At 71.8% G+C, this 55,281-nt stretch carries 54 protein-coding genes, 1 tRNA gene, 1 pseudogene and 1 riboswitch (1 of these 57 only partly in view); of the genes and pseudogenes, 30 read left to right on the top strand and 26 right to left on the bottom strand.

What is annotated here, in order from left to right; all coding sequences use genetic code 11:
* Positions 1 to 378, bottom strand: partial view of a GNAT family N-acetyltransferase gene (locus ACWD3D_RS02155; RefSeq protein WP_451458998.1) — the 5' portion only. Its footprint begins 306 nt before the window's first position; the window shows 378 of its 684 coding nt (coding positions 1-378); the start codon lies at positions 376 to 378; its stop codon lies off the left edge, out of view.
* Between the two features lie 644 nt (positions 379 to 1,022).
* Here ACWD3D_RS02155 and ACWD3D_RS02150 point away from each other — a divergent pair.
* Positions 1,023 to 1,913: a hypothetical protein gene (locus ACWD3D_RS02150; RefSeq protein ID WP_451458997.1), complete on the top strand. Its 891-nt coding sequence runs from the start codon at positions 1,023 to 1,025 to the stop codon at positions 1,911 to 1,913.
* 106 nt (positions 1,914 to 2,019) lie between these two features.
* A complete protein-coding gene (locus tag ACWD3D_RS02145; RefSeq protein ID WP_451458996.1) occupies positions 2,020 to 2,412 on the top strand; it encodes a hypothetical protein in 393 nt (130 codons plus the stop codon).
* A 73-nt stretch (positions 2,413 to 2,485) separates the two neighbouring features.
* On the opposite strand, the gene ACWD3D_RS02140 is transcribed toward ACWD3D_RS02145, so the two are convergent.
* The 3 genes from ACWD3D_RS02140 to ACWD3D_RS02130 all read right to left on the bottom strand — a co-directional run bounded on the left by ACWD3D_RS02140 (position 2,486) and on the right by ACWD3D_RS02130 (position 5,771).
* Complete coding sequence (locus ACWD3D_RS02140) at positions 2,486 to 3,631, bottom strand: RNA polymerase sigma factor (RefSeq protein ID WP_451459006.1); 1,146 nt, start codon at positions 3,629 to 3,631, stop codon at positions 2,486 to 2,488.
* Between the two features lie 8 nt (positions 3,632 to 3,639).
* Positions 3,640 to 4,050 carry a YciI family protein gene (locus ACWD3D_RS02135; protein ID WP_328721021.1) on the bottom strand — a complete coding sequence of 137 codons (411 nt, stop codon included), beginning with the start codon at positions 4,048 to 4,050 and terminating at the stop codon, positions 3,640 to 3,642.
* Positions 4,051 to 4,433: 383 nt separating this feature from the next.
* Positions 4,434 to 5,771: an FAD-dependent oxidoreductase gene (locus tag ACWD3D_RS02130; protein ID WP_451458995.1), complete on the bottom strand. Its 1,338-nt coding sequence runs from the start codon at positions 5,769 to 5,771 to the stop codon at positions 4,434 to 4,436.
* 140 nt (positions 5,772 to 5,911) lie between these two features.
* On the opposite strand from ACWD3D_RS02130, the gene ACWD3D_RS02125 reads away from it, so the two are divergent.
* Both ACWD3D_RS02125 and ACWD3D_RS02120 read left to right on the top strand, forming a co-directional pair.
* A complete protein-coding gene (locus tag ACWD3D_RS02125) occupies positions 5,912 to 6,445 on the top strand; it encodes a MarR family winged helix-turn-helix transcriptional regulator (protein ID WP_451458994.1) in 534 nt (177 codons plus the stop codon).
* 189 nt (positions 6,446 to 6,634) lie between these two features.
* Complete coding sequence (locus ACWD3D_RS02120; RefSeq protein ID WP_451458993.1) at positions 6,635 to 7,393, top strand: MerR family transcriptional regulator; 759 nt, start codon at positions 6,635 to 6,637, stop codon at positions 7,391 to 7,393.
* Positions 7,394 to 7,550: 157 nt separating this feature from the next.
* On the opposite strand, the gene groL is transcribed toward ACWD3D_RS02120, so the two are convergent.
* From groL to thrC, 4 genes are all read right to left on the bottom strand, one after another.
* Entirely contained in the window at positions 7,551 to 9,173 is a 1,623-nt protein-coding gene (gene groL / locus ACWD3D_RS02115; RefSeq protein WP_328721018.1) for a chaperonin GroEL, read from the bottom strand.
* A gap of 351 nt (positions 9,174 to 9,524) precedes the next feature.
* A complete protein-coding gene (locus ACWD3D_RS02110) occupies positions 9,525 to 9,731 on the bottom strand; it encodes a cold-shock protein (protein ID WP_003967346.1) in 207 nt (68 codons plus the stop codon).
* Between the two features lie 428 nt (positions 9,732 to 10,159).
* Entirely contained in the window at positions 10,160 to 10,438 is a 279-nt protein-coding gene (locus ACWD3D_RS02105; RefSeq protein ID WP_266705881.1) for a MoaD/ThiS family protein, read from the bottom strand.
* Positions 10,439 to 10,467: 29 nt separating this feature from the next.
* Entirely contained in the window at positions 10,468 to 11,757 is a 1,290-nt protein-coding gene (thrC, locus tag ACWD3D_RS02100) for a threonine synthase (protein ID WP_451458992.1), read from the bottom strand.
* Between the two features lie 18 nt (positions 11,758 to 11,775).
* Positions 11,776 to 11,903: riboswitch (SAM riboswitch) on the bottom strand.
* A 154-nt stretch (positions 11,904 to 12,057) separates the two neighbouring features.
* Here thrC and ACWD3D_RS02095 point away from each other — a divergent pair.
* Together ACWD3D_RS02095 and ACWD3D_RS02090 are read left to right on the top strand one after the other, a co-directional pair.
* Positions 12,058 to 13,026, top strand: coding sequence for a glucosyl-3-phosphoglycerate synthase (locus tag ACWD3D_RS02095; RefSeq protein WP_451458991.1), 969 nt, complete (start codon positions 12,058 to 12,060; stop codon positions 13,024 to 13,026).
* 48 nt (positions 13,027 to 13,074) lie between these two features.
* Positions 13,075 to 14,460 (top strand): alpha,alpha-trehalose-phosphate synthase (UDP-forming), encoded by a 1,386-nt coding sequence (locus ACWD3D_RS02090; RefSeq protein ID WP_451458990.1) that lies wholly within the window; start codon positions 13,075 to 13,077, stop codon positions 14,458 to 14,460.
* Positions 14,461 to 14,476: 16 nt separating this feature from the next.
* On the opposite strand, the gene otsB is transcribed toward ACWD3D_RS02090, so the two are convergent.
* Positions 14,477 to 15,328 carry a trehalose-phosphatase gene (gene otsB / locus ACWD3D_RS02085; RefSeq protein WP_451458989.1) on the bottom strand — a complete coding sequence of 284 codons (852 nt, stop codon included), beginning with the start codon at positions 15,326 to 15,328 and terminating at the stop codon, positions 14,477 to 14,479.
* Between the two features lie 131 nt (positions 15,329 to 15,459).
* Between otsB and ACWD3D_RS02080 the strand changes: the two genes are divergently transcribed.
* Positions 15,460 to 15,915, top strand: coding sequence for a MarR family winged helix-turn-helix transcriptional regulator (locus ACWD3D_RS02080; RefSeq protein ID WP_451458988.1), 456 nt, complete (start codon positions 15,460 to 15,462; stop codon positions 15,913 to 15,915).
* A gap of 78 nt (positions 15,916 to 15,993) precedes the next feature.
* On the opposite strand, the gene ACWD3D_RS02075 is transcribed toward ACWD3D_RS02080, so the two are convergent.
* Positions 15,994 to 16,335: a DUF3263 domain-containing protein gene (locus tag ACWD3D_RS02075; protein ID WP_451458987.1), complete on the bottom strand. Its 342-nt coding sequence runs from the start codon at positions 16,333 to 16,335 to the stop codon at positions 15,994 to 15,996.
* Between the two features lie 132 nt (positions 16,336 to 16,467).
* On the opposite strand from ACWD3D_RS02075, the gene ACWD3D_RS02070 reads away from it, so the two are divergent.
* The 4 genes from ACWD3D_RS02070 (at position 16,468) to ACWD3D_RS02055 (ending at position 20,415) form a co-directional block, all read left to right on the top strand.
* Positions 16,468 to 17,400, top strand: coding sequence for an ROK family protein (locus ACWD3D_RS02070; protein ID WP_451458986.1), 933 nt, complete (start codon positions 16,468 to 16,470; stop codon positions 17,398 to 17,400).
* Positions 17,400 to 18,554 (top strand): N-acetylglucosamine-6-phosphate deacetylase, encoded by a 1,155-nt coding sequence (gene nagA / locus ACWD3D_RS02065; protein WP_451458985.1) that lies wholly within the window; start codon positions 17,400 to 17,402, stop codon positions 18,552 to 18,554. The genes ACWD3D_RS02070 and nagA overlap by 1 nt, the downstream gene beginning before the upstream one ends.
* 119 nt (positions 18,555 to 18,673) lie before the next feature.
* A complete protein-coding gene (locus ACWD3D_RS02060; protein ID WP_451458984.1) occupies positions 18,674 to 19,162 on the top strand; it encodes an N-acetyltransferase family protein in 489 nt (162 codons plus the stop codon).
* A 326-nt stretch (positions 19,163 to 19,488) separates the two neighbouring features.
* Entirely contained in the window at positions 19,489 to 20,415 is a 927-nt protein-coding gene (locus tag ACWD3D_RS02055) for a 1-phosphofructokinase family hexose kinase (protein ID WP_451458983.1), read from the top strand.
* A 46-nt stretch (positions 20,416 to 20,461) separates the two neighbouring features.
* On the opposite strand, the gene ACWD3D_RS02050 is transcribed toward ACWD3D_RS02055, so the two are convergent.
* Together ACWD3D_RS02050 and cdgB are read right to left on the bottom strand one after the other, a co-directional pair.
* On the bottom strand, positions 20,462 to 21,496 hold the full coding sequence (locus ACWD3D_RS02050) for a carbohydrate-binding protein (protein ID WP_451458982.1): 1,035 nt from the start codon (positions 21,494 to 21,496) through the stop codon (positions 20,462 to 20,464).
* A gap of 142 nt (positions 21,497 to 21,638) precedes the next feature.
* Positions 21,639 to 23,294, bottom strand: coding sequence for a diguanylate cyclase CdgB (cdgB, locus tag ACWD3D_RS02045; protein WP_451458981.1), 1,656 nt, complete (start codon positions 23,292 to 23,294; stop codon positions 21,639 to 21,641).
* A gap of 477 nt (positions 23,295 to 23,771) precedes the next feature.
* Here cdgB and ACWD3D_RS02040 point away from each other — a divergent pair, with 477 nt between their 5' ends.
* The gene (locus ACWD3D_RS02040) at positions 23,772 to 24,281 is read left to right on the top strand and encodes a flavin reductase family protein (RefSeq protein WP_451458980.1); all 510 of its coding nucleotides are present in this window, start codon (positions 23,772 to 23,774) and stop codon (positions 24,279 to 24,281) included.
* Between the two features lie 90 nt (positions 24,282 to 24,371).
* Here the strand turns inward: ACWD3D_RS02040 and arfB are convergent, their stop codons facing one another.
* Positions 24,372 to 24,797, bottom strand: a complete 426-nt coding sequence (arfB, locus tag ACWD3D_RS02035; RefSeq protein ID WP_451458979.1) for an alternative ribosome rescue aminoacyl-tRNA hydrolase ArfB — start codon at positions 24,795 to 24,797, stop codon at positions 24,372 to 24,374.
* 242 nt (positions 24,798 to 25,039) lie between these two features.
* Between arfB and ACWD3D_RS02030 the strand changes: the two genes are divergently transcribed.
* Positions 25,040 to 25,615, top strand: a complete 576-nt coding sequence (locus tag ACWD3D_RS02030) for a TerD family protein (RefSeq protein WP_328720996.1) — start codon at positions 25,040 to 25,042, stop codon at positions 25,613 to 25,615.
* A gap of 104 nt (positions 25,616 to 25,719) precedes the next feature.
* Here ACWD3D_RS02030 and ACWD3D_RS02025 read toward each other — a convergent pair whose 3' ends face one another.
* Both ACWD3D_RS02025 and ACWD3D_RS02020 read right to left on the bottom strand, forming a co-directional pair.
* Positions 25,720 to 27,120 carry a M1 family metallopeptidase gene (locus tag ACWD3D_RS02025; RefSeq protein ID WP_451459005.1) on the bottom strand — a complete coding sequence of 467 codons (1,401 nt, stop codon included), beginning with the start codon at positions 27,118 to 27,120 and terminating at the stop codon, positions 25,720 to 25,722.
* Positions 27,121 to 27,270: 150 nt separating this feature from the next.
* Positions 27,271 to 27,870, bottom strand: coding sequence for a GlcG/HbpS family heme-binding protein (locus tag ACWD3D_RS02020; RefSeq protein ID WP_451458978.1), 600 nt, complete (start codon positions 27,868 to 27,870; stop codon positions 27,271 to 27,273).
* A 423-nt stretch (positions 27,871 to 28,293) separates the two neighbouring features.
* Here ACWD3D_RS02020 and ACWD3D_RS02015 point away from each other — a divergent pair, with 423 nt between their 5' ends.
* From ACWD3D_RS02015 to ACWD3D_RS02005, 3 genes are all read left to right on the top strand, one after another.
* A complete protein-coding gene (locus tag ACWD3D_RS02015; protein ID WP_451458977.1) occupies positions 28,294 to 29,568 on the top strand; it encodes a sensor histidine kinase in 1,275 nt (424 codons plus the stop codon).
* Positions 29,565 to 30,212 (top strand): response regulator, encoded by a 648-nt coding sequence (locus ACWD3D_RS02010; protein WP_451458976.1) that lies wholly within the window; start codon positions 29,565 to 29,567, stop codon positions 30,210 to 30,212. The genes ACWD3D_RS02015 and ACWD3D_RS02010 overlap by 4 nt, the downstream gene beginning before the upstream one ends.
* A gap of 125 nt (positions 30,213 to 30,337) precedes the next feature.
* Positions 30,338 to 30,835 (top strand): hypothetical protein, encoded by a 498-nt coding sequence (locus ACWD3D_RS02005; protein WP_451458975.1) that lies wholly within the window; start codon positions 30,338 to 30,340, stop codon positions 30,833 to 30,835.
* A 37-nt stretch (positions 30,836 to 30,872) separates the two neighbouring features.
* On the opposite strand, the gene ACWD3D_RS02000 is transcribed toward ACWD3D_RS02005, so the two are convergent.
* Both ACWD3D_RS02000 and ACWD3D_RS01995 read right to left on the bottom strand, forming a co-directional pair.
* Complete coding sequence (locus ACWD3D_RS02000; RefSeq protein WP_451459004.1) at positions 30,873 to 31,520, bottom strand: pentapeptide repeat-containing protein; 648 nt, start codon at positions 31,518 to 31,520, stop codon at positions 30,873 to 30,875.
* Between the two features lie 140 nt (positions 31,521 to 31,660).
* Positions 31,661 to 32,278 carry a class I SAM-dependent methyltransferase gene (locus ACWD3D_RS01995; RefSeq protein WP_451458974.1) on the bottom strand — a complete coding sequence of 206 codons (618 nt, stop codon included), beginning with the start codon at positions 32,276 to 32,278 and terminating at the stop codon, positions 31,661 to 31,663.
* Positions 32,279 to 32,312: 34 nt separating this feature from the next.
* Here ACWD3D_RS01995 and ACWD3D_RS01990 point away from each other — a divergent pair.
* A pseudogene (locus tag ACWD3D_RS01990) lies at positions 32,313 to 32,390 on the top strand (dihydrofolate reductase family protein); the annotation flags it as partial.
* Positions 32,391 to 32,428: 38 nt separating this feature from the next.
* Here the strand turns inward: ACWD3D_RS01990 and ACWD3D_RS01985 are convergent.
* The 3 genes from ACWD3D_RS01985 to ACWD3D_RS01975 all read right to left on the bottom strand — a co-directional run bounded on the left by ACWD3D_RS01985 (position 32,429) and on the right by ACWD3D_RS01975 (position 37,934).
* The gene (locus ACWD3D_RS01985; RefSeq protein WP_451458973.1) at positions 32,429 to 32,908 is read right to left on the bottom strand and encodes an N-acetyltransferase family protein; all 480 of its coding nucleotides are present in this window, start codon (positions 32,906 to 32,908) and stop codon (positions 32,429 to 32,431) included.
* A 552-nt stretch (positions 32,909 to 33,460) separates the two neighbouring features.
* Positions 33,461 to 36,673 carry a TIM-barrel domain-containing protein gene (locus tag ACWD3D_RS01980; RefSeq protein WP_451458972.1) on the bottom strand — a complete coding sequence of 1,071 codons (3,213 nt, stop codon included), beginning with the start codon at positions 36,671 to 36,673 and terminating at the stop codon, positions 33,461 to 33,463.
* 292 nt (positions 36,674 to 36,965) lie between these two features.
* The gene (locus ACWD3D_RS01975) at positions 36,966 to 37,934 is read right to left on the bottom strand and encodes an aminoglycoside phosphotransferase family protein (protein ID WP_451459003.1); all 969 of its coding nucleotides are present in this window, start codon (positions 37,932 to 37,934) and stop codon (positions 36,966 to 36,968) included.
* A 74-nt stretch (positions 37,935 to 38,008) separates the two neighbouring features.
* Between ACWD3D_RS01975 and ACWD3D_RS01970 the strand changes: the two genes are divergently transcribed.
* From ACWD3D_RS01970 to ACWD3D_RS01955, 4 genes are all read left to right on the top strand, one after another.
* Positions 38,009 to 38,704 (top strand): rhomboid-like protein, encoded by a 696-nt coding sequence (locus tag ACWD3D_RS01970; RefSeq protein WP_451458971.1) that lies wholly within the window; start codon positions 38,009 to 38,011, stop codon positions 38,702 to 38,704.
* Positions 38,705 to 38,810: 106 nt separating this feature from the next.
* On the top strand, positions 38,811 to 40,232 hold the full coding sequence (locus ACWD3D_RS01965) for an NAD(P)/FAD-dependent oxidoreductase (protein ID WP_451458970.1): 1,422 nt from the start codon (positions 38,811 to 38,813) through the stop codon (positions 40,230 to 40,232).
* 66 nt (positions 40,233 to 40,298) lie between these two features.
* Entirely contained in the window at positions 40,299 to 40,967 is a 669-nt protein-coding gene (locus tag ACWD3D_RS01960; protein WP_451458969.1) for an HAD-IA family hydrolase, read from the top strand.
* Between the two features lie 165 nt (positions 40,968 to 41,132).
* On the top strand, positions 41,133 to 42,359 hold the full coding sequence (locus tag ACWD3D_RS01955) for a cysteine desulfurase-like protein (RefSeq protein WP_451458968.1): 1,227 nt from the start codon (positions 41,133 to 41,135) through the stop codon (positions 42,357 to 42,359).
* A 154-nt stretch (positions 42,360 to 42,513) separates the two neighbouring features.
* Here the strand turns inward: ACWD3D_RS01955 and ACWD3D_RS01950 are convergent, their stop codons facing one another.
* Entirely contained in the window at positions 42,514 to 42,969 is a 456-nt protein-coding gene (locus ACWD3D_RS01950; RefSeq protein WP_451458967.1) for a RidA family protein, read from the bottom strand.
* 106 nt (positions 42,970 to 43,075) lie between these two features.
* On the opposite strand from ACWD3D_RS01950, the gene ACWD3D_RS01945 reads away from it, so the two are divergent.
* A complete protein-coding gene (locus ACWD3D_RS01945) occupies positions 43,076 to 44,197 on the top strand; it encodes a hypothetical protein (protein ID WP_451458966.1) in 1,122 nt (373 codons plus the stop codon).
* Between the two features lie 84 nt (positions 44,198 to 44,281).
* On the opposite strand, the gene ACWD3D_RS01940 is transcribed toward ACWD3D_RS01945, so the two are convergent.
* Both ACWD3D_RS01940 and ACWD3D_RS01935 read right to left on the bottom strand, forming a co-directional pair.
* Positions 44,282 to 44,716 carry a hypothetical protein gene (locus ACWD3D_RS01940; RefSeq protein ID WP_451458965.1) on the bottom strand — a complete coding sequence of 145 codons (435 nt, stop codon included), beginning with the start codon at positions 44,714 to 44,716 and terminating at the stop codon, positions 44,282 to 44,284.
* 128 nt (positions 44,717 to 44,844) lie between these two features.
* Positions 44,845 to 45,291 (bottom strand): hypothetical protein, encoded by a 447-nt coding sequence (locus tag ACWD3D_RS01935; protein WP_451458964.1) that lies wholly within the window; start codon positions 45,289 to 45,291, stop codon positions 44,845 to 44,847.
* A 479-nt stretch (positions 45,292 to 45,770) separates the two neighbouring features.
* Here ACWD3D_RS01935 and ACWD3D_RS01930 point away from each other — a divergent pair, with 479 nt between their 5' ends.
* Both ACWD3D_RS01930 and ACWD3D_RS01925 read left to right on the top strand, forming a co-directional pair.
* Positions 45,771 to 46,184 (top strand): NUDIX hydrolase, encoded by a 414-nt coding sequence (locus ACWD3D_RS01930; protein ID WP_451458963.1) that lies wholly within the window; start codon positions 45,771 to 45,773, stop codon positions 46,182 to 46,184.
* Between the two features lie 116 nt (positions 46,185 to 46,300).
* Positions 46,301 to 46,828 (top strand): hypothetical protein, encoded by a 528-nt coding sequence (locus ACWD3D_RS01925; RefSeq protein WP_451458962.1) that lies wholly within the window; start codon positions 46,301 to 46,303, stop codon positions 46,826 to 46,828.
* Between the two features lie 118 nt (positions 46,829 to 46,946).
* Here ACWD3D_RS01925 and ACWD3D_RS01920 read toward each other — a convergent pair.
* Positions 46,947 to 47,021 (bottom strand) — tRNA-Thr (locus tag ACWD3D_RS01920).
* A 212-nt stretch (positions 47,022 to 47,233) separates the two neighbouring features.
* Between ACWD3D_RS01920 and ACWD3D_RS01915 the strand changes: the two genes are divergently transcribed.
* From ACWD3D_RS01915 to ACWD3D_RS01905, 3 genes are all read left to right on the top strand, one after another.
* Complete coding sequence (locus ACWD3D_RS01915) at positions 47,234 to 48,370, top strand: ABC transporter ATP-binding protein (RefSeq protein ID WP_387370032.1); 1,137 nt, start codon at positions 47,234 to 47,236, stop codon at positions 48,368 to 48,370.
* Between the two features lie 457 nt (positions 48,371 to 48,827).
* Positions 48,828 to 49,241 (top strand): hypothetical protein, encoded by a 414-nt coding sequence (locus ACWD3D_RS01910; protein WP_451458961.1) that lies wholly within the window; start codon positions 48,828 to 48,830, stop codon positions 49,239 to 49,241.
* A 50-nt stretch (positions 49,242 to 49,291) separates the two neighbouring features.
* Positions 49,292 to 50,008: a nucleotidyltransferase family protein gene (locus tag ACWD3D_RS01905; protein WP_451459002.1), complete on the top strand. Its 717-nt coding sequence runs from the start codon at positions 49,292 to 49,294 to the stop codon at positions 50,006 to 50,008.
* Positions 50,009 to 50,287: 279 nt separating this feature from the next.
* On the opposite strand, the gene ACWD3D_RS01900 is transcribed toward ACWD3D_RS01905, so the two are convergent.
* Positions 50,288 to 51,943, bottom strand: a complete 1,656-nt coding sequence (locus ACWD3D_RS01900) for a DoxX family membrane protein (protein WP_451458960.1) — start codon at positions 51,941 to 51,943, stop codon at positions 50,288 to 50,290.
* Between the two features lie 189 nt (positions 51,944 to 52,132).
* Positions 52,133 to 53,191, bottom strand: coding sequence for a dTDP-glucose 4,6-dehydratase (locus ACWD3D_RS01895; protein WP_451458959.1), 1,059 nt, complete (start codon positions 53,189 to 53,191; stop codon positions 52,133 to 52,135).
* A 269-nt stretch (positions 53,192 to 53,460) separates the two neighbouring features.
* Between ACWD3D_RS01895 and ACWD3D_RS01890 the strand changes: the two genes are divergently transcribed.
* The 3 genes from ACWD3D_RS01890 to ACWD3D_RS01880 form a co-directional block, all read left to right on the top strand.
* A complete protein-coding gene (locus ACWD3D_RS01890) occupies positions 53,461 to 54,237 on the top strand; it encodes a sulfotransferase family protein (protein WP_451458958.1) in 777 nt (258 codons plus the stop codon).
* Positions 54,231 to 54,824, top strand: a complete 594-nt coding sequence (cysC, locus tag ACWD3D_RS01885; protein WP_451458957.1) for an adenylyl-sulfate kinase — start codon at positions 54,231 to 54,233, stop codon at positions 54,822 to 54,824. Before ACWD3D_RS01890 ends, cysC begins: the two co-directional genes overlap by 7 nt.
* Positions 54,821 to 55,281: phosphoadenosine phosphosulfate reductase domain-containing protein (locus ACWD3D_RS01880; RefSeq protein ID WP_451458956.1), on the top strand; the 461-nt coding region annotated here is incomplete at its 3' end. The genes cysC and ACWD3D_RS01880, both read left to right, overlap by 4 nt.

Below are 55,281 nucleotides of genomic sequence, written 5' to 3'. Positions count from 1 at the left end.
GCGTACCTCGCACCGGTACGGATCGGCAACCGCGTGCTGCGGGTGTGCGGTCAGATCGGTCGTCATGAGCCACTCGGACCGGTGGACCATCTCCAGCCCGGCCGCCCCGACGATGGCTTCGACCTCGGCGGTACGCAGGGTGGGCACGGTGAGCCAGGTGATCTTCCGTGCGGCGGCGACGGTCTCGGCGAGCCGTGCCACGGACTCCGGCTCGTCGTCCGCGCGCAGGGCGAACACCTCCACCTCGCGGCCGGGTTGGTCGCACTCCGACCGCAGCCCGTCCCCGGCCGGCCCGACCGGCTCGGCTTCGGGCAGACCGCGTGCGGCGGTCCAGCCGTGCAACCAGCGTCGTATCAGCCCTGATTCGATCTTCGTCATCCGGCGATTAGAGCACGCACCACCCACAAGGGGTGCGGGTGCCTGCGCCGCCCCGCGTGTGCGGGCACCGGCGGCGCGGTGGCCGACGCCCCAGGGGCGCGAACTCCACCATTGCGCGCCCCTTCTGCCCCAAGGTGATAGCCCGATCGGGGACAGCCCTCAGTCGCGCCCCCGCCCGGAGCTCAAGCGGCGAGATTCGAGCGCTCTTTCATAGGAATGGGTGGAGGGGACTGTTTTCCCACCCACCCACCCTGGCCGCGAAAAGCCGCGCACGGACGTCGCTCACGGACGTCGCTCACGGACGTCGCTTCACGGAAGCCCGTCCACGGAAGCCCGTCCACGGAAGGCGCCACCGGCGGCCGACCGGACCTGTCCGCCCACACGCTCGGGCCGCCCCTCGTCACCCTCGGGCGTTCTTTTAACTCCCCAGGGTTGACCATCCGTGACCGACTTGCCACGCAGGGTGCCGACGATCTAGCGTTCGCCTCAACTCAGACCACACATGAGTCGACCCCTGCCGGTGCAGCGAACACCGAACAGGGGCCTGACCAACAAGATCGAAACGAGCGATCCCTATGGCTGCCAGCCAGCTTAGTGCTGCCCCCTGCCCCCCGCACGGCTCCCTGCCCCGTATGCCGCATCCGATGTCCAATCCGGGGTACGGCAAGCGTTCGGCCCCGAACCAGAAGCCGTCCACCGCAAGCGATTTCGACCATCTGCCGCCGCGTGAGGCGGCCGTCGCCGCGTACATCGACCTGCTGCCGGACGGCGCGGACATCTCGGTGAAGACCCTCGCCAAGGTTCTCCCCTACGGCCAGTGCGCGATCGGCACGGTGCTCCGGAGGCTCCAGGCGGCAGGCCACCTGCACCGGGACGGCATCGTCGTCGCCAACGAGACCCAGCTGCTCTGGGTGACCCGTACGCACTTCTCCCGTACCGCCCGCGACGCCGACTGGTGGGAGGCGTTCGTACGGGGCGACGTACCGCCGGAAACCCGACGCCCTTCGCGTTCCCGGGCGTTCATCCTGCTCGCCGCGCTCGGCCGGGCCAACCCGGCGCTGTCGCTGTCGGCCGCCGACTGCGCGATGCTGGAACCGCAGGTAACCGAGTGGTTCGAACGCGGCGCCGACGAAGGCGAGTTGCTCCACGCGCTCACCTCCGGCCTGCCGACCGCCGTCCACCACGCGGCCTCCCTCGTCCGCCGCCGTCTGGCGGACAAGCTGCCCCCGGTCCGTATCGCGACCCCGCCGCCCCCGTCCGCGCCGTCCGGCCGGTACGCCGCCGAGTGCCGTGAGTGCAAGGCGCCCGGCCCCGAAGACGCCATGCCCGACGGCCTCTGCCGACCCTGCCGGGGCGAACTCGCGCCCCTCGCGGGCCCGCCCGGCACGGTCCCGCACGACGACGTGAGCAGCCGCGTGTCCCAGGTCCGCGCGAGCATGATTCCCCGCCAGGACCGCCCCCGGGGCCGGGCCGGGGTGACCGTCCGGCGACGGGGCGCCCAGAACCGTACGATCCCGCCGGGCGCGACGAGTTGAGGCACCGGCGCGGCGTCGGGGCATCGAGTCGCCCTGACAGAATCCGTCCGTGACATGCGACGTATGTGGACATGGAATGCGGCAGAGACCGGTGCACGAACCGCGCATGGCATGGGACCTGCCGGTCAAGGAGCGCTGGTTCTGCCCTTGGTGCTATGCGTGGACCGAGTTCGGACACGACCCCCGGGAAGTTTCCCGGCCTCAGTACGAGCCCGTGGACTCGCGCTGGGAGCGGGCGGAATCACCGGATCTTCCCGAGGACGTGGCCCACGCCTACGACACGGCCCATGCGTACACAGGTTCCGGCGCCACCCTGTGCGGAGTGGAGGACGAACTCCTCTCGCCTTCTCCGTACCCGTGGCGGCCGGGTCGCAGCAACGCCTGCGACGCCTGCAAGGAGACCGCGACCGTCATCGACGCCCGCTGGCCTCCGGGCATGCGGGGCGAGAAGCGTGTCAGCCCCACGCCTCCCCCAGGTTCCTCCTGGCCCCCGTTCTGAGGGATGCCCGGTCCGATGTCGGCCATTGCGCACACCGCCTCCTCGTCCCCGTGCCGCCCCGCCCTCGGCGCCCTCACCGGTCCGCGCGGGCGTTGAGGCGGGCGGCCTGGCGCGTCAGGTGGTCGCGTTCGGCGAGGTCGGTCGCCCGGTGCGCGGCCTCGGCGTACAGCCGTGCCGCCGTCACCGGGTCGCCGTCGCGCTCGTGGAGGTACGCCGCCACGGCGGTGTGCCGGGGCAGCGAGTCGTCCAGCGCCGCGAGCGCCGCCAGACCCGCGCGCGGGCCGTCCGCCTCCCCGACCGCGACCGCGCGGTTCAGCCGCACGACCGGGCTGTCGGTCAGGCGCGCCAACTCGTCGTACCACTCCACGATCTGCGGCCAGTCGGTCTCCCCGGCGGTCTGCGCGTCGGCGTGCAGCGCCGCGACGGCGGCCTGTGCCTGGTACTCGCCCAGCCGGTCGCGGGCCAGCGCCGCTGTCAGAATCCCGATGCCCTCGGCGATCGACGCGGTGTCCCACCGGCCGCGGTCCTGCTCGGCGAGCGCCACCAGGCTGCCGTCCGGCGCGGTCCTGGCCGCCCGCCGCGCGTGGTGCAGCAGCATGAGGGCGAGCAGCCCGGACACCTCGGGGTGGTCGACGCGGGCCGCGAGCTGCCGGGTGAGCCGGATGGCCTCGGCGGCGAGGTCCACATCGCCGGAGTACCCCTCGTTGAAGACCAGATAGAGGACGCGCAGCACCGTTGCGACGTCGCCGGGCCGGTCGAACCGCACCCCGGAGACGGTGCGCTTCGCCCGGCTGACGCGCTGCGCCATCGTCGCTTCCGGCACCAGGTACGCCCGGGCGATCTGGCGCGTGGTGAGCCCCCCGACCGCGCGCAGGGTCAGCGCGACCGCCGACGCCGGGGTCAGCGAGGGGTGGGCGCAGAGGAAGTAGAGCTGGAGAGTGTCGTCCGCCGCGCGGGCGGGCCCGGGGGCCGGTTCCTCGTCCACCCGGACTTCCCGGTGACGCCGGGCGCTGTCCGCCCGGGTCGCGTCGAGGAACCTGCGCCAGGCCACGGTGACCAGCCAGCCCTTCGCGTCCTCGGGAGGGTCGGCCGGCCAGACGCGTACCGCCTGGAGCAGGGCTTCCTGCACGGCGTCCTCGGCCGCCGCGAAATCGGCTCCGCGGCGGACGAGGACGGCGATGACACCCGGGGTGAGGCTCCGGATCAGGGCCTCGTCCATCGGTGAGGTCACTCCGTGACGGTGGGGTGGTGGGCGCCCAGGAACGGGCGCAGTTCCAGCCACTCGTGAATCGGTTCGCCGCCCTTTCCGGGTGCGGCCGACAGCTCCCCGGCCAGCTCCACGGCACGCTCATGGCTGTCGACGTCGATCACCATCCAGCCCGCGATCAGGTCCTTGGTCTCCGCGAACGGGCCGTCGGTGACCGGCGGACGCCCCTCCCCGTCGTACCGGACCCACTCCCCCTGCGGGGCGAGGGCCTGCCCGTCGACGAACTCCCCGGTCTTCTCCAGCCGGGCCGCGAAGTCGTTCATGTACTGGACGTGGGCCGAGATCTCCTCCGGGGTCCACTGGTCCATCGGCACGTCGTTGGCCGGAGCCGGGGCGCCCCGGTAGTGCTTGAGCATCAGGTACTTCGCCATGGCGTCTCTCCTCGCTGCGGCGACCGCGTGAGCGGTCGCGTCCGTGGTCGCTTCGTCGCGTCCGTGGTCGCGTTCGTCGCTTCCGTGTTCGTGTTCCCCGCGTCCGTGTCCGTGGGCGCGTTCACTACGGGGACGGAGCCGGTCACGGGTTCTCGACATCACCGGACATCACCGGACGAGAAATCTTTCCGGACTTCCGAGCGTGGGCCTCCTACCCGACCTCCGACCGTGCCCCGACCGGACCTCCGACCGGACCTCCGACCCGAACAGCCGGCTCGACGAACGGTCCCTGAGACCATCCCGACCGACAGGGCCGGAGGGAAGCACGACGCGCCGGTCGGTCGCCCGGCAGCCCTCTCCCGCACCACTCCGAACCGTCCCGATCAGGCCGCACCGGTCCTCACGCCCGCACCCGCCGCGTACTCACGCAGCTCCAACGCCGCGTTGATGCTCCGCCCCTCCTCGCCGGAGGCGATGGTCGGCTCGGCGAGGGCCTTGTCACGCGCCGCGAGGTCCTCCGCGGTGCGCGGCGCGAGGACGGCGAGCCCGCTGTGCGCCAGGGCCTGGTTGGCCTCCACGAACTCCCGCAGCGCGCTCTCGTACGCGGCGAACGCGGCCGTGTGGTCCGGGTGCGTGGCCAGCTCACCGGCGAGGACGTACGCCCCGATCAGCGCGATGCTCGATCCCTGCCCGGAGAAGAAGGACGGGGCGTACGCGGCGTCGCCGACCAGCGCGACCCGGCCCGTGGACCAGGACGGGAGGTGGATCTGCCCGGCCACGTCGAAGAAGAGGTCGTCCGCCGCGCGCATGGCGGCGACCATGCGCGGGACCTCCCAGCCCTCGTCGGCGAAGACGGAGGCGACGAGATCGCGCTGGGCGGCCGGATCGCGGAACGCCGTCAGCGGCACCGACGAATCCACCAGGTCCGAGGCGAACACCAGGAAGCCGTGCAGGTCCTCGGTCTCCTCCACGGCGTACAGGACCGCGCCCTTGCCCGGAGTGTTGCGGATGACGCCCTCGTGGCGGAGGCCGAAGTCGTTGGGCAGGGTGAACCCGGCGAAGCACTGGCCGAGGGAGCGGTGGAAGCGCTCCTCGGGCCCCATCACCAGCCCCCGGGTGTGCGAGTGGATGCCGTCCGCCCCCACGACCAGGTCGAACGTGCGCCGGGCTCCGCTGCGGAACACCACGTCCACGCCCCCGTCCCGGCCGTCGCCCCGGTCGTCCCGGCCGTCGTCGCCCCGGCCGTCGCCCCGGTCGTCCAGCGTGGCGATCGAGTCGCCGAACAGGAACTCGACGTCGTCGCGGACGAGGCCGTACAGGAGGTCGGCGAGGTCGCCCCGGCGCACCTCCACGTCCCGTCCCTCCACCCCGCCGGTCATGGTCTCCGGCCGGATCGCGGCCCGCACCGAACCGTCCGGCCCCAGGAACGACACCTGCCTGCTGTCCACGTGCGCTTCCCACAGCCGGGGCAGCAGCCCCATCCGCTCCACGACCTCCAGGGCGGTGCCCCGGATGTCGATGGGGTAGCCCCCGCCGCGTACCGCGTCCGCCTTCTCGACCACCGTGACCGCGAAGCCGTACCGGTGCAGCCAGTAGGCCAGCGCCGGGCCCGCGATGCTGGCGCCGGAGATCAGGACGCTGCGCGTGCGGGGCGCGGTGGCGCCCGTACCGGCCGCGCCGTCCGTTCCGCGACCGGATTCCGTACCGTAGGTGCTGGTCATGAGGTGTCCCCTCTCGACAGGCACGCAGACTCTCACCATCTACGTAACTTAGGTATCTTTTTTGCGGGCGCGAGAAGCCCGTGCGGCGTTGCCGCCGCACCCAACTGTATACCTAACTTAGCTATCTAAAAGGAGTGGGCATGGACGCCCAGGAGCCGCACGCGGCAGACCGCGAAGACGCCGCAGGCCCGGCAGCCGGCTCCGACGCGGCGTTCGATCTCGTGGCCGAGGTGCTGCCGCGCATGGCCCAGCTCAGCAACACCCTCAACAAGGGGCGCCTGACCGAACACGCCATGGAGACCGCCGGACTCGCCCTGGAGCGGCCGGCGATGTCCGTACTGATCACCCTGCACATGGCCGGAACCCCGCTGCGCATCGGCGAGATCGCGACCCGCATGCAGGTGGTCGGGCCGCACGTCACACGGCAGGTCAACGGGCTGGAGAAGCGCGGCCTGGTCCGCCGCGTCACCGACCCCGACGACCAGCGCGCCCGGCTCATCGAGCCGACCCCACAAGGCACGGCGGGCGCCGACCGCTACATGCGGACCCTGCTCGGCTGGTTCGGCGGAGCGCTGGCCGACTGGTCCGACCAGGACCGCCGGGAGCTGGGCCGGTTGCTGGGGCGGCTCGTGGACGACTTCACCCGCCATCTGTCGGCGCTGGACGCGGAGTAGGAACACCCGCCGCGAAGAGCCTTCACGGGCTTGCGGCTGCCGCTGCGGCAGCTTCTACCGTCGTTCTGGGGCCGGAAGTAACCGGGCCCGTACGGGGCGAGACCCATCGGCCCGCACCAGAAATTCGTTCCCAGCTCGGCGGCGGGTGAACGATCGGCCGTGAACAAGCGGAGCGTGAAGGAGTCGGCCATGGCCTGGCCCATCGCGGAGGTCGCCCGGATGTCCGGAGTGACCGCACGGACCCTGCGGCATTACGACGAAATCGGACTGCTGCCGCCCGCCGGCACCGGCTCGAACGGGCACCGCGTCTACGAGGAGCGCCAACTGCTGCGGCTGCAGCAGATCCTCGTGCTGCGGAGCCTCGGCGTCGGACTGCCCGAGATCGGCCGCATCCTGGCCGATCAGGTCGACGAACTGGCGGCCCTGCGCGGCCACCACCGTCGGCTGCTGGCCGAACGCGACCGCCTCGGCATCCTGGCCGCAGCCGTCTCCCGCACCATCCGTCAGCTGGAACACTCCCGAGAGGACGGCACCATGACCACCATCAACCGACCCGAGAACCTCTTCGAGGGCGTTCGCCCCGCGCAGTACGAGGAGAGCCTGCGAGACTTCCCCGCGCACGCCGAAGCGGTCGAGCGGCACACCTCCGGCCTGACCGAGGCCGAGATCACGGCCGAGCAGCGGAAGCGTACGGAGCAGATGATCCGGCTCGCCGAGTTCCTGACCTCCGGCCTGCCCGCCGACTCGGTGCAGGTGCGGGAGCACGTGGACGCGCAGTTCAGGGCGGTGAACGAGCTGCGCCCCGTCACCGCGGAGGAGCACCTGGCGATCGGGAGCTCGTGCGTGGAGAACCCGCAGTGGCGTGCGGCATACGAGGCCATCGCTCCGGGCCTCGCCGAGTACCAGCGCGACGCCATCGTGGCGTACCACTCGGTCCGCCCGGCCTGATCCCCGACCTGATCCCCTGCCCGGCCCCGGCCTGATTCGCGGCAGGATCGCGGCCTGGATCGCGACGGGAGAAACACTTCGGCCCCCAGGACGAATCCTGGGGGCCGAAGCTACAGCTGGACGCTGCGGGGGTGGAACCACCGATCCCTGAAGGGGATCAGAAGTCCATGTCACCGCCCGGCATGCCACCCGGGGCGGCCGCGCCGGCCTTCTCGGGCTTGTCGGCGATGACGGCCTCGGTGGTGAGGAACAGCGCGGCGATGGACGCGGCGTTCTGCAGAGCGGAGCGCGTGACCTTCGCCGGGTCGATGATGCCCTCGGCGATCATGTCCACGTACTCGCCGGTCGCGGCGTTGAGGCCGTGACCGATCGGCAGGTTGCGGACCTTCTCCACGACGACGCCACCCTCAAGACCACCGTTGACGGCGATCTGCTTGAGCGGGGCCTCCAGCGCGAGCTTGACGGCGTTGGCACCGGTGGCCTCGTCGCCCGTCAGGTCGAGCTTCTCGAAGACGGCGGACGCCTGGAGCAGAGCCACGCCACCACCGGCGACGATGCCCTCCTCGACGGCGGCCTTGGCGTTGCGCACCGCGTCCTCGATGCGGTGCTTGCGCTCCTTGAGCTCGACCTCGGTGGCGGCACCGGCCTTGATGACGGCCACGCCGCCGGCCAGCTTCGCCAGACGCTCCTGGAGCTTCTCGCGGTCGTAGTCCGAGTCGGAGTTCTCGATCTCGGCACGGATCTGCTTGACGCGACCCTGAACCTGCTCGCTCTCGCCGGCACCGTCGACGATCGTGGTCTCGTCCTTGGTGATGACGACCTTGCGCGCCGAGCCCAGCAGGTCGAGACCCGCGTTCTCCAGCTTGAGGCCGACCTCCTCGGAGATGACCGTGCCGCCGGTGAGGATGGCGATGTCACCGAGCATGGCCTTGCGGCGGTCGCCGAAGCCCGGAGCCTTGACGGCGACGGACTTGAAGGTGCCGCGGATCTTGTTGACGACCAGGGTCGACAGGGCCTCGCCCTCGACGTCCTCGGCGATGATCAGCAGGGGCTTGCCCGACTGCATGACCTTCTCCAGCAGCGGAAGGAGGTCCTTCACGTTGGAGATCTTCGAGTTGACGATGAGGATGTACGGGTCGTCGAAGGACGTCTCCATACGCTCCATGTCGGTCGCGAAGTACGCCGAGATGTAGCCCTTGTCGAAGCGCATACCCTCGGTGAGTTCCAGCTCCAGACCGAAGGTCTGGGACTCCTCGACGGTGATGACGCCTTCCTTGCCGACCTTGTCCATCGCCTCGGCGATCTTGGCGCCGATCTCGGTGTCGGCGGCGGAGATGGAGGCGGTCGAAGCGATCTGCTCCTTGGTCTCCACGTCCTTGGCCTGCTCCAGCAGAGCGGCGGAGACGGCCTCGACGGCCTTCTCGATGCCCCGCTTGAGGGCCATCGGGTTGGCACCGGCGGCGACGTTGCGCAGGCCCTCGCGGACGAGCGCCTGGGCGAGAACGGTGGCGGTGGTCGTACCGTCGCCGGCGACGTCGTCCGTCTTCTTGGCGACCTCCTTGACCAGCTCCGCACCGATCTTCTCGTACGGGTCCTCGAGCTCGATCTCCTTGGCGATGGAAACACCATCGTTGGTGATCGTGGGCGCGCCCCACTTCTTCTCGAGGACGACGTTACGGCCCTTGGGGCCGAGGGTGACCTTGACGGCGTCGGCGAGCTGGTTCATCCCGCGCTCGAGACCGCGCCGTGCCTCCTCGTCGAACGCGATGATCTTGGCCATGTGAAGTGGTCCTCCCGGACGGGGTGGATTGCTCCGGACCGAGTGGCGCCCGCGACGGACGGCCTGCGTGCCCGGCGGTTCCTTGCCCCGCCGCGCCTGCGGGCCTCACCGGCCCGGTCCAAGTTTCTGTCACTCTCACCTGGAGAGTGCTAACGCCAATGATTAGCACTCGACCCCTGCGAGTGCAAGCGTCCTCCTCGTCCTGGGGACAAGCTCCGAACAGCCCCCGGGCAGCCTCCGGACCCACAGAAGGCCTTCCTGGCACGGGAAACGCGAAACCACGCAGGGCCCGCCCCCTGGGGGAACGGGCCCTGCGTGGTGAAGAAAATGTCGTTGCCGACCGCGTCCAACTCAGCCCACGGCGAGCTTGACCATGTCCGCCTGCGGCCCCTTCTGGCCCTGCGAGATCTCGAATTCAACTCGCTGACCCTCTTCGAGGGTGCGGTATCCGTCCATCTGGATCGCGCTGTAGTGGACGAAAACATCCGCACCACCGTCGACCGCGATGAAGCCGTACCCCTTCTCCGCGTTGAACCACTTGACGGTGCCCTGAGCCATGCCTAACTCCCCTATTTCTGGCCCCTGCACAGGACCGCACTTCGCGGACCCGGGTCAGAACTCACCCTCCGACAGGAGAGGGTGCGTGCGCCGGAACGCCTCGACCGCGGCCGAATGTATCTGCCCAACTGCCCTCTGCAACAGGTCAATCGGACGAGAATTCTGAGCGCGCCGGAACGCCCGAACATGAAGATTTGCTGAGAATCCCGGGCAAGTCGGGCCAGACAAAGGCCACTTAAGGCACAGAGGGCGTCCGGACTTTGGCTGCTTCTTGTCGCGCCGCGGCGCGATCTCGCACATGCTCGACACGAGCGGCGGAGGGGGCTTCCCCAACTGTACCGCGCTCAACCCTACGGAATCGCCCCCTCCGCGTCGTACGCGAAGGGGGCGATTTCCTTGAAGTGGCGCGCCGTGGAACGCCTGTACGGTCAGCAGCCGCCGGCGACGGCGGGGATGATCGAGACGCCGGCGCCGTCCGGCGTGGCCGCCTGGAGGCCGCCCTCGAAGCGGACGTCGTCGTCGTTGACGTACACGTTGACGAAGCGGCGCAGCTTGCCCTGGTCGTCCAGGACGCGCGCGGCGATGCCCGGGTGGTCCTTCTCCAGGGACTCGATGACCTCGGAGAGGACGGTGCCCTCGGCCGAGACCTCGGCCTGGCCGCCGGTGTACGTGCGCAGGATGGTGGGGATGCGGACCTTGACGCTCATGGGGATTGCCTTCCTCGGTTCTGGGGTGGTCAGTGCGCCGCGAGGCCCGCGTCGCGGAACGCGTCCAGGCTCGGGCGGATGGTCGCCGTCAGACCGGTGGTCGGGGAGACCGCGTCCAGGGTCTTCAGGCCGTCGCCGGTGTTCAGGACGACGGTGGTCAGCGTCGGGTCGAGCAGACCGGCCTCGATCAGCTTCCGCGTCACGCCGACGGTCACGCCGCCCGCGGTCTCCGCGAAGATGCCCTCGGTGCGGGCGAGGAGCTTGATGGCGTCCACGACCTGCTCGTCGTCGACGTCCTCCACCGCGCCGCCGGTGCGGCGGGCGATGTCCAGGACGTACGGGCCGTCGGCCGGGTTGCCGATCGCGAGCGACTTGGCGATCGTGTTCGGCTTCTGCGGGCGGACCACGTCGTGACCGGCCTTGAAGGCGGTGGAGACCGGGGAACAGCCCTCGGCCTGGGCGCCGAAGATCTTGTACGGCTTGTCCTCGACGAGACCGAGCTTGATCAGCTCCTGGAGGCCCTTGTCGATCTTGGTGAGCTGGGAGCCGGACGCGATCGGGATGACCAGCTGGTCGGGCAGCTGCCAGCCGAGCTGCTCGCAGATCTCGTACGCGAGCGTCTTCGAGCCCTCGCCGTAGTACGGGCGGAGGTTGACGTTGACGAAGCCCCAGCCCTCACCCAGCGGGTCGCCGATCAGCTCGGAGCAGAAGCGGTTGACGTCGTCGTAGTTGCCGTCGATGCCGATCAGCTCGCCGCCGTACACGGCGGCCATGACGACCTTGCCCTCTTCCAGGTCGTGCGGGATGAACACGCAGGAGCGGAAGCCGGCCCGCGCGGCGGCGGCACCGACCGCGCCGGCGAGGTTGCCGGTGGAGGAGCAGGAGAGGGTGGTGAAGCCGAAGGCGCGGGCGGCCTCGACGGCGATGGCGACGACGCGGTCCTTGAAGGAGTGCGTCGGGTTGCCCGAGTCGTCCTTGACGTACAGGGCACCGGTGACACCCAGTTCGCGGGCGAGGTTGTCGGCCTTGACCAGCTTGGTGAAGCCGGGGTTGATGTTGGGCTTGTCGGCGACATCGGCGGGGACCGGCAGCAGCGGCGCGTAGCGCCAGATGTTGTTCGGACCGGCTTCGATGCGCTTCTTCAGCTCTTCCGGGGAGCCGCTCGGCAGGTCGTACGCCACTTCGAGCGGCCCGAAACAGGACGCGCAGGCGAAAATGGGGCCGAGGGGGAAGCGTTCGCCGCACTCGCGGCAGGAAAGCGCGGTGGCGGGACCGAGATCCACGGTTCCGGACGTCGCTTCGGCGATCTGAACAGCCATGATGGCGGAGGCCCTTTCTCCTCATCTTCCTTGCGACGCATTTCGCCGCAAGACGGAATTGGCACCTTCCCCACCGTGGCCTCGCGGCCGGCGGGAGGGTTGCCGGGACTTCAACGGGCCGTTCCCTCAGTCCCTCTGGATGAGCGCTATGGCACTGGACCGTTCGATCCAGGCGTTTGTCCGCCCTCCGACCCCGACATGCGAAGGCAGTGAGCGTTGTTCAAGACTGTAACCGAAGCACCCGAAGGTTGAGGTAGTCGTCCGAACCGCGAGATGGATCACAAACAGGGAGTAGCGCCCGTGCTGGAAGAGGTCGACAGCTGGCTGACCCACCGTTCCTGGTCAGCCTCCGACCGCCCGCTGGACCGTCTCCTGGCCGCCCGGGACCGGGACCCGCGGGGCTCCTCGGTGAGCGTCGTACTGCCCGCGCTGAACGAGGAGGCGACGGTCGGCGAGATCGTGCGCGTCATCCGCCGCGAGCTGATGGAGAAGGTCCCGCTGGTCGACGAGCTCGTGGTGATCGACTCCGGCTCCACCGACGCCACCTCCGCCGTCGCCCGCGCGGCCGGAGCCCGGGTGGTGCACCGCGACGAGATCCTCCCCCGGATACCCGCCGTGCCCGGCAAGGGCGAGGTCCTCTGGCGGTCGCTCTTCGTGACCACCGGCGAGATCGTCTGTTTCGTGGACGCCGACCTCAAGGACTTCTCCGCCGACTTCGTCTCCGGCACCATCGGCCCACTGCTCACCGACCCGGGCATCCAGTTCGTCAAGGCGATGTACGACCGGCCGCTGGAGGACGGGCACGCCCCCGCCGGCACTCCCGCACAGGGCGGCCGTGTCACTGAGCTGGTCGCACGCCCGCTGCTCAATCTGCACTGGCCGAAACTCGCGGGCTTCGTCCAGCCGCTGGGCGGCGAGTACGCGGTCCGGCGCCGGCTCCTGGAACAGCTGGCGTTCCCGGTCGGATACGGCGTGGAACTGGGACTCCTGGTGGACGCGCTGCACACGGTGGGTCTCGACGCACTGGCCCAGGTGGACGTCGGCGTCCGCCGCCACCGCCACCAGGACGGGCAGGCGCTGGGACGGATGGCCGCCGCGATCTACCGGACCGCGCAGCTCCGGCTCGCCCGGGGACATCTGGTGCGCCCGATGCTGACCCAGTTCGAACGGGACGAGGACGGGTTCCGGCCACGGACCTACGCGGTGGACACCGAGGAACGGCCGCCGGTCCGGGAGATCGCCGAGTACACGTCCCGCCGCGCCGCTTGAGAGCCCGAACACGTTTGGGGGGTTACGTATCGGGCTAGGTTCCGCTACATGGTCTCCGAGCACGCAGCCCAAGTCCTCGTCGCGTCCAACCGCGGCCCCGTGTCGTACACGCTGAACGAGGACGGTTCCCTCGACGCGCGCCGGGGCGGGGGCGGGCTCGTCTCCGGGCTGAGCGCCGTCGACGACAAGATGTGGGTCTGCGCCGCGCTCGGCGACGGCGACCGCGAGGCGGTCCGGCGCGGGGTCGGCGAAGAGGGCGTCCGGATGCTCGACATCGACGCCGGCGTGCACACCGACGCGTACAACGGCATCGCCAACTCCGTGCTCTGGTTCGTCCACCACCTGCTCTACCAGACGCCGGTGGAGCCCGTCTTCGACGACGAGTTCCGGCGCCAGTGGGCCGCGTACGAGACGTACAACCGGGCCTTCGCCGAGGCGCTGGCCGAGGAAGCGGGCGAGGGCGCCGCCGTGCTGGTGCAGGACTACCACCTCGCGCTGGTCCCCGGGATGCTCCGCGAACTCCGCGCCGACCTGCGCATCGGCCACTTCTCGCACACCCCGTGGGCGCCGGTGGACTACTTCCGGCTGCTCCCCGACGACATCGGCGAACAGCTGCTGCGCGGCATCCTCGGCGCCGACCGGGCCGCGTTCCTCACCCGCCGCTGGGCCGACGCGTTCATCGGCTGCTGCACCGAGATCCTCGGCGGCACCAGCGGGACCCGCATCGGCGTGCACGGGCTCGGCGCCGACGGCGACTTCCTGCTCGCCCGCTCGCACGAGCCGGACGTGGACGAGCGGATGGCCGCGCTGCGCGAGCAGATCGGCGGCGACGGCGACCGGAAGACGATCGTCCGGGTCGACCGGACCGAGCTGTCCAAGAACATCGTGCGCGGGCTGCACGCCTACCGCACCCTCCTCGACAACCACCCCGAGTGGCGCGAACGCGTCGTGCACGTCGCCTTCGCCTACCCCTCCCGCCAGGACCTGGCCGTCTACCGCGAGTACACGGCGTCGGTGCGCGAGCTGGCCGACGAGATCAACAAGGCGTACGGCTCCGACACCTGGACCCCGGTCGTCCTGCACGTGAAGGACGACTTCGCCCGCTCCCTCGCCGCCTACCGGCTGGCCGACGTGGCACTCGTCAACCCCATCCGGGACGGCATGAACCTGGTCGCCAAGGAGGTCCCGGTCGTCTCCGACCACGGGGTCGCCCTGGTGCTGTCCCGGGAGGCCGGCGCGTACGAGGAGCTGGGCGCCGACGCGCTGGTGGTCAACCCCTACGACGTCAGCGCGACGGCCGAGGCCCTGCACGAGGCGCTGTCCATGGACGAGCGGGAGCGCTCCGAGCGCTCGGCCCGGCTCGCGGAGGCCTCGACCGCGCTGCCCCCGCAGGAGTGGTTCCTCCAGCAGCTGGAGGCGTTGCGGGAGGGGTGAGGCCCACCGCGCGCTCTCAGATGTTTTCGGCCACGGCCGCCAGCAGCGCCGCGACGTCCGCCGGGCCCGGCACGATCAGGTCGGCCCGGTCGGCCAGCTCGGGCACCTCGGTGCCGCCGCTGCACACCAGCAGCCCCGGCACCGGGTCCGGACCGCCGGAGCGCAGCTTCTCCACCGCCGCGAAGGCCGCGACGTCACCGAGGTCGTCGCCCGCGTAGAGCACAGCCCCCGCCCCCACCTCGGCCGCGTACCCGGTGAGCGCGACGCCCTTGTCGACCCCGGGCGGGCGCAGCTCCAGGACCTGGCGGCCCGGTTCGACGATCAGCCCATGGCGCGCCGCGAGCCCGCCCAGCGGCTCCCGCAGCAGCTCGAACGCCGCCTGCGGATCGGCGGCACGGCGGGTGTGGACGGCGACGGCCTGCCCCTTCTCCTCCACCCAGGTGCCGCTCAGCACCTCGGGTCCGTCGAGCAGCGCGGGCAGCTCCGCACGGACGGCGGCGAGGCCGGGATGCGGCTGCGGCGCGGCCACCTCGCCGGAGGCGGCGTCCCAGCGCTCGGCGCCGTAATGGCCGAGAACCACCAGGTGTTCCAGGCCGGGGACCCCCGCGAACCCGCCGTGCGCGACCGCGACGGCGGCCGGGCGGCCGGTGATCACGACGACGGACGCGACCTTCGGCGCGAGCGCGGCGAGCGCGGGCAGCACGTCGGCATGGGCCCGCGCCTGCTCGGGGTCGGACACGATCTCGGCGAGGGTGCCGTCGAAGTCGAGCGCCACCACCGCCCGGTCCGGCCGGGCCAGGAGCGCGGCGAGCCCTTCGCGGCCCGCTTCGGTGGACGGAGTCGGCAGATGGTCCAGGTGGATGCCCATGCTCCGACATTAGCGAGGCAGGGGCGGCCCTGCCGAGACCGCACCCCGTGCGCCGGGGCGGTGCCCCGCGCACGCCCCGTAACCTCGGGAGGGCGGGAGCGAGCGCGGGACAGCAGCAAGGAGTAGGACGCATGGACGACCCCATCCAGCAGGTCGAGTACGAACAGATGCTGCTCAGCCGCCACATCTTCCTGCGCACCGCCAACGGGCGGCGCAAGGACGACGTGCTGGAGCGGAGCGCGTACGTCCTGCTCAGTCGCATCCGCGTGCAGGGGCCCATGTCCATCAAGGAGCTGAGCGACGCCTTCGGGCTCGACTCGTCCACCCTCAACCGGCAGACCGCCGCCGCGATGCAGGCCGGGCTGGTGGAGCGCATCCCCGACCCGTCGGGGGGCATGGCCCGCAAGTTCCGGATCACGGAAGAGGGCGCGCAGCGGCTCGACGTGGAGCGCGAGAAGAACGCGAGCGGGCTCGGGCTGGTGCTGGAGAAGTGGTCCTCGGAGGACGTGGAGACCTTCGCCGGCTACCTGAAGCGGTTCAACACCGACATCGAGCGGCTGTCGGGACGGCCTTGGCCCCGGCCGTAGCGCGCGGCCGGGGAACGCGGGCGCGGCGGTGCCGGACGCTCGCGGCGTCGGGGCCGCTCGTCCTGACGGGGTCCCTGCTCAGCGACGGCTCCGCTTGGCGTCCCGTACGCGGCGCAGGCGGTTGACCGTCACGGGGTCGGCCTCCAGGGCGCGACGGTCCTCTATCAGGGCGTTCACCAGCTGGTAGTACCGGACCGGGGAGAGGCCCAGCTCCTCGCGGATGGCGCGTTCCTTCGCGCCGGGGCTCGCCCAGGACCGCCGTTCCAGAGCGAGCAGCGCGCGGTCCCGGGTGGAGAGGCCCTCCGTGCCCGCGCTCGCGTCGGTGCCCCCGGCCGCGTCGACGGTCCCGTCGGTGCTCGGGGCCGCGTCGGCGGTCTCCTCCGTGCCTTCGGTTCCGTTTCCGTTCTCGGGGGCGGTCATGCCGACCAACGTAACGCGCCCCCCGGACAGTGCCACCCGGGCGCCCCACCGGCTGCCGATTTTTGTATGCGCACGATACAAAGCGGAATAGTGGACTAGACCTTTTGAGATCGGCGGGCGAAACTGTCCCCCGTGAGACATGTCATCGCCCTCGATGTGGGCGGCACGGGAATGAAGGCCGCGCTGGTCGGAGCCGACGGCACCCTCCTGCACGAAGAGCGACGGGCCACCGGACGGGAGCGCGGCCCCGACGCGGTGGTCGAGACCATCCTCGGGTTCGCCGCCGATCTGCGCGCGTACGGCGAGAAGCACTTCGGTGAACCCGCCGTCGCCGCCGGCGTGGCCGTACCGGGCATCATCGACGCCGAGCGGGGCATCGCGGTCTACGCCGCCAACCTCGGCTGGCGCGACCTGCCACTGCGCGACCTGCTCGCCGAGCGGCTCGGCTCCATCCCCGTCGCGCTCGGCCACGACGTCCGCACCGGAGGACTGGCCGAGGGCCGCAACGGGGCCGGACGCGGCACCGACCGCTTCCTCTTCGTCGCCCTCGGCACCGGCATCGCCGGCGCGATCGGCATCGACGGGGTCGTCGAGGCCGGGGCGCACGGCAGCGCCGGAGAGATAGGGCACGTCGTGGTCCGGCCGGACGGTCCGGACTGCGGCTGCGGACAGCGCGGCTGTCTGGAGACGCTGGCCTCCGCCGCCGCCGTCACCCGCGCCTGGGCCGACGCCTGCGGCGACCCCTCCCAGGACGCGGCGGACTGCGCGCGGGCCGTCGATGCCGGCGATCCGGCCGCCCTGCGCGTCTGGGCCGACGCCGTCGACGCGCTGGCCGCAGGTCTGGTCACCGCGATCACCCTGCTGGACCCGCGCACGCTCATCATCGGTGGCGGGCTCGCCGAGGCGGGGGAAACCTTGTTCACACCACTGCGTGCGGCCGTCGAGGAACGCATCACGTTCCAGACACTGCCCCACATCGTCCCGGCGACCCTCGGGGACACCGCCGGATGCCTGGGCGCGGGGCTGCTCGCCTGGGATCTACTCGCCACGGAGGTATCCGTCTGATGGCCGGACGCGCAGACAGCACGGTTCTCACCGGAGCCCGGGTCGTACGGCCCGGGGGAACCGAGGAGAACGGCCGGTTGGCCGTCGAGGGCACCCGGATCGCCGACGGGGCCCGCGAGGACGCCCGGACCATCGACCTGACCGGCCACTGGGTCGTCCCCGGGTTCGTGGACATGCACAACCACGGCGGCGGGGGCGCGTCCTTCACCGCGGGTTCGGTGGACCAGGTGCTGACGGGCGTACGGACGCACCGCGAGCACGGCACCACCACCGTCGTCGCCTCCACCGTCACCGACGGCCTGGACTTCCTCGGCCAGTGGGCCGGGGTCCTCTCCGAGCTGGCCGAACAGGGCGACATCGCGGGCATCCACTTCGAGGGTCCCTTCATCTCCCCCTGCCGCAAGGGCGCACACAGCGAGGCGCTGCTGCGCGACCCCGACCCGGCCACCGTCCAGGCCCTGCTGAAGGCCGCACGCGGCACCGCGAAGATGGTGACGCTCGCCACCGAACTCCCCGGCGGGCTCGACTCGGTGCGGCTCCTCGCCGAGCAGGGCGTCATCGCGGCGATCGGCCACACGGACGCCACCTACGAGCAGACCGTCGAGGCGATCGACGCGGGCGCCACCGTCGCGACCCACCTCTACAACGCGATGCCCGCCCTCGGCCACCGCACCCCCGGCCCGATCGCGGCACTGCTGGAGGACGAGCGGATCACCGTCGAGCTGATCAACGACGGTACGCATCTGCACCCGGCGGCCCTGGAGATGGCCTACCACCACGCGGGCGCCGCCCGGGTCGCGCTGATCACCGACGCCATGGACGCGGCGGGCTTCGGCGACGGCGCGTACCAGCTCGGCCCGCTCGCCGTCGAGGTCAAGGACGGGGTCGCCCGGCTGGTGGAGGGCGGCTCGATCGCCGGGTCCACCCTCACTCTGGACACCGCGTTCCGGCGGGCCGTGACGATCGACCGCATCCCGGTCGAGGACGTCGTCCGGTCCATCTCCGTCAACCCCGCCCGGCTGCTCGGCCTCTACGACCGGATCGGCTCGCTGGAGACCGGCAAGGACGCCGACCTGGTGGTACTGGACGAGGCGTTCGCCCTCAAGGGCGTCATGCGCAAGGGCGAGTGGATCGTCGAACCCAAGGGCGCCTGAGGCCCCTGGTCGACCTTGGCCGAAACCTCCGGTCGTCCTGAATCACCCTGACGGGGACGGTAAATCGCCGCCCGCGAAACGGCGTTGTCACGGCCGTCCCCGCAGGACACGCTGTTCCCATGCTGATCAGGAAAGCCACCGCGGAAGACTGGCCGGCCATCTGGCCCTTCTTCCACACGATCGTCGCCGCCGGCGAGACCTTCACCTACCCCACCGACCTCGAAGAAGAACAGGGCAGCGGCTGGTGGCTGCTGCCGCACCCGAACCGCACGGTCGTCGCCGTGGACGATGCGGGGACCGTCCTCGGCACCGCCAAGATGAACCGCAACCACCAGGGCAACGGCTCGCACGTCGCGAGCGCCAGCTACATGGTCGACCCGGCCCACTCCGGGCAGGGCGTGGGCCGGGCACTGTGCGCGTACACCGTGGACTGGGCACGCGAACAGGGTTACCGCGCCATGCAGTTCAACGCGGTGGTGGAGACGAACGTCCACGCCGTGAAGCTCTACGAATCACTCGGATTCGAGGTCATAGGCACCCTGCCCGAGGGCTTCCTGCACCCGGACCACGGGTACGTCGGGCTGCACATCATGCACCTGCGGCTGTGACCGTCTCCCGGCCGGCCGCACCGGAGAAGCGGCCAGAGCCGGGAGTGGGGAGTGGAGTTCGGCCACCCGGAACGCCCGCGGACGCCTGATGCTCGCCCTCCGGACACCCTCTGGGCCCATGGACGTCTCTTTGGCATGATCACGGGAACGGCGCTTCCCCGGCACGGCACGCCCCGCCGCCGGAACGCCGCATTCCACCGAGCGGGCCCGGCCAGGTCGTGTTCTGAAAGCAGCGTCGTCCGCCCGGAGGGCCGGACAGGCGAGACTTCCGAACCACGGCCCGGCGGCCCGGCGAACGAGCGAGAAGGAGCGGAGGGCGAGTCCAGGTGATCCTGACCGTCACGCTGAACACCGCACTCGACGTGACCTACACCGTCGCGCACCTCGCCCCGCACGGCCACCACCGGGTGAGCGAGGTCGCGGAGCGGCCCGGCGGCAAGGGCGTCAACGTCGCCCGGGTGCTCGCCGCACTCGGACACCCCACGGTCGTCACGGGGTTCGCCGGAGGCCGTACCGGCACACTGGTGCGCGAACTGCTCGCCCCGCTGGGCCCGCGCGACGCACTCATACCCGTCGCGGGCAACACCCGCCGCACCGTGACCGTCGTCGAACGCTCCACCGGCCGCATCACCCGGCTCGACGAACCCGGTCCCGAGGTCGGCCCCGACGAGTGGGCCGCCCTGCTGCACACGTACGACGAGCTCCTCGGCGAGGCGACGGCCGTGGCCCTCTGCGGCAGCCTGCCGCCGGGCATCCACGTCGGCGCCTACGCCGAACTCGTCCGCCGCGCCCGCGCCGCCGGGACACCCGTACTCCTGGACACCGGAGGGGAGCCACTGCGCCGAGGGATGGCCGCCCGCCCCGACCTCGCCAAGCCGAACGCCGACGAACTCGCCCGCCTCACCGGCTCCCGGGAGCCCCTGCGCGCCGCCCGCGACGCCCGCCGCCGCGGTGCCCGCTCGGTGGTCGCCTCGCTCGGCGCGGAGGGCCTGGTCGCCGCCACCGAGGCCGGGAACTGGCGTGCCGCACCACCGTCCGTCGTACGCGGAAACGCGACGGGCGCGGGTGACTCGGCGGTGGCCGGACTGCTGTCCGGGCTCGCGGAGGGGCTGGCCTGGCCGGACCTGCTGGCCCGCGCGGTGGCCCTGTCCGCCGCGACCGTACTGACCCCGGTGGCCGGGGAGTTCGACGCGGACGCCTACGCGGAACTGCTGCCCCGCGTCACCGTGGAACCTCTCGTGCCGGTGCTCTGAACCGTCCGGACCGGTGTGCCCCGGGAGACTCCCCCACGGCCCGGCGCTACTGCTGCTGCCCGGCCTTCAGCGAGAGCTGGTCGAGGTTGGCGTCGCACAGGTCGCCGACCTCGCAGGAGAGCTTCAGGGTGTTGGAGCCCTTGGTGAGGTTCACGAAGGCGTAGGTGTTCGTCCAGCCCTTCGCCGCGTCGCCCTCGGCCGCCTGCGCGTAGTTCTTCATGTTGATGGAGCGGGGAGCCTCGGCGTTGACCGTCAGCGTCGTCTTGGCGTCCTTGCCGGGCACGCCGTAGGTCACGTACAGGGTGTACGCCCCGGCCTCCGGCACGTTGACCGTCCAGGTGGCCGAGCGGCCGACCTCGTTGAGGCTGATGTAGCGCCCGCTGGCGCTCTTGGCACCCGGAATCGTGTTCTCCAGGGAGGCCGTACCACCGAGGCTGAGCGCCGCCGCGTCCTGCTTCGGCAGTTCGACCGGCTCCTCCGAGGCGGTCGGCTCGGGCGACTCGGACTTCTGGGTGTCGCCGCTGGGGGCCGCCGAGGCCGAGGCGTCGTTCTTCTTGTCGTTCTTGTCGCCGTCGCCCGTGGTCAGGGCTGCGGCGATGCCGATCAGCACCACCGCGACGACCGCGATGGCACCACCCAGGATGGCCTTGGTGTTGGGGCCGCCACGGCCACCGTTCCCGCCCCGCCCGGCGCCGCCGCCACCGTGCCCGACCGAACCGGACGCCGTCACGGCACCGCCGGGGTACGTCTCCGGGGCCGCGTACTGGGCAGTGGGCTGACCGTAGGGCTGCTGGCCGTACTGCTGCTGCGGCTGACCGTAGGGCTGCTGGGGCTGGCCGTACTGCTGCTGGGGCTGACCGTAGGGCTGCTGCTGCGGGACCTGCCCGTACTGACGCTCTCCGACGGCCCGCACCTGGTTGTAGGAGGTCCGGGGGACACCCGGCTGAGCGGCGGCCGGTCCGGGGTAGCCGTAGCCGCCACCGCCGGGCGGCTGGGCGCCCGCCGCCTGCCCGTCCTCGTACAGGTAGCCGAACGGGTCGTCGTCCTCGGGCTTGCTCTCGCCGTTGTTTCCGGCCGTCATCCCTGGGTCACTCCTCCACATGTCGTCAGCCGTCGCCGACCGGGCGAGCCTACCTCGTACGGAGCATCCGCCGAATGTGTCCCGGACCTGGCTTCACGCCCCGCCCCGGTGCGGGACGTGGCATCGAACCATCCAGTAAACGTCATCCGGCTCTGCGGTGAACCTTCGCCCGCGACCGCTTCTCCACGTACATCCGCTGGTCCGCCGAGGCCAGGACCTCTTCCACGCTCATCCCGCACTCGGCCCAGCCGATGCCGAAGCTCGCTCCGACCCGGACCGCCCTGCCGTCCACCCTGATGGGCGGGATGATCGCGTTCCGCAGGCGTACCGCGAGGTCGGCGGCGTCCGCCGCACCGAGCCCGTCCGCGAGCACGACGAATTCGTCACCCCCGAGCCGGGCGACGGTGTCCCCGTCCCGCACACATGTGCTGAGGCGGCGTGCCACCTCGATCAGTACCGCGTCACCCGTCGTGTGTCCGAACCGGTCGTTGATGGACTTGAAGCCGTCGAGATCGCAGAAGAGGACAGCGAGCCCCTTCGCCCCGTCGTCGCGCGCCGGGTCCGGCGCCACCGTGTGGACGTGGTGGTCGTAGGGGATGCCGCCGGGGCCCGGCTCGACGTCGTACCCGTGGCCCCGGGCCTCCACGTCCCCGTACGCCGCGTCCAGCGCCTCGATCGCGGTGGCCGCGGTCGCGTGCGGGCGCTCGCAGAGCCGTTCGCTGAGCCGGGAACGCAGCTCCGCGCTGTTGGGCAGTCCGGTGAGGGCGTCGTGCGAGGCGCGGTGCGCGAGGTTCAGCTCGTGCCGCTTCCGCTCCTCTATGTCCTCCACGTGCGTGAGGAGGAAGCGCGGCCCGTCCGTGGTGTCCGCGACCACCGAGTTGCGGAGCGAGACCCAGAGGTACGTACTGTCGCGCCGGCCGAGCCGCAGCTCGGCCCGGCCGCCCTCGGCGGACGTACGGAGCAGGGTGCCGAGGTCCTCGGGGTGGACCAGATCGGCGAAGGAGTGGCGGCGCAGCACCGAGGCCGGGCGGCCCAGCAGCCTGCAGAGGGCGTCGTTGGTACGGAGCAGCCGCCCGTGCTGTTCGCCGCCCACCTCCGCGATGGCCATGCCGCTGGGGGCGTACTCGAAGGCCTGGCGGAAGGATTCCTCGCTGGCCCGCAGCGCCTGCTGCTCGCGTTCGAGACGGACCAGCGCGCGCTGCATGTTGGCGCGGAGCCGGGCGTTGCCTATCGCTATCGCGGCCTGCGAGGCGTACATCTGGAGCGCTTCGCGGCCCCAGGCGCCGGGCCGGCGGCCGTTGCGCGGGCGGTCCACGGAGAGCACGCCGAGCAGGTCCCGGAGGTCACCGCGGTCCCTGCCGCCGGTGCTCGTGTACATCGGGGCGTAGAGGCGGTCCAGCGGGTGCCACTCGTCCTCGAAGCGGGGCTCGGGGCCCTCGGTGTGCCACTGCGGCACGTCGTCGTCGAGGAGGACCCAGCCCTCGGTGTGCGGTATGAACCGCAGGTCCTCCCACGCCTCCCCCATGTTCAGCCGGCGTTCCCAGGCGGTGCGGGAACCGGTGCGGCCGGTGATCAGCGCCTCGGCCGCGTTGTTGCCCGCGAACGCGGCCACGACGAGTTCACCGTCCGGCTGGACGAGATTGACGCAGCCCAGCTCGTAGCCGAGACCGGTGACGATTCCGTCCGCCACGGTCTGCAGCGTGTCGGCAAGGCTGCGTGCCGAATTGAGATCAGCGACGGCCTGGTGCAGCTGCCGCATGGTCGCAAGACGGACGTAGGGCTCCGACTCGGCCTCCATTGCTCGCTCTCCCCGAGACCTCGACAGCAACTCCAGATGTCATATCGACGTACTTATCGCAGTGTCCTCGCCACTGAATCACAGCGAGCTGTGCAGCCGGTACACAGGGTCAACCAAATATCGCTCTCTGTGAGCCATGTCACAACAGAACGTAAAGGCGCGTCAGCTTGTTCCCGCTGGAGCCATCCACTCCGGCGCACGCCCCGCGCATTCATACACGTCACCGGTGCGCGAGGGCTTTCCACGCTACCGGCGTGCGCCGTCCACGAGTTCATCGCCGTCCACGAGTTCACCGCCGTCCACGAGTTCACGGCCTTCCGTCGCCCTCGGGCGCCTGCCTGGTCCGGAGACCTAGGTCCTGACTGGTCCCCTGGCCCGATGCGGGCCCGTATCGGCTCCGACTAGCGTGCGAGTGTGCCGCAGACGAAGACCCTTCCCCTCCCCCCGCGCCCCGATGCCGTCCCCCATGCTGAGGGGGTGAGCAACGACGAGTTCCGGGCCGCTCTCGCGCGGCTGGCCGCAGGGGTGGTGCTGGTCACCGCCGAGGAGCCGGCCGCCGACGAGGGCGAGCGCGGCGAAGAGGCCGGGATGACCGCGACGGCGTTCCTGTCGGTCTCGCTGGACCCGCCGCTGGTCCTGGTCAGCCTGCGCAACGACTCCCGCATGGACGACCTGCTGGCCGAACAGCCGCTCTGGGCGGTATCCGTCCTGGCCGCCGGGCAGCGGCAGATCGCGTCCCGGTTCTCCATGAAGGGCCGGATCAGCGACCGGCTGCTCTTCGCGGACGTCCCGCACGTGCGCGGCGAGGTCTCCGGGGCACCGCTGGTGAGCGGGGCGCTGGCGACCCTGGAATGCCGGACCGAGGAGCGCGTCCTGGCGGGCGACCACACCCTCGTGATCGGACGGGTGCTCACGGCGACCGTGCCGGCTCCGGCGGACGGCGAACCGCTGCTGTACTTCAAGGGGAACTACCGGACGCTGGGCTGATCCCCCGGGACACCCGGGACACCCGGGACCCGGAGCCCTGTGCCCAGAGCCCTACGCCCGGAGCCCGGAGCCCGGAGCCACCGGGCCACGTCACCAGTCGCGGCCGGAGCGGCCCCGCTTGGTGTCTCCGCGCTGCTTCTTCTCCCGCAGCCGGCGCTCGTTGATCCCGCGCGGGATCTTGCGCTTCCGCCGGGGCGCCGGCGGCGGCGCCGTGGCCTCCGCCAGCAGCGCGGCGAGCCGCACGGCGGCCGTCTCGCGGTTCCGCCACTGGGAGCGGTGCTCGGAGGCGCGTACAGACACGACCCCGTCGACCAGCCGGCCGGCCAGCCGCTCCAGCGCGCGTTCCTTCCAGACCTCGGGCAGCGTCTCGGTGGCGGCCAGGTCGAAGCGCAGCTCCACCTGGGTGTCGCTGGTATTGACGTGCTGTCCCCCGGGCCCGGAGGACCGCGAGAAACGCCACATGAGCTCGGCCTCCGGCAGGGAGACCGCACCGCGGATGACATAGGGCCCGGACATGACACCCAGTGTCCCCGGCGTCCGGCCGGTCCGTCACCTTCTTTTGACGGCGTCACGGTTCTGAGGGGGCGCCACGCCCCCTCAGAACCCCCGCACGGAGCGGCGGGGACGTACCGGGACGAAAGTTCGGCAAAGAAAGTAAAGGGACCTGGAACCTCGTGGCCTCCCCTCCGCGTTATGACGGGTGACGGTAGCTTTCGTGATGGCACGAAGCCCGCACATGACGAGGAAAGGGACTTCCCATGGCAGTAAGCCTGTCCAAGGGCGGCAACGTCTCGCTCACCAAGGAGGCACCGGGCCTGACCGCCGTCACGGTCGGCCTCGGCTGGGACGTCCGCACCACCACCGGTACCGACTTCGACCTCGACGCCTCGGCGATCGCGGTGAACCCGACGGGGAAGGTCGTCTCCGACGGCCACTTCGTCTTCTTCAACAACAAGTCGACGCCGGACCAGACCATCGTCCACACCGGCGACAACGTCACGGGCCAGGGCGAGGGCGACGACGAGCAGATCAACGTCAACCTGGCGGGCCTGCCGGCCGACGTGGACAAGATCGTTTTCCCGGTCTCCATCTACGACGCCGAGAACCGCAGCCAGAACTTCGGCCAGGTGCGGAACGCCTTCATCCGCATCATCAACCAGGCCGGTGGCACCGAGATCGCCCGCTACGACCTCAGCGAGGACGCCGCCACCGAGACCGCCATGGTCTTCGGCGAGCTCTACCGCAACGGCGCCGAGTGGAAGTTCCGCGCGGTCGGCCAGGGTTACGCCTCGGGTCTGCGCGGCATCGCGCAGGACTTCGGCGTCAACCTCTGACGCGACCCGCGTCCAGGTGCGCGGCAGGCCGTGCCAAACACGGCCCGGGCGCGCCACTCTCAGGGCCTCCCCCGCGCACGCGGCGGAGGCCCTGAGCGGTTCGGTCAGCGCGCGGGCAGATCCGCGTCGGCCGGGCGCTCGTCGCCGTACAGCCAGACCGACCAGAGCCGGGACAGGTCCAGCCCCGTCGCCTTCTCCGCGTACGCCGTGAAGTCGGCCGTCGAGGCGTTGCCGTGCCGGTGGGCCCCGGTCCAGCCCTTGAGGAGCGCGAAGAACTTCTCGTCGTCGTCCACCGCGAGGCGCAGCCGGTGCACGACCATGGCGCCGCGCCCGTACACCGGTGGCTGCGAGACGTCGGCGGCGGTCGGTGGCTCGGCGGGCGGGAAGGCCCAGTTCGCGTCGTCGGCGAACGCTCCCTCGAAGCTCTCCCGTACGGGGGTGTCCTCGTGGTCCTCGCTCCAGAGCCACTCCGCGTACGTCGCGAACCCCTCGTTGAGCCACATGTCCCGCCAGGTGGCCGGGGTGACCGAGTCGCCGAACCACTGGTGCGCCAGCTCGTGGACGAGCAGGCCGGTGGTCGGCGGGCCCGGGTAGTAGGGACGGTTCTGCGTCTCCAGCGCGTACTCGGAGTCCTCGGCCCGGTCCACGATCGCCCCCGCCGAACGGAACGGGTACGGCCCGAATCTCTCGGCCTCCCACGCCAGGATCCGCGGAATCCGGGTGAGTTCCGGCTCCGCCTCCGCCGCCACTTCGGGGTCCACGGCGGTGAACACCGTGAGGCCGTCGTCGGTGCGGGTCTCCTCCGTGCGGAAACGACCGATCGCGACCGTCGCCAGGTAGCTCGCCATGGGTTCGCCGGTGCGCCAGGTGTACGTGGTCGTCCCGGCGCCACCGCTCGTACGGCGGGAGACGAGTTCGCCGTTGGAGACGACGTTGAGTCCCTCGGGGACGGTGACCGCGACGGTGTAGGTGGCCTTGTCGCTCGGGTGGTGGTTGCCGGGGAACCAGGTCGGCCCGCCCGCTGGTTCGCCGAGGGCGACGGCCCCGTCCGCCGTCCGCAGCCACCCCTCGTGGGTCCCGTCCGCGTCCGTCAGGGTGCGGGGCGTGCCGGAGTACCGCACGACCGTCTCGAAGGTGCGGCCTTTCCGCAGGCGGCCGGCCACCTCCGCGTCGGGGCGCAGGACCAGCTCGCCGCCCGCCCGGTTCACGGCGGCGGGCCGCCCTTCGACGGTCGCCCCCGTGACGTCGAGCCCGACCAGGTCGAGGTGGAAGGCGCTCAGGTCCTGGGTCGCGCGGGCGGTGATCGTCGCCGTGCCCGTCAGGTGCCCGGCCACACGGTCGACGGCGAGCCGGAGGTCGTAGTGGGTGACGTCGTAACCGCCGTTGCCGAGCTTCGGGAAGTACGGATCGCGCACCCCGGCCGCCCCCGGCGTCCCCGTCACCCCGGCCCCCGCGCCCGTACAGGCCGAGGCGATGCCGCCGAGGACGACGCAGGCGAGCAGCAGCGCACCGGCCCGGGCCGGGCGTCGGCGCGCGGGGGTACGGCGGGGAGCGGCAGGACCGCTCCGGCGTGCGGGGATGGACGGATTCACGGCGCGATCCTATGGACCGGACACACGGTGTGCCCGCACCCGCGCGGGGTGCGGGCACCTCGATCAACGGCCGAGGGCGGCGACTCCCGCGCGGGCGAACTTCTCGTCGAGGTCGCCGCTCGGGGCTCCCGCGACACCGACCGCCGCGACCGGGGCGCCCTTGACCTGGACCGGGGCACCGCCCGCGAGGAAGAGGGTGCCGGGAATGTCCTTCAGCGTGGGCGCCTGGTCCAGGCGCTTGACCAGCTCGGAGGTGGGGGCGTTCCAGGAGACCGCGGTGTACGCCTTCTTCTCGGCGGACTCGGGGGACTGCGGCCCGGCGCCGTCGCCGCGCAGGGTGACGATCGTGTTGCCGTCCCGGTCCACGACGGCGACCGAGACCCGCTGGTTCTCCTTCTGCGCGGCGTCGAGCACGGCCTGCGCGGCCTTCGTGGCGGCGGCGACGGTGAGGTGCGTCGTCTGCTGGAGGTTCCGGTTCGCGGTGTCGGCCGAGACCGCGGCGGAAGCGGACGAGGGAGCCGAGGCGCTGGCGGAGACCGCGCCGAACGTGCCGGCGCCCAGGGCGGCGACGGCCACCGCACCGGTCAGGACCCGGAACCGCAGCGGGAACCTACGGCCGGCGGGGGTGGGGGACGAGTGGGCGGCGGGGGACGTGACGTTCATGGCGGGTTCCTCCGGGTTCGGTGCGGCGCCCGGCCGGTCGGCGGTGGCGCTCCGGTATCGATGCTCCGGCCGGAACACGGCCCGTGCCGTCGTCGTACCGGCTCGGCCTCCGGTGCGGTCCGGCGGACTCTCCTGTCAACCGATCGGTTGATGCGGGGGTGGCCCCGCCGGGTCACCATGGAGGAGGCACGGGCGCGTCCGCCCAGCTCACGGTGGATACGGCGGAGCCCGCCGCACGGCCGGGAGCGCCGACGGGAACGAGCGTGAGGCGGGTACGAGGTGCGGCGGAGAACCGGTCCGGGGCGGGACGGCCCGGCGGACGGTGCTCCGGCAGGCGGCGCTCCGGCAGGCGACGCTCCGGCAAGTGGCGCTCCGGCAGGTAGTGCTCCGGCAGATGGTGCTCCGGCGGGCCCGGGGTCGTCCGTGGCGCGTACGCCCGATCCGGACGCCCGGTGGCTGGCGCTCCTGCTGCACGCCGCGTTCTTCCTGCTGCTGGGCGCCTCGCTCACCCGGTTCCTGATGCGTCACCCGGGCGAGGCCCGCACCCCGTGGGTGATCGGACTGTCCGTCACCCTCGCCGTCGTCTACGCCCTCGGCCCGGTGCTCGGCTCGCGGCCGACCCCCCGCCGGTTCGCCTGGCTCGCGGGACTCGTCGCCGTCTGGATGGTGCTGGTCGTCCTCGCGCCGAGCTTCGCGTGGTGCGCCGTACCGCTCTTCTCCACCGGGCTGCGGCTCCTCCCGCCCCGCGCCGCGCTCGTCCTGGTCACCCTGCTCACGGCGTTCGTGGTGGCCGCGCAACTGCGGCTCGCCACCGGCTTCGACCCGAACCTCGTGCTGGCGCCGCCCGCCGTCGCGGCCGTGGCGACCGCCGTCCTCGTCCACGTCCGCCGCCAGGCCGACCGCCAGCAGGAACTCGCCGCACGCCAGCGCGAACTCATCGACGACCTGGTCCGGACGCGGCGCGAACTGGCCGCGACGGAACGCCGCGAGGGCACCCTCGCCGAGCGCCAGCGGCTCTCCATGGAGATCCACGACACCCTCGCGCAGGGCCTCTCCAGCCAGCAGATGCTGCTCCAGGCCGCGATGCGCACCTGGGACGCCGAGCCGGCCACCGCCCGGGGCCACGTCCGTACCGCGGCGGGCATCGCCGCCCGGAACCTCGCCGAGGCCCGGCGCTTCGTCCACGACCTGGCCCCGGCCGACCTCGCGGACGGCGAGGGTCTGGAGGCGGCGCTGCGCGCGCTCGCCGCGCGGGCCACCGCGACGGGCGGGCCCGCCGTGCGCTGCCACGTGGAAGGCACCGCCCGGCACCCACTGCCGGACCGGGTGCAGTCGGCGCTGCTGCGGATCGCCCAGGGCGCGCTCGCCAACGTCGCCGAACACGCCCACGCGACCACCGCCGCGCTCACCCTGACCCACCTGGACGACCGGGTAGTCCTCGACATCGCGGACGACGGCCGCGGGTTCGCCACGGACGCGCCGGAAGGCGGCGGTGGACAGGGAGCCACTCCGGCCGGCCGCGGCCACGGACTGCCCGCGATCCGCGCCCGGGTACGTCAGCTCGGCGGACGGCTCACCGTCGAATCCGCCCCCGGCGAGGGCACCGTGCTCTCGGCGGAGATCCCGCTGCCGGACCCGGCGACCGCCTCCGCGCACCAGCCCGTCACCCCGGTCGCCACCCCGGAGGATCCCGTATGAACCGCCGTACCGTACGCGTCCTCGTCTGCGACGATCACGCCGTCGTCCGCGCCGGGCTGCTCGCCCTCCTCGGCAGCGAACCGGACCTCGACGTCGTGGCCGAGGCCGGCAGCGGCGAGGAGGCCGTGGTCCTCGCCGCCCGGCTCGCCCCGGACGTCGTCCTCATGGACCTCCAGCTCGGCCCCGGCATGGACGGCGTCGAGGCCACCCGCCGGATCACCGCCGCCGCCGGAGAGAGCGTCGGCACGGGCCCCCACGTGCTCGTCCTCACCACCTACGACACCGACGCCGACATCACCCGCGCGATCGGCGCGGGCGCCACCGGCTACCTGCTGAAGGCGGAGCGCCCCGAGGAACTGTTCGCCGCGATCCGGTCCGCCGCGCAGGGCCGCACCACGCTGTCGCCGCCCGTCGCGGACCGGGTGATGGCCCGGCTGCGCACCCCGCCGCCCGCGCTCACCGACCGCGAGCGGGACATCCTCGGGCAGCTCGCCCGGGGGCTCGGCAACCGGGACATCGCCCGCACGCTCTTCATCAGCGAGGCGACGGTCAAGACCCACCTGGGGCGCATCTACGACAAGCTGGGCGTCGAGACCCGCGCCGGAGCGGTCGCCAAAGCCAACGAGCAACGCCTGCTCCCCTGAGCCCGCCGACGTGAGCCGGCCGCCCCGAAGGGCTGTCGGCGGACCCGGGCGGCCGGTGCCGCAGGTCACTTCGGCCGGGCCCCCGGCCGTCCCGCCACCCGCTCCCGGCATGACACCATCGAATCGTGCTCGACATCGGCTACTCCCTCTCGCGTCGCTTCCCCGACCCCCCGCAGACCGACTACCGCCGCGCGGACGTCCACGCGCTGCGGCACGACCTGTTCTCCGGGGACGTCTACCTCGCGGACACCAAGGCGGACCGCGAAGTATCCACAGCCTGGGGATGGGTGCCGGTGCTCGACTTCGCGTGGGCGCTCTGCGACATCGTCGAGCAGATCGACAAGGACCCCCGTGGCAACCGCTCGCACCGGGAACAGTTCGCCGAGCTGGACTTCACCGAGTCCAGCGACCGCATGCTCTTCGCGCGCCGGTTCGGATGGGTGGACGTCGAGGCCGACTGGATGCACGCCGACGAGCCACCGCTCACCTTCAGCCACTCCCTGCTGCGCCGCGAGGCCCGCGACTTCCTCCAGGACCTGATCGCCGACCTCTCCGACATGCACGACGGCCTCGCCGACAACCCGGTGATCTGGGACCTCCAGGCGCGCTTCCCGCGCCTCTGAGCCGACGGGTCCCGGTGGATCCACTGGCCCGGCGTGCTCACGGCTCCACCCGGACCCCGATCTGCGCCGCGAACGCCGGGGCAAGCTCCATCAGCTGCACCGGGCTGATGACCGCGCCCGCCAGCCGTTCCACACCCCGCGCGATGTCCAGTTCGGCGGCGGGGCGCAGATCCACCGCGTCCATGGTGACGTTGCTGAAGTCGGCCCGCCGCAGCACGCAGTCGCGGAACTCCACCCGCACGAGCCGGGCGTCCGCGAAGTCCGGCTCAGAGAGCACGCACCCCTCGAAGACGACGTCGGTGAGCCTGGACCCGCGCAGGTTCAGATAGTCGATCTTCCCGCCGCGCACCAGCACGCGTTCCAGTACCGCCCCGTGCATCTGCACCCCGCCGAGACGCGCGTCCACGATCTCCACGTCGCGCAGGGACGCCTCGGCCAGCTCGGTGGCCACACCCCGTACGCCGGTCAGCACCGAGTCGAGGAACCGGGCGCGCACCAGCTCCGTACGGTCCAGGGCGCAGCCGTCCAGCGCGCAGTCCATGAACCGGGCGCCGCGCCCCGACTGGTCGGCGAGGTCCACGGAGGAGAACCGCAGCCCGTCGTAGTCGCCGTCCGCCTCCAGCTCCGCGTCCTCGTACGGGGTGAGCGGCGGCAGCCGTACCTCCGGCCGCCGCGCCGCCGCGATCTCCTTGCGCCTGCCGGTGGTGCTCTTCCCGGTGGTGCCCCTGCTGGTGTTCCTGCCCGCGCTCGCTGCCATGGACCCATCGTGGCGTACGGGTCGGACAGCCGAAGGCCCAGCCCTGCCCCTACCCCGCCCCTGCCGGGTCAGCCCGCGCGGCGCAGCGCCACGGTGGACCAGCGCACGCCGGAGCGGCCGTGCAGATCCGCGCGCCCGCTGCGGTGTACGGCGCTGAGCCCCTGACCCCGTGCGAGCTCGACGGTCTCCTCGACGGACACGTCGAACATCCGCCGTCCGGCCGGAACCGGCCCGTACCGCAGGGTCAGGACCACCAGACCGCCCGGGGCCGTCACCCGGCCCAGCGCCTCCATCCCCGCCGCCCGCTCCCCCGCGTCCAAGTGCATCCACACGGCAGTCAGCAGCACCAGGTCGAACCGCCGCCCCAGCGCACGTACCGCCCGCAGTTCCGGCAATTCGTCGTCCAGCCACTCGATGGGCCGCGCCGCATGGATCACCCGCCCCCGCTCCCGCAGTCCGGCTATCGGCTCGACCGCGACCACCGTGTGCCCGAGCGCCGACAACGCGGCGGCGTCCCGCCCGCTCCCCGCCCCGACGTCGAGCACCGTGCTGGGCCGCTCGGGATACAGCTCCACCACCTCGCGGTGCACCTCGGCGAAGGTCGTGCTCTCGTACTGCTCCACCAGCGCCTCGGCCGCCTCCGCGTACCCCGCCGTACTCACGGCACCGTCCGGACCGCCCGTCATGCCCACACTCCCTGCTCTCTTCCCCGCCCGACCCGAACTCCGCGACCGCTTCCACGTGGACGCCGTACCGAGCCCCAGCGGGGTGATCCACCACCTGTTCTGGCGGAGATGACGGGACGGCTCACGGGGGACGGCACCACGCGTACGGGCCTACTCCGCCCCGCCCAGCCGCCCCAGCGCTTCGTCCGTCAGCCGGTACACGGTCCACTCGTCCTGCGGGCGCGCGCCCAGCGACTCGTAGAAGCCGATGGACGGGGTGTTCCAGTCGAGCACCGACCACTCCAGGCGGCCGTATCCCCGGTCCACGCAGATCCGGGCGAGCTCGGTCAGCAGAGCCTTGCCGTGACCGCCGCCCCTGCGCTCGGGGCGGACATACAGGTCTTCGAGGTAGATGCCGTGAACACCGCGCCAGGTCGAGAAGTTGAGGAACCACAGCGCGAAACCGACGGTCTCGCCGTCCTCGTCGGAGACGGCGATGTGCGCGTAGGCGGCAGGCCGTTCGCCGAAGAGAGCCTCGTGCAACTGCTCCTCGGTCGCCTGCGCCTCGTCGAGCGCCTTTTCGTAATCGGCCAGTTCACGAACCATGGCGTGGATGGCGGGGACGTCTGCTGCGGTGGCGGTACGAATCATGGGGGCAGCGTAGACGCGGCGGGTGGCGGGGTGGACGTCCGGTCGAACGAGGGGTGGGGGGCATCCCCGCATGTGCGGGGAGCACCGCCCCGACGAGGTGCATGACCTCTCGGACATGGGACCATCCCCGCACGCGCGGGAGCACTGCTCTATCTGGCGCCCGGGCTGCACCGCTTCAGGACCATCCCCGCACGCGCGGGGAGCGCTCTTCCCGACCTGCGGGTTCATCGCACCGACGGACCAGAATTATCCAGCTTCGCCGACTCCGACATACCAGCCAATTCACCCACAAGTGCCCGCCCGGCCATCCGCGGGCCCCACGCAGCGCAGAGCCCAACAGCCGCTCCCAGTCTCCCCCATGGGCGCCACCCGCAGACGCCGGGCGCGGCGACCGATCCCCGGGCGCCCGAGCCCGCAGCCCCCGGACCGCGCCCACCGGGCCGCCGGCGGAACCGTCTGCGGCCCCGCCGCACCGCGGTGACGGAACGCCGAGGCGTTCGTCACCCGGTGCGCGCGGGGCCGCAGACGGTTTCGGCCACTGCGCGCCGGTAGCTACCGCACGGTCACCGTGGCCGCCGTGTGCACGGACTGGTTGGGGAGGGTGACGGTGAGGGTGCTGGTCGCGCTGTCCCAGTGGTACGCGTCGCGGGAGAGGCGCTTGCCGTGGACGGTGACCTCGGTGGGGGCGTGGGTGACACCCAGGAGGGAGAGGGTCCAACGGCGGTTCTTGACCTGACCCTCGTAGGAGCCCTTGGCCGCAGCGATGGACACGGTCCGGAGCGTGCCCTTGCCGGAACGCTTCTCCTTGTAGGAGACGGCCGTAGTGGCGTTCCGGCCCTTCTCCGTCGCCGTGGTGCCGTCGTCCTCGTACAGCTTGTACGAGCCGGAGGCGCCGGAGGCGATGGACAGGGTGACGTCGGTCAGCGGGTTGCGGTCGTTGTCGGTGACGTTCTTGGTGCGGGTGGGCATGATGCCGCCGGACTTGATGAAGACGGGCATCGTGTCGAGGGTGGTGGCCACGTCCTGCGTGGTGCCGCCCTGGTAGGTCTTGCCGGTGAACCAGTTGGTCCACTGGCTGCCCGGCGGGAACCACACCGAGGTGGTGGCGCTCTCCCCGGGGGTGGTCACCGGGGCGACCAGGACGTCGGAGCCGTAGAAGTACTCGCTGCCGGCCGCCGCGTAGGCCGTCGGCTCCTCCGGGTACTCCAGGTAGGTCGGGCGGACGATCGGTACGCCGGTGCTGTTCGCTTCCTCGGCGAGGGTGTAGGTGTAAGGCACCAGGTTCTCGCGGAGGTTGAGGAAGGCGTCGGCCGACTTGCGGGCCGCCGGGCCGTACTGCCAGGGCAGCCGGTCGCTGTGGTTGCTGTGCAGGCGGTCGACGGGCTGGAAGGTACCGAGCTGGACCCAGCGGGCGTACAGGTCGTCGGGGAGTTTATTGGTGCCCTCCGCGCCGGTCAGTCCGGTCGTGTCGACGTGGCCGCCGATGTCGTGGGTGATGGACGCCATGCCGGTCGCCGCGGACTCGCCCGGCGTGTAGCCGACCTCGAAGCGCAGCGTTCCCCAGGTGGAGAGGGTGTCACCGGTGAAGTGGAGGGTGGTGCGCTTGTCCGCCCAGGGGCCCGTCGGCAGGGCCTGCTGGCCGCTGTAGCCGCCGGCCTGGAGCGAGCCGTAGGCGCGGGACATGACGAAGCCGCGCCCGATGGCCCGGGCGGAATCGTCGGCGTACTGCTGGTTGATCCACGCGTCGGGGGTCACGCCCTGGAGCGAGGACTGCGCGGCGTCGCAGCACCAGTCCAGCCACCAGAAGTCGTTGCCCTGCTCGTCCATGGTCCGGTGCAGGTCCATGTACGCCTTGAGCTGGTCCGCGTCGCCGAAGTCGAAGACGTAGCAGTCGCTTCCGCAGGCGCCCTTGACCAGCTTGCCCTTGGCGGTGGACTGCGCCTGCGCGAACTGCGGGTCGGAGCCCTGGATGCTCGGGTGCGTGTTGAGCGTGTTGTGCAGGCCCTGGGCCTCGGACCAGTCGAAGAAGCCCTTCGGGTCGGGGAACTTCGTCTTGTCGATCTCCCAACCCCGCCAGGTGTCACCGGCCTTGAAGTCGGTGTCGGTCACCAGGACGTCCAGCGGCACACCTTCCGCGCGGAACGCGGGCAGGATCTCGTCCTGGTAGTCGGCGGCCGTCCGGTCGATGTACTCCGAGTACCAGACGCCGTACGCCCAGGTGGGCAGCAGGGCGGGCGGGCCGGTCAGGGTGGCGAGGTCCGAGAGGCCCTGCTTGTAGTCGTGGCCGTACCCGAAGACGTAACCGTCCTGGTAGGACGAGCCGCCGTGCGTGGGGCGGGGCCGGACCTTCTTCGACTTGATGTCGTACAGGGCCGACGGGGTGTCGTCGAGGAGGTACCAGCCGTCCTGGCTGAGCAGACCCGGTGTGGTCACGGGGGTCCCGTTGTCGCCGTTCACCCCGTCCAGGCCCCGGCGGTACCCGCCGAGCGCGAGGTGCGGCTGCGGTGCGGGCGCCTTCGCGGAGGCCACCGAGAGGGTGTCCGCGTTGATGTGGCAGCTGGCGCCGTCGGGGCAGCCGAGGGTGACGTCGTTGGCGCCCGCCTTGAGGGTGACGGGGACGGAGGCCGTCTGCCAGTCGTCCCAGTCCTTGGTCGCGGGCAGCTCCAGGGTCGCGGTCGACGCGGTCGATCCGGCGGACGCCCCGGTGCTCACCACGGAGGCGGTGCGCGTCTGGTGGAGGCCGTCGCCGCCCTGCCCGTTGGCGTACCGCACCCGGAGCGTGTAGACGCCGTCGGCGGGGACGCCGACCACGTGCGTGGTCAGGCTCGAACCCTGGTTGAGCTCGCCGACGAAGCCGTTGCCCGCGTACCCCTGGTGGTCCAGGGCACCGGTGGCCGTGCCGGCCAGCCGGGCGGCCTCCGCCTCACAACTGGTGTCGTAGAGACAGTCCTTGATGGCGGTGGTGGCGGCGGAGGGGTACGAGTCGTCGCCCGCCGCGAGCAGCGCGACGCTGTCGAGGTTCACCGATCCGGAGTCCGAGGCGGTCCGGGTCAGCGCCACCGTGTGCGCGCCCTTGGTGAGCTTCAGCTGCGCGGTGGCCTTGGCCCAGGTGTCCCAGTTCGCGGTGGCCGGCAGCTCCACCTTCTGCGGGGCGCCGCCGTCCACGGAGAGCGAGAGGGTACGGGTCTCCGTCTTGCCGTCGCCACCCTGGGCGTTGGCGTAACGCAGCGCGAACCGGTAGGTACCGTCAGCCGTGACATCGATGTCAGTGGAGACCGAACTGCCGGTCGCCTCGAAGCCCGCGGCGAAGGCGGCCCCGGTGTGACCGCGGTGGTCCGACGCCGTGCCGAGACCTTCGAGCCGGAGGCCCTCCGCCTCGCACAGCGCGCCGAGCTCGCAGACGAGCCGCTGCCAGGGAGCGGCGGTCACGGACTGCTTGCCCGCGTCGAGTTGGACGGAGAAGTTCTCCGCGTCGAACGCCCCGGAGCCGACCCGGTAGCGCAGGGTCATCGCGCTCGTCCGGACGGTCAGCCAGCCGTCCTTCGTCCGCGCGGTGTAGGCGGTCGGCGTGAACCCGTCCCGCCCGATCGCGTTGAACGTGGGGTCGTCGGTGAACTTGCCGTCGCCCGCGTACTCGGTGCGCACGAGGGTCGGGGAGAGGATCTCGAAACGGGCGCCCCCGGAGGTGACGGTCGGTATCCGGACGGCGTGACTCCCGCCGGCGACAGCGGTTCCCGCGCCGGTCAGGGTCGTCGAGGCAGCCACCGCCAGAGCGGCGACAGCACCCACTCTCCGGCGCACCCGTGGGCTTCTGCCACGGCTCTTCGATGCGGATTTCACGTGCGACTCCGTTCATCTGTACGCCGGTCCACGGCTCGCCCCACCGCCCCGGCCACTTTCCCACGTTGCAAATCAACCACTCGGCATGCAGGAGAACACGCGCTCTCGCACGGTGTCCATAACGGTGCGGCGTATTCCGCAAGTTGACGAGGGCGGCGGGCGCGCGTCCGACGACCTCCCCGGAAACGGGGCGAGTTGGCGATACAGTGACCCGCTGTCACCGCCCCAGCAGTCGCCGGGCGATCTCGGCGTGGTCCGGGGCGAGGGTGTGCGTGCCCGCCCTGCTGTGCCAGAGGACGTTCTGGAGGACCCGGCCCAGGGTCCAGGCGCGTGCCCGCTCCCGGTCGTAGCCGGGCCCGAGCGCCTCGCTGAGGGCGTCGAAGCGCCAGACGATCTCCTCGGGTTCGAAGCGGTTGTCGAGGGCGGGGAAGAGCTCGAACCCGGGGTCGCCCGCCAGGGGCTTCGGGTCCAGCGCGACCCACTCGTACGCGCGGTCCGTGCCGGGGCGGCCGGCCAGAACGTTGTCGTAGTGCAGGTCCCAGTGGAGCAGCCGGTCACCCGGTTCGCCGGCCACCTCGCGCAGCGCCGCCGCGCAGTCCGCGACCAGCCGCCGCTCCTCGTCGTCGGCGAGCACCGCCAGCACGCGGGGCGCCTCCGCCAGCATCCGCGCCGCCATGTCCGCGAGCGTGCGCAGCCCCTGCGGCGCGGGCACCGCCACCAGCCGGGCCAGCACCTCCCCGAGCACGCCCACCGCTTCCCGGGCGTCCGGGACCGCCGACAGGGGGCGGTTCTCGTCCAGGCGCTCCAACAGCATCGCGCCGGTCTCCGGGTCGTGGGCGAGCAGCCCGACCGCCCCGGCCCCCGCCTCGCCCCACACCCGCAGCGCGAGCGCCTCGCCCGCCGACTCCTCGTCCAGCAACTGAAGCTTCAACGCGCCCGGGAGACCGGCCGGGAGGCCGCCCGGGAGATCGGCAGGGAGGCCGCCCGGAAGATCGGCGGGGAGACATCCCGGCCCACCTCCCCCATGGCCGTCCACGCCCCCGGGGGACCGGAGGACCGGGAGGACCAGCGCGCACATCCCGTACATCGGCGGGCCGTCGACGCGCAGCCCCCACTCCCGCAGATACCGCGCGGCCAGCTCCGGCAGGGCGTCGGTGAAGGCCCGTCCGGCCGTCCCGTTGAACATGGTCTGGGTGGCGATCAGCTCTTCGGGGATGTCGATCACGTCTCCGATCGTAGGACCGTGCGTCAATCGGGTCCATGGAGCGAAACCGCCCGGCCGCAGCCGTCGCCTCCGCGATCGGCGGCTGGATGGCCCGATCCCCGGGCACGTACGTCTGGTTGACGGTCCTCCTCGTCACCACCCACCTGGTGGGTCCGCTGCTCCCCGCGGCCGAGGAGTTCGTCCGGCTGCCCGCGCCCGGCGATCCGCTCGTCCTCGGGGACCGGCCACTCCGCGTGGTCCTCGCCGGTCTGCTGTGGCTGCCGGAGGGTGGGCACTGGGCGCTCTGCGCGGTGCTCTTCACCCTCCTCCACGCACCCGCCGAACACTGGCTGGGGACGCTGCGGTGGTGCGCGGTGGTGGCAGTCGCCTACGTGCCCGCCGGGCTGCTCGCCCAGGCCGTACTGCTCTGGGCGGCACGGCACGGCCACGCACCGCTCTCCGCGGCCAACTCCCCGGTGTACGCCGCCGATCAGGGGCTGGCGGGGGTCGCGGCGGTACTCACGTACCGGCTGCCGCGCGTCTGGCGGTACGCGTACGCCTTCGCCGTCCTCGTCTTCTGCGGGGTCCCGCTCGGCGCCGTGCCCGACGTGACCGACCTCGGCCGCTTCACGGCGGCCCTCGCCGGGCTGGCCTGCTACCCGCTGACCCGGAGACCGCGTCACCCCACCCGCCTCGCGCGACCGCCCCGTGGGCATCGGCCCCGCGAGACGGGACGGGCCACGGCCCAGTAATCTCCCGCATCGAGCGGCACTTCCCGTGGGCACCGTCCCCCGACGCACCGGATCTCCCCGACAACGCACCGGAAGATCTCCCCGACGCACCGGACAGCAGAGGATCATGAGCAGCGACAGAAGCGCCGAGCCCCGCCGGGAAACCACCGACGGCGGCATATCGTTCTGGTTCGCGCAGGCGGGCATCCCCGCCCCTCGCGAGCCGCTTCCCGGCAACACCCAGGCCGACGTGTGCATCGTCGGCGGCGGTTACACCGGGCTCTGGACGGCGTACTACCTGAAGAAGGCCGTCCCCTTCCTCAACATCACCGTGCTGGAAGCCAAGTTCTGCGGTTACGGCGCCTCCGGCCGCAACGGAGGCTGGCTCTACAACGGCATCGCCGGCCGCGACCGCTACGCGAAGCTGCACGGCCACGAGGCGGCCGTACGGCTCCAACGGGCCATGAACGACACGGTCGGTGAGGTCGTCCGGGTCGCCGCCGAGGAGAAGATCGACGCCGACATCCACCGGGGCGGTGTCCTCGAAGTCGCCCGCACCCCGGCCCAGCTCGCCCGGCTCAAGGACTACCACTCCGTCGAGATCGCCTTCGGCGAGCGGGACCGGGTGCTGCGGGGAGCCCGCGAGACCGCCGAACGGATCAAGGTCAACGGCGCGGTCGGCTCCACCTGGACCCCGCACGGCGCCCGCCTCCACCCGGCGAAACTGGTCACCGGGCTCGCGGCTGCGGTCGAGGCGCTCGGCGTCACGATCCACGAGTCGACCCCGGTCACCGAGATCCGGCCCAAGCACGCCGTCACCCCGTACGGCACGGTCCGCGCCCCGTACGTCCTGCGCTGCACCGAGGGGTTCACCGCGAGCGTCAAGGGCCACCGGCGCACCTGGCTCCCCATGAACTCCTCGATGATCATCACCGAACCCCTGCCGGCCGCCCTCTGGGACGCCCTCGGCTGGGCGGGGCGCGAGACCCTCGGCGACATGGCGCACGCCTACATGTACGCCCAGCGCACCGCCGACGACCGGATCGCGCTCGGCGGTCGCGGCGTCCCGTACCGCTTCGGCTCGAAGACCGACGACGACGGGCGTACCGCCCCCGCCACCGTCGAGGCACTGCGCCGGCTCCTCGTCCGCTTCTTCCCCGCCGCCGCGGGAGTCGCCGTCGACCACGCCTGGTCGGGAGTGCTCGGCGTCCCGCGCGACTGGTGCGCGACGGTCACCCTGGACCGCTCCACCGGCCTCGGCTGGGCGGGCGGGTACGTCGGCTCGGGCGTCGCCACCGCCAACCTCGCCGCCCGCACCCTGCGCGATCTGATCCAGCAGGACTCCGGGCAGGCGGGCCCGACCGAGCTGACCGCGCTGCCGTGGGTCAACCACCGGGTGCGCCGCTGGGAACCCGAACCGCTGCGCTGGCTCGGCGTCCACGGCGCGTACGCCGCCTACCGGGCCGCCGACCGCCGGGAGGCCACGTCCTCGCGCGCGGACACCGACCCACTGGCCCGGACGGCGGACCGGATCGCGGGGCGTCGCTGAGGGACGGCGCTGCTGTGGCGGGTTTCCCGGCTACCGCCCGGCCCACCCCGGCCCTACGCTGCCGCCATGACAGCGAACCCCGCCGACGCCTTCGACCTGGTGATCTTCGACTGCGACGGCGTCCTGGTCGACAGCGAGCGCATCTACGTCACGGTGGACGCGTTCGTCATGGCTGACCTGGGCGCGCCGTTCACCGAGGCCGAGATCATCGAACGGTTCGTGGGCTCCTCCGTGGAGGTGCTGCGGGCGGCGATCGAGGAGAAGCTCGGCAGGCCGGTGGCCGACGACTGGGACGCGCCGTACACCCATCTGTACCGCGCCGCGCTCGCCGACCTGACCCCCGTGGACGGCATCCCCGAGGTGCTGGCCGCGCTCACCACCCCGTACTGCCTCGCCTCCAACGGCTCCCACCGCTCCATCCACCGGAGCCTGACCACGACCGCCCTCGGCCACCACTTCGAGGGCCGCGTCTTCAGCGCCTCCGACGTCGCCCGGGGCAAACCCGCCCCTGACCTCTTCCTGCACGCGGCTCGGACCCTGGGCGCGGACCCGGCTCGGTGCGCGGTGATCGAGGACAGCGCGTACGGAGTCGCCGCCGCCCGCGCCGCCGGCATGCGGGCCTTCGGCTACAGCGGCGGCCTCACCCCGGCGGCCCGTCTCGAAGGCCCCGGCACGGTCGTCTTCGACGACATGCGCGCCCTGCCGGGGCTGCTGGCCGCCGCCGCGACCGGCTGACGCGCGGGGTGCGTCAGCGGGCGGGACATGCCGCGCCCGTGGGCGCCACGCACCGCCCCGGCCTCGCGGTCACCGCCTCCCACCAGGCACTATCGGTGTCCGGGGCAGCATCCGTACGCCGCCTCCGGGCCCTGCGGGCCCGCCGCCCACCTCTCCGGAGCACGCATGTCCTACGACGTCCACGCGGTCCGCGCGCAGATCCCCGCCCTGAAGTCCGGCTCGGCGCGCTTCGACGCCCCCGGCGGCACCCAGACCCCGCAGCCGGTGATCGACGCCATCGTCGACGCGCTGGCCCACCCCCTCGCCGTACGGGGCGTCCAGAACGAGGGCGAGCGCAACGCCGAGACCATCGTCACCGGCGCCCGCTCCGCGCTCGCGGACCTGCTGGGGGCGGACCCGCGCGGCATCGTCTTCGGCCGGAGCTCCACCCAGCTCACCTACGATCTCGCGCGGACCCTCGCCAAGAACTGGGGCCCGGGCGACGAGGTGGTGGTCAGCCGACTCGACCACGACTCCAACATCCGCCCGTGGATCCAGGCCGCCGAGACGGCCAGCGCGACGGTCCGGTGGATCGAATTCGACCCGTCCACAGCGGATCTGACACTTCATCACGTCGCAGACTCGCTCAGCGACCGGACCCGGCTGGTCGCCGTCACCGGCGCGTCCAACCTCGTCGGCACCCGCCCCGACCTGCCCGCGATCGCCGGCCTCGTGCACCGCGCCGGCGCCCTGCTGCACGTGGACGCCGTGCACCTCGCGGCGCACGCCCCGGTCGACCTCACCACCCTCGGCGCGGACTTCCTGGTCTGCTCGCCGTACAAGTTCCTCGGCCCGCACCTCGGCGTACTCGCGAGCCGCCCCGAACTGCTGGAAACCCTGCACCCCGACAAGCTGCTCCCGTCGACCGACGCCGTCCCGGAGCGCTTCGAACTCGGCACCCTGCCCTACGAGTTGCTGACTGCCGCTCGCGCCGCCGTGGACTTCCTCGCCACCCTCGCGCCCGGCACCGCCGCCGGCACCGACCGGCGCGGCCGGCTGGCCGCCGCCTTCGAGGCGGTCGAGGCCCACGAGGACACCCTGCGCGTACGCATCGAGACCGGGCTCGCGAAGCTCGACGGCATCACCGTGCACTCCCGCGCCGCTCTGCGCACTCCGACGCTGCTGCTCACCTTCCCGGGCCGCTCGGCCGCCGACGCCTCGCGCCACCTGGCCGCACGCGGCGTCGACGCCCCCGCGGGCTCGTTCTACGCCCTGGAGGCCTCCCGCCACCTCGGCCTCGGCGACGGGGGCGGCCTGCGCGTCGGCCTGGCGCCGTACAGCAGCGAGGAGGACGTCGACCTGCTGCTCGCGGCCCTGGCCGACTACCTCACCACCACACCCGCCCGCGCCTGAGCGACAGGGCGCGTGACGGCACCAGCCTCTGCGGCTACGGCTACGGCTGCGGCCACGGCTACGGCTACGGCTACGGCTACGGCTACGGCTACGGCTACGGCTACGGCTACGGCTGCGGCTACGGCTACGGCTACGGCTGCGGCCACGGCTACGGCTACGGCTGCGGCTGCGGCCACGGCTGCTGCTGCGGCTGCGGCTGCGGCTGCGGCTTGACCACCGCGAACGCCTCGACCTCCATGACCAGTTCGGGCCGGTACAGGGCGACCACCTGTACCGCCGAGCTGGCGGGCCGACGCTCCACGTCCACGTACAGGTCACGCACCGCGCGCACCGCCGGCAGGTACGCCACGTCGGTGACGAAGTAGGTCAGCTTCACCACGTCCGCGAACGTCGCCCCGGCCGCCGCGAGGCACCGGTTCAGGTTCTCGAAGACCTGCCGGGCCTGCGCCTCGGGATCGCCGGGTCCGACGACCTCGCCGTTCTCGTCCAGCGAGACCTGCCCGGAGATGGCGACCCACTGCCCGGGACCGGTGACGACGTGCGTGTATCCGGTGGCGGGGGCGACTCCTTCGGGGGCGGCGATGTGCGTGAGGTGCGTGTTCGTGTTCATACCGGCATCCTCCCCCGGGCCGGGACGCCTTGTGTCACTGCCCCGTGTGATGATCGGGCATCGGAGCGGCTCCGGGGGGACCGGCCGCGCGGAGGGGGAGAACGGCGTGAGCGAGGACGGGGCGTCCATACCGGACGAGGAGTGGGAGCGCTTCCTGCGGGATTCCGAGGCCGGAGTGCGCGATGCCCCCAAGGAGCCGTCCGCGAGGGCACGGATGGTCACCCGGCGGCTGGCCGAGGCACCCGAACCACCGGCCGCCTGGCGTTCGTTCCAGCCGGCCCCGAAGCGCCGTCGCACGGGCTGGTACGTGGTCGGAACCCTGCTGGTCGTGGCCCTGTTGGTCGTGGCGGTCGCCCCGAACCGGGTGGCCGGCTGGCTCTCGGGGGACTTCTCCGGCCCGGGCGGCGAGGAGGTCGCCACCGCCCCGCTCGCCGACGAGACCGCACGGCCGACCGCGCCTCCCGCGGCCGACGGGGTCGGCGAACTCCCCACGCTCGACGAACCGTTCCGGGGCTCGCCCGCCGCCACGTGGAAGGACGGGGCCGCAGGAATCCACCTGCCCGACGCGAAGGCGACCGGCTGGATGACCAAGGCCCAGGTCGCCGACGCGCTGGCCCGGACACGGGACTTCCTCGTCGCCACCAGCCTCGACCCGGCGACCCTGCGCGGCGAGCGGCCGGAAGCGGCGATCGCCCAGATCAACCCTCAACAGACCGACATGCGGGACTACTTGGCGAACGCGTTCCGGACGCCCGACAAGGACCACGACCCGCTGATGCTGTTCAGCCGCTTCCGGCCCTCGCAGGTGCGCCTCGTCGGCGACGTGGTGAAGACCCGCGGGCGGGTCACCTTCGCGGAGGGCAAGCGCGGCGCCCTCGAAGTGACCGCCGACATCAGCTACGTCTACCCGCTGGTACGCGCCGCCGCCGGAAGCGACGAGGTCGCCCGTACGATCGTCCGCCGCGAGACCGTCGTGAGCTGGTCCGACCCGGCGAAGGTACGGATCGACCCGGGAACCTTCTCCCTCGTCTCGTACACCGCGCACACCGCCAACGGCGGCTGCGACCCCCGACGCGGATATCTCCTCCCCGAGTTCGCCGACGACCGCGCCACCACGGACGACGCCTCCGGCCCGGCGGTCGACCCGTACGACCGGAGCACGGCCATGGACGACCTCCTCCCCGAGCAGGGCGAGTCCGCGACGTGCGGACGGGCCACGCGTACGTGACCGGGAGGGGAGGCGTCCGGGCGGAACTCCCCCGGTCCCGGTCGAACCCCGCTCCGGCACGGGCGGACCGTCGCCCCCCTCGGTTCAGCGCACGTCGAAGTCCGGGTCCCGAAGGTCGATGACGACGGAGTTGTCCAGGTTGTTGAAGAACCGCGCCGTCCAACCCTGGACCTCCACCCGCTCGAACGGGTTCGCGTTCTCCATGGACGCCACCCACACCAGGTTCCTGTCGCCATCCAGCCGGGCGAAAAACCCGTCCGCCCCGAGCGACCCCTCTCCACCGCAGATGAATCCGGACCGGTCGGGCAGCTCGAAGGAACACCCCCTGTGGAAGAAGAGGTTCGTGGTCTCTCTCCCCGCCGTCACTGCCGAGAGATCAAGGTCCAACGACGGTCCGACACGGAACTCCGAAAGGCAGGGCCCGTCGATCTCGATGGCTCGGACCGAATCGTCCGCCCTGTACAACCCATTCCGATACGGCGCTCTGTACGTCTCCCAGAGATCAGTGATGTGCCCCATTCACCTGCACCCGACCTTTCTGCACCCGACGTCTCTGTCATCCGACACGCGACCTCTCGCCGAGACCCGCGCCACACCAACCGATGCCTGCTGCCGGCAGGGAGATCACCGTCCCCCACCGGCCGGATTCAGCCGAAGGCGGGATCGTCGAGCTCCAGGGTGAGCAGGTTGCGCCAGTCGTTGGTGACGATCGCCCTGCGGCCCTCGTAACGCACCCTGATGAACGGGTTGGACACCATGGAGCGGACGACCCACCTCAAGGTGCGGTCGGGATTAAGACAGCCGATGAAGGCGGTGTGGCCCAGCCCCAGGTCCCCGACGGCCAGCCACCCCGACCCGTCCGGCAGAGGGCTCTCGTCGTTGACCTCCATCTCAGCGGTGCCGTGCTCCGCCAGGACGCGGGCCACGTCGAGCCGCCCTTCGACACGCCACCGGATCGGCTGCCCCGCGGCCGGGTGGTACGCCCCCGGTCCGTCGAACAGCAGCTCCACGCCGGTGTCGTCCGGCCGGTACAACCCGTCGCGGTACGGAACCTCCCCGGCCTTCCACGCCTCCTCGACCTGCCCCAACGTCATCCCGCCGTCCGTAGTGCGCAGCCTGTCTATCGCGTTCCCCGGCTCACGAAGCCCCGCCGCGGCTCCCCTTCGCAGCCCGCCCCGCGGTCCACGGCCCCGCCCCGCAGGGCGCTCTCCGCGACATCGGCCTGCGGGGCGCCCGTTGGGCACCTGCTTGGCCCGTTGGGCACCTGAGTGGCCCATGGGGCATGGGGCGCTCAAGTCCGTCGAAGACCAGAAGCGCACCCGATCTCAGCCTCAACCCGCGTGCGCCGACCCCCACTCGCCGCAGCGCATGACCGCACCACCAACTGATCCCAGATATACGGGACCGAGGCAGTCATGGGCCAGGGCGGAAGGACGCGCGCTACGGGAATTCTCCCCTCGTTCAACGGAAGGTGAAATTCCATTGGCCGATTCTCCGCCGTTGCCTGCCGAGACGAGCCGGAGAGTTGCCACTCTTTCCTGTGCGAATACCCGGCCGTCCTGGAGGAACAGACGTGGCACAGCAGAACACGGACGACCGTCCAGCCATCGCCGCAGCGATCGTGGTGCACGAGGGGCGCGTACTCATGGTGCGGCGCCGGATCAGCGAAGGGCGGCTCTCCTGGCAATTCCCCGCGGGCGAGGTCGAATCGGGTGAGGCGCGCGAGGATGCCGCCGTACGCGAGACGAAGGAGGAGACCGGCCTGGACGTGACCGCGCTCAAGGTCCTCGGCGAGCGCGTCCACCCCACAACCGGCCGGCTGATGTCCTACACGGTCTGTGAGGTCGTGGACGGCACCGCCTACGTCGCGGACGGCGACGAACTCGACCAGCTCGCCTGGGTGACCCTCGCCGAGATCCCGAAGTACGTGCCGTACGGACTCTTCGAGCCGGTGCGGGAACACCTCGACACCACCCTGTCCGCCTGAACAGCTCCTGGCCGACAAATCCGCCACCGACACGGGGGCCTGCCACCGAGAGGCCCCGTGAGCGGGTCGCGAGGCACCCTCGACAGTGCGCCCGTACCTCACCGAGACTGATCGCCATGGGGGACAGCGCGATGTGGGTCGCAGCCTTCACCGGCGGTACTGCCGTCCTGGCGAGCTGGGTGACCAACCTGGGGAACGTACGGGCCGCCCGGGCCCAGGCCGAGGCGTCGATACAGGCTCAGCATCGAGGACGAGTCCGGGAACTACGCCGCTCGGCCTACCTCGACCTGATGCAACGCTCCCACGAGACCGCGGAGTTGTACCGGAACGTCGCGGACACCTTCCACGAGACACCCGACCCCCAGCAGCAGTCGGCGCGCCTGGGGGAGCTGCGCCTCGAACTGCGCGGCGCCTACGCACAACTCATGCAGAGCGTCCGAGTCGTCGTCCTGGAGGGTCCGGACACGACCGCCGAGGCGGCTCAGACCGTTCAAGACGCCGCGCTGCGAGCCAACCAGTGCCTCTGGCACATCACCCGTGGGGACACCGACGCGCGTGCTCACTTCGACACCGCACGGACCGCCTACCGGCAGTGCCAGGCGCGATTCGTCGAGCGGGCGCGCGCGGCGACCGAGGCCTCCTGACAGCCCGGGTCCGCCCCGCTCGGGGACGACAGGCTTCACGGAGGGCCACGCCTGGCCCCTCCGCGGCGACCGAACAGAAAACCCCCGGCCAGACACCGTCTGACCTGGGGTTTCGTTGAGCCCCCTGTCGGATTCGAACCGACGACCTACGCATTACAAGTGCGTTGCTCTGGCCGGACTGAGCTAAGGAGGCGCGTCACGGCGCGGGTCCTGCGCGGGCCCGTCGCGTGCCCGTGCAGTGTAACCAATGCGGCGTGTGTCCAGGACGTGAAATTCACGTGGCCTGGACTACAGACAGATCGGAAAACGCCAGGTAGCGTCGCATCGGGTTCACCCGAGTGGACCACATCACTCCGTTACTCGGATCGTCCGGCACGTTCCTGCCGGTGAAGGAGAAGCATCCGCATGGCCAGTGTCACGTTCGACAAGGCGTCCCGTATCTACCCCGGCTCCACGAAGCCCGCGGTGGACCAGCTCGAGATCGACATCGCGGACGGCGAGTTCCTCGTCCTCGTCGGTCCCTCCGGTTGTGGCAAGTCGACCTCCCTGCGCATGCTCGCGGGTCTTGAGGACGTCAACGCCGGCGCCATCCGCATCGGTGACCGCGACGTCACGCACCTGCCGCCGAAGGACCGGGACATCGCGATGGTGTTCCAGAACTACGCGCTGTACCCGCACATGACCGTCGCGGACAACATGGGCTTCGCGCTCAAGATCGCCGGCGTCAACAAGACCGACATCCGGGCGAAGGTCGAAGAGGCCGCCAAGATGCTGGACCTCACCGACTACCTGGACCGCAAGCCGAAGGCGCTCTCCGGTGGTCAGCGTCAGCGTGTCGCGATGGGTCGCGCCATCGTGCGTGAGCCGCAGGTCTTCCTCATGGACGAGCCGCTGTCGAACCTCGACGCCAAGCTCCGTGTCTCCACCCGTACGCAGATCGCCTCGCTGCAGCGCCGCCTCGGCATCACGACCGTGTACGTCACCCACGACCAGGTCGAGGCCCTCACCATGGGTGACCGCGTCGCGGTCCTCAAGGACGGTCTGCTCCAGCAGGTCGACTCGCCGCGCAACATGTACGACCGCCCGGCCAACCTCTTCGTCGCCGGCTTCATCGGCTCCCCCGCGATGAACCTGATCGAGGTCCCGATCACCGATGGCGGCGTGAAGTTCGGCAACAGCGTCGTCCCGGTCTCCCGCGAGGCGCTCACCGCCGCCGCCAACCGTGGTGACACCACGGTCACGGTCGGTATCCGCCCGGAGCACTTCGACATCGTCGAGCACGGTGGCGCCGCCGCGACCGGCCTCTCCAAGGCCTCCGCCGACGCCCCGGCCGGCCTCGCCGTCTCGGTCAACGTCGTCGAGGAGCTCGGCGCCGACGGCTTCGTCTACGGCGGTGCCGAGGTCGGCGGCCAGCACAAGGACCTCGTGGTCCGCGTCGGTGGCCGCGCCGTCCCGGAGAAGGGCACCAAGCTGCACGTCGTCCCGCGTCCGGACGAGCTGCACGTCTTCGCGACCTCGACGGGCGAGCGCCTCACCGCCTGATCGCCCACGCTCCCGGGCTGGGGAGCACCGCCGCACGGGCGCCTGACCGCCCGAGCAGCAGCTGAACGCAACCGACGGTCCCGTCTCCTTCCGAGGAGGCGGGACCGTCGTCGTACGCGCCCCACCGTCGCCGCTCACACACCCGCCACCGTTGTACGCGCACCGTCGCCGTTCGCACACCCACCACCGTCGTACGCGCCGCACCGTCGCCGTTCGCACCCCCGCCAGCGTCGTACGCGCCCCACCTGCCGCCGTTCGCGCACCCACCCGTCGTCGTACACACCTCCCGCAGTCCGGCAGGTTTGGGGTTCCGGATCGGCGCGAGCGGTGAATACCGGCCCCACCCGGGGCATTTCGCCCCTCCCCGTCAACTGCGGATTCGAAAAACCCGCTCGAACTCTCCCCCGCGAGAGTGACGGAAGGTCGTCGTCACATCACGGACCGCTACGCTCGCTGCGTGACCCACACCGCGCGCCGAATCGGCCGAACTCTCGCCTTCGTCCTGCCCGTCGTCATGGTCCTGTCCGGGACGCTCGCGGTCACCCGCGTGCCGTGGTCAGCGCCGAACACGGACACACAGCTGCTGACCACCGCCTCGGCGACCGTGTCGCAGAAGGCCAAGCCCCTCGCGCCGCAGGACATCCTGCGCGAGAAGCTGCTCGTCGAGCTCAAGGAGAAGGACCCGGGCGTCGCCCTGACGGGCCTTCAGCGGGCCGTGGAGGAGAAGCCTTCGCTCGCCCGGCACTGCATGTCGATCGCCAAGGCGCTCGGCAAGGCGGCCGTCGAGCAGTACGGCCCGACGCGTGCGCACCGCTTCTCGCGGCCGGTCTGCGACACCTCGTTCGCCTCGGGCGTCGCGCAGTTCAGCTGACCAGCAGTTCTGACCGCGACCGGCCGGCACCGCATATCGTGCCTGGCATGCTGCATACGTATCCGACGCAAGCCGTGGTCCTGGCCGGTGGCCAGGGGTCGCGGCTGCGCCCGTACACCGATGACCGTCCCAAGCCGATGGTCGAGATCCCGGGCACCGGGACCCCGATCATCGGCCATCAGCTTTCCTGGCTGGCCGCCGAGGGCGTCAGCGACGTCGTGATCTCGTGCGGCCATCTCGCCGAGGTGCTCCAGGAGTGGCTGGACTCCGCCGTCCTCCCGCTGAACGTGATGACGGTCGTCGAGAACGAGCCCCTGGGGCGTGGCGGTGGGCTGAAGTACGCCGCCGCCCGGCTGCCCGATCCGGAGCAGCCCTGGTACGCCACGAACGGCGACATCTGGACCCGCTTCTCGCTGCGCGAGATGGCCGCGTTCCACGCGGAGCGCGATGCCACCGCCACGCTCGCCCTTGCCCGGCCACGCATTCCGTGGGGTGCCGTGGAGACGGACACGTTCGGGCACATCACCGACTTCATCGAGTCGCCGCCGTCCCCGTACCTGATCAACGCCGGTGTGTACGTGTTCTCCCCGGCCTTCACGGAGCTGTTGCCCGACCGGGGCGACCATGAGCGGACCACCTTCCCCCGGCTGGCCCGCGAGCGCCTGCTGGCCGGATACCCGCTGCCGCAGGGCGCCTACTGGCGGGCCATCGACACGGCCAAGGACCTGACCGAGGCCGCCAAGGAGCTCGGCGCGCACTCCGGCTGACCGTCCGGGCCCACCGAACAGGCCGGATTCACGGTGCCGTTCGCGTACGTACCCGGGCCCGGCCCCGGGCCCGGCCCCGCGCGCCGTATCCACGTACCCGGGCCCGGCCCCGCGCGCCGTATCCGAACCCGAAACGCGAACCCGCACGCCGGCACCAGCACCGGCACCGGCACCGGCCCGAACGGAGAACCGGCGCCGGCCACGACGGGGAAGAGGTCCCACCGGACGTTCCGGTGGGACCTCTTCCCCGTGCTACCGGGTGCTACCCGGCTGCGCCCCTCAGCCGAGGAGGCCACCGAGCGGGTTCCGGCCGCCGCCGGAGGTCGAGTCGCCGGAGCCGCTGTCACCGTCGGACGGGTCCGAGGTGTCACCGCCGGTGGCGCCGCCTCCGTCACCCGAGCCGGTGGTGGAACCGGAGGAGGACGGGCCGGAGCTGGCGGACGGGGGTGCCTCGGGAGCCGTCTCCTGCCGCGGGGGCTGCTGGGCGGTGCCCTGCGTCGCGCTCGGCTCGGCGCCCGTACCGGTGGACGCCTCTCCGGCGGTGGCCTCGGTGCTCGGGGTGGTGCGCTCGGCGGACGGGGTCACCGGGGCGACGGAACGGGACGGCACGGGGGTGTTCTCCCGGACCGGCTTCTTCGGCGCCTTGGGCTTCTCGGGGGTCTCCTCCGGGAGCGGGACGCCGGGAAGCTGGTTGGTCGGCTTCTCGTTCGGGCCCGGCACGGTCACGACCTGGGTGGAACGGACCGCGCCACCCAGCACGGAGCCGACGAGCAGCGTGAGTCCGACGACCACGCTCGCCAGGACCGATCCGCGCCGGAGGACCCGGCTGCGCAGGTCCCAGATCCCGGAGCGCGGGCCGAGCCGGCGCCACGCCTCGCCGGCCAGTCGGGCGTCCACCGAGTAGACCGGGGCGCCCGCAATGACGAGCGGGCTCCAGGCCGCGAGGAAGATGATGTCCGGGGCGTCGAAGACGGCGACGGTGTGCCAGCTGACCGTCACCAGCAGCGCGGCGGAGAGCAGCGCGCCGAAGGCGGCGGCGACGCGCTGCCAGAGGCCGAGAACGGTGAGCACACCGACGACGACCTGCAGGAAGGCGACGGTGAGTCCGGCGCCGACCGGGTGCGTGAGTGCGGCGTCCCGCAGCGGTTCGGCCGCCTCCCACGGGTGGAGCGAGTTCAGCCACTTGACCATGGAGCCGCGTTCGCCGCCGTCGAAGAAGACGGGGTCGCTGAGCTTGCCCATGCCCGCGTAGATGGAGATGAAGCCGAGGAAGACGCGGAGCGGGAAGAGGACGACGCCGAGGTTCATGCGGCGGCCCGGGTAGTAGGCGTGCCGGACGGAGTCGCCGGCGGTCCGCCGGTCACGGACCTCGGGGTCCTCGTCCGGGTCGTCCTCGAACCGGTCGTCGCCGAACCGGCCGTTGCCGAACTTCTCGTCGTACCGGTCGAAGCTGCCGTCGTAGCCGCTGCTCGCGCCGTCGTACGCGGGGCCGGTCCCGTCGTACGCGCCGACCGCCTGCCGCATGGGCGGGAGGAGCGGGCCGCCCGTGCGCTGCGGGGACGGCAGCACCGGGTTGGGCTGCGTCTCGTCCAGGTGCGGGACGAGCCGGGTGGCACCGGTGGCCGTGCGGCCGTCCAGGTGGCCGGTGGAGGAGTTGCGTACGGCCTGGAGCAGGCCCGACGCCCCCGGGTCGCCCGGCTCCGACCTCCCGCTCCAGACGACCGGGGCCCGCCTGCGCCCCCCCGCTCCGCTCATCGCCGGGACGCGTGCGGCGCCGACCGGAGCCGCACCCCGCAGCCGTGCGCGCTGGCCCGGGGGAAGCTGCACCCGGAAGCTGGCGTGGTTGACGATGACCTGCGCGGGGTCGCTGTCCACCTTGGTCATGCTCAGGGCGGGTTGATCGTCGAACCGAGGCGTTCTGGTGTCCACACTCATCTAACCGAGTGACGTGACGTTAGGACACTGCCTTGACCTCGCCTAAGTGTCCGAGAACCGTCAACAGGTCGAGTTGAGTGCCTCGTTCCGGTTCACGGACCGCCCCAAATGCCCCGCCCGTACCCCTTGGCCGTACCCCTGTCCGGGCCCCTGTCCGGGCCCTCCCGTACCCCTGCGAGCCGGGCCCGGTCAGGAGGTGAGTGGCTCCCACCAGGCACGATTGTCCCGGTACCAGGCGGTGGTCTCGGCGAGCGCCTCGGTGAGCGCACGGCGCGGCCGGTAGCCCAGTTCCGAACACGCGCGCGACCGGGCGGCGCCTGACAGCGGTACGCGGTCCGTGCGCGGGAACGCCTCGGCCCGGCGGTCCGCCGGGGGGTCGGCGCACAGCTCCGCCAGCAGCCCGGTCAGCTCTTCCTCGCTCAGCGCCGCGCCGCCGCCGAGGTTGTAGGTGCGGCCGGGGCGGCCCCGGGTCCGGGCGAGTTCGATGCCCCGGCAGTGGTCGTCGACGTGCAGCCAGTCCCGCACCCGGGTCCTCCCGCCCCCGCCCCCGCGCGGCACGTCGAGGCCGCCCATCAGACGGGTCACGAGGGACGGCACGGTGTGCTCGGGAAACTGGTGCGGGCCGTAGGTGCCGGCCGCCCGGACGACGCGGACATCGAGCCCGTGGGTGCGGTGGTGGGCCAGTGCGATCAGGTCGGAGGACGCCTTCGACGCGGAGTACGGGGAGTCGGGGGCGAGCGGGGCGTCCTCGGCGCGCGGGCCCGCGCCCCCGGGGCCGTACACCTCGTCGGTGGAGACGTGGACGAACCTGCGGACCCCGCCGCGCGACGCGGCCTCCGCGAGGGTCTGGGTGCCGAGCACATTGGTCGACACGAAGACGGCCGTACCGTCGACCGAACGGTCCACCTGCGTCTCGGCCGCGAAGTGCACGATCTCGTCGTGCCGGGCGGCCAGCCGGGCGACGACCGCCGGATCGCAGACGTCCCCGTGCACGAAGCCGAAACGGGGGTCGGCGAGCACGGTCGTGAGGTTGGTCAGGGTGCCCGCGTGGGTCAGCTTGTCCAGGACGGTGACGGTCACGTCGCCCGGCCCGTCGGGGCCCAGCACATGGCGTACGTACCCGGAACCGACGAAGCCCGCTCCACCGGTGACGAGAAGACGGGTCGGACCGCCGCGAGTCCCACGGCCCCGAGTCCCACGCCCCTCACCCGGCGCGCTCCCACCCGGTGACGGCGGCGATTCTCCCATCCCGTTCCGGAAATTCGTTCCTGGAATTATATCTCTCCGCACACGGGCGACGGTAACACAGCCCCCTTTCTCATCAATCTTTCAGAGAAATCTCACGCACGCCACAGTTTCGAATCACGGCCGCTTAATGAACACGTAATAAAACTCGGAGTACGCAGTGCGGAATTCCGCATGTCCGAGGAGGTACGAACCGAATGCTCCAGCACGACCCACGGGTGAGGGCGGCCGGCCGCCGGGCCCGCCGGACGTTGCGCGCCCTGAGGAACCGCGTGGGCGCGGCGACCACCCGACGACCGGCACCGGCGAGGCCCGCCCCCCGGGGCGCACGGCTGGTTCCGGACCCCGTCTTCGTCATCTCTTCCGTGCGTTCCGGCTCGACCCTGTTGCGGGTGCTGCTCAACAGCCATCCCTCGGTGCGCGCCCCGCACGAGATGCACCTGCGCACCCTGGAGGTGCGGCTGCAGAAGGCGTACAGCGAGAAGGCGATGGACAAACTCGGCCTTGACCGGGAAGAACTGGAACATCTCCTCTGGGACCGGGTCCTCCACCGCGAGCTGGTGCACAGCGGCAAGGACGTCATCGTCGACAAGACGCCGGGCAACGCCCTCATCTGGCGGCGGCTCCACGCGGCCTGGCCCGACGCCCGCTTCGTCTTCCTGCTCCGCCACCCCGCCTCGATGGTCAGCTCGCTCATCAACGGCCGCCCCGACCGCGACCTCGACGCGACCGTGTCCGAGGTGAAGACCTACGTGGACGCCGTCCACGAGGCACGGGCCGCCCTGCCCGGCCTCACCGTGCGGTACGAGGAATTGACGGAGGACCCCGCCGCCGTCACGAAGGAAATCTGCGAATTCATCGGCGTCGAATGGACGCCGGACATGCTGAATTACGGAAAGCAGGACCACGGTCCTTTCCAGGCATTCATCGGGGACTGGAGCGACAACATCAAATCCGGTCGAATCCAGCAGGCCCGCGCCCTGCCCTCCGCCGAGGAAGTCCCCGCGCGACTGCGCGAGATCTCCCGCGCCTGGGGGTACCCGTGCTGAATCCCTGCCGCATTCCGTCCGGCGGCGCCACCGTATGGCTGACCGGCCTGCCCAGCTCCGGCAAGAGCACCGTGGCCCGGGCGGTCGAGGATCGGCTGCGCGCGTCGGGCCGCCGGGTCGAGGTGCTGGACGGCGACGAGATCCGCACGTTCCTCTCGGCGGGGCTCGGCTTCACCCGCGAGGACCGGTACACCAACGTCCAGCGCATCGGGCTGGTCGCCGAGGTCCTCGCCCGCAACGGTGTCGTCGCCGTCGTCCCGGTCATCGCCCCGTACGCCGACAGCCGCGAGGCGGTCCGCGCCCGGCACGAGAAGAGCGGCACCCGCTATCTGGAGGTCCACGTCGCGACGCCGGTGGAGGTCTGCTCGGTACGCGACGTGAAGGGGCTGTACGCCCAGCAGGCGGCGGGCGAGATCAGCGGCCTCACCGGCGTGGACGACCCGTACGAGGTGCCGGACTCACCGGATCTGCGGATCGAGGCCCACCGCCGGACGGTGACCGAATCGGCCGACGCCGTCCTGGAACTGCTCGACGGACCGGATCGCCACGGCGCACCGGTCCCGCACGACGGGGAGGACCCCGCATGAACGACACCCGCGTGAACGGCACCCTCACGACCAGCACCCGCGTGAACGGCACCCTCAGGACCGGCGCCCCCGCCGCCGGCACCCCCACGACCGGCACCCCCACGACCGGCCCCACCACGGAAGCGGGTACGCATACCGGCCCGGCGCCCCGCACCGACACCGTCACCGGCCCCCGCCCGACGGCCCCGGAACGCGCGCGCGCCGAACCCCCGCATCCCCGGCGCTCGCACCTGGACTCGCTGGAGTCGGAGGCGGTGCACATCTTCCGTGAGGTGGCGGGGGAGTTCGAGCGGCCGGTGATCCTCTTCTCCGGCGGCAAGGACTCCATCGTGATGCTCCACCTCGCGCTGAAGGCCTTCGCCCCCGCACCGATCCCCTTCACCCTCCTGCACGTCGACACCGGGCACAACTTCCCCGAGGTCCTCGACTACCGCGACCGCACCGTCGCCGCCCACGG

This window comes from Streptomyces sp. NPDC002690 (genome assembly GCF_053592415.1).
Note: the sequence above shows the minus strand (reverse complement) of the source record. Positions and strands in the feature narration are given on the sequence as shown.

Coding starts and splice junctions, on each gene's coding strand:
- ACWD3D_RS02150 (WP_451458997.1), top strand. CDS start 1,023: ATGTCCAATCCGGGGTACGGCAAGCGTTCGGCCCCGAACCAGAAGCCG.
- ACWD3D_RS02145 (WP_451458996.1), top strand. CDS start 2,020: ATGGCATGGGACCTGCCGGTCAAGGAGCGCTGGTTCTGCCCTTGGTGC.
- ACWD3D_RS02140 (WP_451459006.1), bottom strand. CDS start 3,631: ATGGACGAGGCCCTGATCCGGAGCCTCACCCCGGGTGTCATCGCCGTC.
- ACWD3D_RS02135 (WP_328721021.1), bottom strand. CDS start 4,050: ATGGCGAAGTACCTGATGCTCAAGCACTACCGGGGCGCCCCGGCTCCG.
- ACWD3D_RS02130 (WP_451458995.1), bottom strand. CDS start 5,771: ATGACCAGCACCTACGGTACGGAATCCGGTCGCGGAACGGACGGCGCG.
- ACWD3D_RS02125 (WP_451458994.1), top strand. CDS start 5,912: ATGGACGCCCAGGAGCCGCACGCGGCAGACCGCGAAGACGCCGCAGGC.
- ACWD3D_RS02120 (WP_451458993.1), top strand. CDS start 6,635: ATGGCCTGGCCCATCGCGGAGGTCGCCCGGATGTCCGGAGTGACCGCA.
- groL (WP_328721018.1), bottom strand. CDS start 9,173: ATGGCCAAGATCATCGCGTTCGACGAGGAGGCACGGCGCGGTCTCGAG.
- ACWD3D_RS02110 (WP_003967346.1), bottom strand. CDS start 9,731: ATGGCTCAGGGCACCGTCAAGTGGTTCAACGCGGAGAAGGGGTACGGC.
- ACWD3D_RS02105 (WP_266705881.1), bottom strand. CDS start 10,438: ATGAGCGTCAAGGTCCGCATCCCCACCATCCTGCGCACGTACACCGGC.
- thrC (WP_451458992.1), bottom strand. CDS start 11,757: ATGGCTGTTCAGATCGCCGAAGCGACGTCCGGAACCGTGGATCTCGGT.
- ACWD3D_RS02090 (WP_451458990.1), top strand. CDS start 13,075: ATGGTCTCCGAGCACGCAGCCCAAGTCCTCGTCGCGTCCAACCGCGGC.
- otsB (WP_451458989.1), bottom strand. CDS start 15,328: ATGGGCATCCACCTGGACCATCTGCCGACTCCGTCCACCGAAGCGGGC.
- ACWD3D_RS02080 (WP_451458988.1), top strand. CDS start 15,460: ATGGACGACCCCATCCAGCAGGTCGAGTACGAACAGATGCTGCTCAGC.
- ACWD3D_RS02075 (WP_451458987.1), bottom strand. CDS start 16,335: ATGACCGCCCCCGAGAACGGAAACGGAACCGAAGGCACGGAGGAGACC.
- nagA (WP_451458985.1), top strand. CDS start 17,400: ATGGCCGGACGCGCAGACAGCACGGTTCTCACCGGAGCCCGGGTCGTA.
- ACWD3D_RS02060 (WP_451458984.1), top strand. CDS start 18,674: ATGCTGATCAGGAAAGCCACCGCGGAAGACTGGCCGGCCATCTGGCCC.
- ACWD3D_RS02050 (WP_451458982.1), bottom strand. CDS start 21,496: ATGACGGCCGGAAACAACGGCGAGAGCAAGCCCGAGGACGACGACCCG.
- cdgB (WP_451458981.1), bottom strand. CDS start 23,294: ATGGAGGCCGAGTCGGAGCCCTACGTCCGTCTTGCGACCATGCGGCAG.
- arfB (WP_451458979.1), bottom strand. CDS start 24,797: ATGTCCGGGCCCTATGTCATCCGCGGTGCGGTCTCCCTGCCGGAGGCC.
- ACWD3D_RS02030 (WP_328720996.1), top strand. CDS start 25,040: ATGGCAGTAAGCCTGTCCAAGGGCGGCAACGTCTCGCTCACCAAGGAG.
- ACWD3D_RS02020 (WP_451458978.1), bottom strand. CDS start 27,870: ATGAACGTCACGTCCCCCGCCGCCCACTCGTCCCCCACCCCCGCCGGC.
- ACWD3D_RS02010 (WP_451458976.1), top strand. CDS start 29,565: ATGAACCGCCGTACCGTACGCGTCCTCGTCTGCGACGATCACGCCGTC.
- ACWD3D_RS01995 (WP_451458974.1), bottom strand. CDS start 32,278: ATGACGGGCGGTCCGGACGGTGCCGTGAGTACGGCGGGGTACGCGGAG.
- ACWD3D_RS01985 (WP_451458973.1), bottom strand. CDS start 32,908: ATGATTCGTACCGCCACCGCAGCAGACGTCCCCGCCATCCACGCCATG.
- ACWD3D_RS01975 (WP_451459003.1), bottom strand. CDS start 37,934: ATGTTCAACGGGACGGCCGGACGGGCCTTCACCGACGCCCTGCCGGAG.
- ACWD3D_RS01970 (WP_451458971.1), top strand. CDS start 38,009: ATGGAGCGAAACCGCCCGGCCGCAGCCGTCGCCTCCGCGATCGGCGGC.
- ACWD3D_RS01965 (WP_451458970.1), top strand. CDS start 38,811: ATGAGCAGCGACAGAAGCGCCGAGCCCCGCCGGGAAACCACCGACGGC.
- ACWD3D_RS01960 (WP_451458969.1), top strand. CDS start 40,299: ATGACAGCGAACCCCGCCGACGCCTTCGACCTGGTGATCTTCGACTGC.
- ACWD3D_RS01955 (WP_451458968.1), top strand. CDS start 41,133: ATGTCCTACGACGTCCACGCGGTCCGCGCGCAGATCCCCGCCCTGAAG.
- ACWD3D_RS01950 (WP_451458967.1), bottom strand. CDS start 42,969: ATGAACACGAACACGCACCTCACGCACATCGCCGCCCCCGAAGGAGTC.
- ACWD3D_RS01940 (WP_451458965.1), bottom strand. CDS start 44,716: ATGGGGCACATCACTGATCTCTGGGAGACGTACAGAGCGCCGTATCGG.
- ACWD3D_RS01935 (WP_451458964.1), bottom strand. CDS start 45,291: ATGACGTTGGGGCAGGTCGAGGAGGCGTGGAAGGCCGGGGAGGTTCCG.
- ACWD3D_RS01925 (WP_451458962.1), top strand. CDS start 46,301: ATGGGGGACAGCGCGATGTGGGTCGCAGCCTTCACCGGCGGTACTGCC.
- ACWD3D_RS01915 (WP_387370032.1), top strand. CDS start 47,234: ATGGCCAGTGTCACGTTCGACAAGGCGTCCCGTATCTACCCCGGCTCC.
- ACWD3D_RS01900 (WP_451458960.1), bottom strand. CDS start 51,943: ATGAGTGTGGACACCAGAACGCCTCGGTTCGACGATCAACCCGCCCTG.
- ACWD3D_RS01895 (WP_451458959.1), bottom strand. CDS start 53,191: ATGGGAGAATCGCCGCCGTCACCGGGTGGGAGCGCGCCGGGTGAGGGG.